Raw genomic sequence first — 55,421 nt, 5'->3', positions numbered from 1 at the left:
CCGAGGACGCCAACAAGCACGCCGACTTCGTGGCGCGCATGGTGGAAAAAGGCTACACCGCAAAACAGGTGCGCTTGCTGTGCGAGTGGTATCTGCGCGTGAGGAAGTCATCCTAAGCCGGCGGTGAGATAATATGGAACAGGGGCGGCCCGGCAGGCCGGCAGCCGTCCCGTTCCCGCGCCGGTATCCATGTAGCAGCAGGAGGCACTTTGACTTACCTCATTGATCGTCGTTTGCAGGGCAAGAACAAGTCCGCGGTCAACCGCGAACGCTTCTTGCGGCGTTACAAGGGCCAGATCAAGGACGCGGTGGGACGGGCCATCAAGGGCCGCTCGATCACCGACGTCGAGAATGGCGAAAAGGTTTCCATTCCCGTCAAGGATGTGAACGAACCGTCGTTCGGCCATGCCCATGGCGGCGTGTGGGAAGTGATCAACCCGGGCAACCAGGAGTACCAGAAGGGCGACCAGATCGCGCGGCCGAAAGGCGGCGGCGGCTCGGGGCGCGGCAAGGCCGGCAATAGCGACCAGACCAGCGAAGACGATTTCATCTTCGAACTGTCGCGCGAAGAATTCATGAACTACTTCTTCGAGGACCTGGAACTGCCCAACCTGGTCAAGACGCAGCTCACCGCCACCACCGAGTTCAAGAACCAGCGCGCCGGCTACACCGTGTCCGGCACACCGTCCAACATCCACGTGCTGCGCTCGCTGCGTGGCGCGCTGGGCCGGCGCATCGCCGTTGGCGGCAGTTCACGCAAGCGGCTGCTGGAGGCCGAGCGCGAACTGCAGGCCCTGCTCGAGGCGGGCGCGCCGATGGAAGACCCCTACGTGGTCGAACTGCGCAAGCTGATCCACCACCTGCACACGCGGCTGCTGGCCATCCCCTATATCGACCCGTTCGACTTGCGCTACAGCAACCGGGTGAAAGTGCCCAAGCCGATGACGCAGGCCGTGATGTTTTGCATCATGGACGTGTCCGGCTCCATGGACGAGAGCCGCAAAGACACCGCCAAGCGCTTCTTCATCCTGCTGTATTTGTTCCTCAAGCGCGTGTACGACAGGATCGAAGTGGTCTTCATCCGCCACCACACGGCCGCGGCCGAGGTGAGCGAGGATGAATTCTTCCACTCGCGCGAGTCGGGCGGCACGGTGGTGTCGTCGGCGCTGCACCTGCTCAACAAGATCATCGACGAGCGCTTCGGCGCCGGCCAGTGGAACAGCTACGTGGCCCAGGCCTCGGACGGCGACAACTGGGACAACGATTCGCTGCTGTGCAAGCAGCTGCTGGTCAACACCATCATGCCCAAGGTGCAGTACTACACCTACGTCGAGATCACGGACGGGCCGCCGCAGAACCTGTGGGAGCAGTACGCCCAGGTGCCCGACCTGCACGCCCACTTCGCCATGCAGAAAATCGTCACGCCGGCCGACATCTACCCGGTGTTCCGCGAACTGTTCAAGAAGCAGCCGAAATAGACCCTTCTATATAAGCAGGCGAGATATGAACCAGATGACCAAACGCCAACCGCATCCGCGCGCGCTGCCCGAGCAGTCCGAGTGGACCTTTGAACTGATCGAGCAGGCGCACGAGGAAATCCGCCGCGTGGCCCACAACTTCGGCCTGGACACTTACCCCAACCAGCTGGAAATCATCACCGCCGAACAGATGATGGACGCCTACACCTCGGTGGGCATGCCGGTCTCCTACAACCACTGGTCGTTCGGCAAGCATTTCCTGTCCACCGAAAAGGGCTACAAGCGCGGCCAGATGGGACTGGCCTACGAGATCGTCATCAACTCCAATCCCTGCATCGCCTATTTAATGGAGGAGAACAGCCTGACCATGCAGGCGCTGGTGATCGCGCATGCTGCTTACGGGCATAATTCATTCTTCAAGGGCAACTACCTGTTCCGCACCTGGACCGACGCCGAAGCCATCGTCGACTATATGGTGTTTGCCAAGAACTACATCGCCGAGTGCGAGCAGCGCCACGGCATCGACGCGGTCGAGCTGCTGCTCGACTCCTGCCATGCGATCCAGAACTACGGCGTGGACCGCTACAAGCGCCCGGCCAAGCTGTCGCTGTTCCAGGAGCAGCAGAAGCAGAAGGAGCGCGAAGCCTACCTGCAGTCGCAGATCAACGAGCTGTGGCGCACCCTGCCGCGCCGCGACGAAGAGGAGATCGACAAGCCGGCGCCGCGCTTCCCGCCCGAGCCGGAGGAGAACCTGCTGTACTTCATCGAAAAGTACGCGCCGCTGCTGGAACCGTGGCAGCGCGAGATGGTGCGCATCGTGCGCAAGATCAGCCAGTACTTCTACCCGCAGCGCCAGACCCAGGTGATGAACGAGGGCTGGGCCACGTTCTGGCACTACACCATCCTGAACCAGTTGTACGACGAGGGCGTGGTGGCCGAGGGCTTCATGATGGAATTCCTCAAGAGCCATACCAACGTGGTGTTCCAGCCGCCGGTGCACAGCCCCTATTACAGCGGCATCAACCCGTATGCGCTCGGTTTCGCCATGATGACCGACATCCGCCGCATCTGCGAGCACCCCACCGCCGAGGACCGCGAATGGTTCCCCGACATAGCCGGCAGCGACTGGCGCAAGACGCTGGACTTCGCCATGCGCAACTTCAAGGACGAAAGCTTCATCGCCCAGTACCTGTCGCCGCGCCTGATACGCGAGTTCCACTTCTTCGCCGTGCTGGACGACGACAAGAACGAAAAGCTCAACGTGTCGGCCATCCACGACGAGCTGGGCTACCGCTACGTGCGCCAGCAGCTGGCCGAGCAGTACAACCTGGGCAACCGCGAGCCCAACATCCAGGTCTGGTCGGTCAACACCCGCGACGACCGCGCGCTGACCTTGCGCCACACCCAGTTCAACCGGCGCCCGCTGAACCAGCAGGCCAACGAGGTGCTCAAGCACGTGGCCCGGCTGTGGGGCTTCGATGTCCACCTGGAAACAGTGGACCCGCATGGCAATGTTATTAACACGCTGGAAGTCAAGCGCGAGAAGCGCAACCGCGGCGGTTGAAGTCCACCGGGGCGCCGCGCCCCGCCTCCCCCCTGCGCCGCGCCTTCCAGGCGCGCGCCGCATATAGATAGAACAATTTTTAAGACCACCTTAACGAGCGCCCGTCAGCAAAATTCTTCTATACTATTCATATTGCAAGTGTACTTGAGTTGCAAGCAAGCAACGGTGGGGACCAACTTTTGCACGGCTGGCCTGACCAATTCCGTAATTTAATTCCGTTTTTTGGCGGAATAATAAACATCGTGAAGGGGCGAAAAAATACTCCCCAAAAACGTGCCGGGAAGTCTTGCTTTTTGTGCCAGAACGGTGCAGCGGCGGGCCGGAAAACGCAGCTAAGCACATGAAATTTAACCGGTTTTAGGAAGCAAAATTCTATGTAAATTGAGGAATTCGTATGTATAATTCGCCGACGTCCCGGATGCGGCTGGAGCTTTTTGTCGCCATAACGGGGTTCGAGGTAGTACAAAAGAGTTGGTATTGGAGAAAGCAGGCATGAATTTCACGCATAACGAGAAGGACGCCAAGAAGAATCTAACTGGCATAACCATCGTGGTCTTGTTGCACATCCTGGTGGCTTACGGGATCGTGTCGGGACTGGGTAAACGCTTGGTCGCCAAAATGGTCGAACCCGTAGAAACCAAGATCATCGAGGAAGTGGCACCACCTCCTCCAAAAGAACTGCCGCCACCGCCACCACCACCAGAGATGAAGGCTCCACCACCGCCCTTCATTCCTCCGGTTGAGGTGAACGTGCAGCAGCCGCCGCCGCAGCAAAACGTGATCGCTAACGCGACCAACGTGAAACCTGCGACGAACGAACTGCAGAAAGCGCCGCCAGCTGCTCCGCCAGCACCGCCAGCGCCGCCTGCAAAATCGGTACACGTGCCTGCAGTTGCCGACTTCAACACTTGCGCAAAACCAGAGTGGCCTAAATCCTCCCTGCGCAATGAAGAAACCGGTACGGTCACGTTATCGTTCCTGATTGGTGTAGACGGCCATGTCGTCGAATCCAAATTAGTGAAATCCAGTGGCTTCAGGGATTTGGACAAAGCCGCAATCGCGGGTATTTCCAAGTGCCGTTTCAAGCCTGGCATGACCGACGGCAAGCCGGAGCAAGCGTGGATGCAAATGCAATACGTCTGGACGCTGGAATAAAAACCGGGGCAGCAGTTACGTCCCACTTAGTACTTCGTTGACATTTCAGCGAACTGATTATTTTATCAATTTGGAGGAAGCATGTTTAAGAATACCCGTTTGTCCGCTGTACTGGCCGCTGTGCTGTTCTCGGTGACCGCAGCATCCGCTCTGGTCAGCGCCCCAGCCATGGCCGACGCGCCTGCCTCGGCAGCCGCTTCGGCACCTGCAGCGGCTCCAGCGGATGCAGCGGCAGCTCCAGCAGCTCCAGCAGCAGACGCAGCAGCTCCAGCAGCACCGGCCGCAGCAGCACCAGCAGGCCACGAAGAAGTTGAAAACCCATTCGGCTTCGAAGCCGTCTGGAACGGTGGTTTCGTTTCCCGTGGCACCCTGATCATCCTGACCATCATGTCGATGGGTTCGTGGTACATCATCGTGACCAAACTGATCGACCAGATGAAGATCTTCAAGCAGTCGAAAGAATCGGCCGCCAAGTTCTGGAAAGCATCGTCGATCGCTGCCGGCGCCGCCACCCTGACCGAAGGCTCGCCATTCCGCTTCATCGCTGAAACCGGCACCAAGGCCACCGCGCACCACGACGGCGCCCTGCTGGAACAAATCGACCTGTCGACCTGGGTAACCATGTCCATCCAGCGCGCTGTTGACAAAGTTCAATCGCGTCTGCAAGACGGCCTGTCGTTCCTGGCAACCGTGGGCTCGACCGCACCGTTCATCGGTCTGTTCGGTACCGTTTGGGGTATTTACAATGCACTGATCAACATCGGTATGACCGGTAACGCGTCGATCGACAAAGTGGCAGGCCCAGTGGGTGAAGCACTGATCATGACCGCCTTCGGTCTGTTCGTGGCAGTTCCAGCCGTGCTGGGTTACAACTGGCTGGTGCGTCGTAACAAAACCGCAATGGAAGACGTGCGCGCCTTCTCCGCCGACGTGCACTCGGTGCTGATCTCGGGCGCCATGTCGACCGCTGACTCGGCCATCCGTGCTGGCGGCGCTAAAAAGATTGGATAATAACCATGTCGATGTCCGTAGGCTCCGATAGCGGAGAAGATCAGGTAATGTCAGAAATCAACACGACGCCCCTCGTGGACATCATGTTGGTTCTGCTGATTATCTTTCTGATTACGAGCCCGGTCGTTCTCAAACTGCAGAAAATCAAGCTGCCGGAAGAGACCAACCAGGTAATTCAGACCAAACCGGAAGACGTCAACATCGTTGTTAACAAGGATGGCGACATCTACTGGAATCAAAAGAAAATGGCGGACACGAATGAGTTGTTCGATTTTCTGAAAAAAGAGGCCGTGAAACTGCCGCAGCCGGAAGTACACGTACGGGGTGACCAAGAAACCAAGTACGAAGCCATCGGCAAGGTCATCTTCACGACCCAGCGTGCTGGTATCCAGAAGGTTGGTTTCATCACCGAACCGCCTGACAAGGGTTAAGGCTGCGGCCCAAGACCCTCGATGCCCCGGCCGGCAAGGTGGCCGGGGCAGGTCCAGTCACCTTCTACAAAGGAAATACCATGAGTATGAATGTCGGTTCGCCGGCCGCTGGCGCGGATCCCGAACCAATGATGGAAATGAACATGACGCCGCTGATCGACGTCATGCTGGTACTGATCATCATGCTGATCATCACCATTCCGAAAGCGAATCACTCGGTCAACTTGAACATGCCGGTGGGCACCCCGCCACCGCCGACCAAGGACCCCGTGGTGATCACGATTGACGTCGACTTCGACGGGACGATTCTGTGGGATAACCAGGTTGTGCCTGACCGCGCGACCCTGGAATCGAAACTGGTCGCCGTGGCAGCGCAAGCTGACCAGCCTGAGGTGCATCTGCGCCCCAACAAGCTGGTGTCGTACAAATCGGTGGCAGGCGTGATGGCTTCGGCCCAGCGTCTGGGTGTGACCAAGATTGGTCTGGTCGGCAACGAGCAGTTCCAGTAATCCGTACTATTTTCCGCGATAGGCAGGTCTTCCTGCCTATTTCGTTTTTACAGAAAGAATACTTCCTCATGACCAAGTTTCGTCTCGCTCATCTCGGCCTGGTGATGGCCGCCATCGGTTTTACCGCTGCCGCCCCGTTGACCGGTCTGACCTCGGTCGCCTACGCTGCTGACGCCGTCAGCGCCGCCGTCGGCAAACCGCTGCAGGAAGCACAGAAGCTGACGAGCTCCGGCAAGCACAAGGAAGCGCTGGCCAAACTGAAGGAAGCCGACGCAGTTGGCGGCAAAACCGAATTCGAGAAATACCAGATTGAGCGCGTGCGCGCCGCGGCCGCCGCCGCCGCCCGCGACAACGACACCGCGATCCGCGCCTTCGAGGCCGTGATCAACTCCGGCCGCCTGTCGGGCAGCGAAAGCGCCAACTTCACCAAGGGCCTGGCCGGCATGTACTACGGCGCCAAGGACTACCCGAAAGCGATCACCTGGATCCAGCGCGCGCTGAAGGACAACCCGAACGACGCCACCATGCACGACCTGCTGGTGCAGACCTACTACATCAGCGGCAAGTACGCCGAAGCGGCCAAGGAACTGCAGGCCGGCGGCAAGCAGTCCGAATCGAACCTGCAGATGCTGGCCAATATCCAGCTCAAGCAGAACGACAAGGCCGGCTACGTGGCCACCCTGGAAAAGCTGGCCGGCAGCTACCCGAAAACCAGCTACTGGGCCGACCTGCTGAACCGCGTGGCCGGCAAGCCTGGCTTCTCGAGCACGCTGAACCTGGACCTGCTGCGCCTGAAACTGGCGCTGGGCCTGCTGGCCAAGCCCAACGAGTACATGGAAATGGGCCAGCTGGCGCTGCAGGTGGCCAATCCGGCCGAAGCACTGAAGGTGATCGACCAGGGCTACAAGAAGGGCGCCCTGGGCACCGGCGCCGACGCCGGCCGCCACCAGCGCCTGAAAGACCTGGCCGTGAAGACCGAAGCGGAAGCGGTGAAGAACCGCGCCGCCGCTGAAGCCGAGTTCATCAAGAACAAGGACGCCGACGGCCTGGCCAACCTGGGCTACGCCATGGTTTCCGAAGGCAAGGGCGACGCCGGCCTGAAGCTGATCGACCAGGCCATCAAGTTCGGCACCGCGCGCCGTCCGGAAGAAATGAAGCTGCACTACGGCCAGGCGCAAGCGATTGCCGGCAAGAAAGCCGCCGCTGTCAGCACGCTGAAGTCGGTCAAGGGCACGGCGGGCGAAGCCGAACTGGCCCGCTACAACATCATGCAGATCAACCACCCGATGTAATTCCCGCTGCGGGAAGCGAAGCGCTGCCGGCTCACGCCCGCGGCGCTTTTTTGCTTTTATAGGGTGCAGCGCGGCGTTTCGCAGTGTTTCCCCATGTGAATCCGGCCAACAGTCCGTATAATCCCCCATTTAGCCCAGTTTTTCGCTCCAGATTCCCATGAAGGTATTTCGCGGACTTCCCAATGCAGCGGCGCGCGCGCCCTGCGCGCTGACGATAGGCAACTTCGACGGCGTCCACCTCGGCCACCAGGCGCTGCTGGCGCAGGTGCGCGCCGCGGCCGACCAACTGGGCCTGGAGGCCGCCGTGATGACCTTCGAGCCGCACCCGCGCGAGTTCTTCGCGCGCAAGGCCGGCGACCTGAGCAAGGCCCCGGCCCGCATCGCCAACCTGCGCGACAAGCTGCAATCGCTGGAGGACAATGGCATCGACCGCGTCATCGTCGAGCATTTCAGCAATGCCTTCGCCTCGCTCACGCCGCAGGAATTCACCGAAAACGTGCTGGTCGATGGCCTGCACGTGAAATGGCTGATGGTGGGCGACGACTTCTGCTACGGCGCGCGCCGCGCCGGCAACGTGGCCATGCTGATCGAAGCGGGCCGGCAATACGGCTTCGAAGTGCACACCCTGCCCACGGTAATGAAAGGCGCCACCCGCATCTCCTCCTCGGCGGTGCGCGCCGCGCTGTCCGAAGGCGACTTCGCGCACGCCGAACAGCTGCTGGGCCACCCCTACGCGATTTCCGGCCACGTGATCCACGGGGCCAAGCTGGGCCGCACCATCGGCTATCCCACGCTGAACCTGCGCGTGCCGCACCGCCCTGCCCTGGGCGGCATCTTCATCGTGCAGGTGCACGGCCTGGACGACAGCCGCGGGCCGCTGCCGGCCGTGGCCAGCCTGGGCGTGCGCCCCACCGTGGAAGACGCCGGGCGCGTGCTGCTGGAAGTGCACATCTTCGACTACGCGCAGTCCTGCTACGGCAAGAACGTGCGCGTGGAATTCCTGCAGAAGATACGGGACGAAGAGAAGTTCATCGACCTGCCCACCCTGACGGCGGCCATCGACCGCGACGCCGAACTGGCGCGCGCGTGGTTCGCGCGGCGCACCAGCAGCGGCGCCGTCAACGCCACCGACCGAATTTGACGCCGGCATGGCGCCCCCCGTGCGCCAACCCGGCAGTCGCCCCACAGCACACAGATACACACACTTAAAGATCGCTATGTCCGACAACAAACCCAAGAAGGCTGAAAGCAAGTACCCGGTCAATATGACCGAAACCCCGTTCCCGATGCGCGGCGACCTCGCCAAGCGCGAGCCGAACTGGGTCAAAGACTGGCAAGAGAAGAAGATCTACCACCGCATCCGCAAGGCGGCCGCAGGCCGTCCGAAGTTCGTGCTGCACGACGGCCCGCCGTACGCCAACGGCGACATCCACATCGGCCACGCCGTCAACAAGGTGCTGAAGGACATGGTGGTGAAAGCCCGCACCATGGCCGGCTTCGACGCGCCCTATGTTCCTGGCTGGGATTGCCACGGCATGCCGATCGAGATCCAGATCGAAAAACTGCACGGCAAGAACCTGCCCACCGCCGACGTGCTGACCAAGGCCCGCGCCTACGCCTACGAGCAGGTCGAGCGCCAGAAAAAGGACTTCATCCGCCTGGGCGTGCTGGGCGAGTGGGAGAACCCCTACCTGACCATGAACTACTCCAACGAAGCCGACGAGCTGCGCGCGCTCGGCAAGCTGCTGGAGAAGGGCTACGTCTACCGCGGCCTGAAGCCGGTGAACTGGTGCTTCGACTGCGGCTCGGCGCTGGCCGAAGCGGAAGTGGAATACCAGAACAAGCGCGACCCGGCCATCGACGTCGGCTTCGCCTTCCATGAATTCGACAAGCTGGCCAAGGCCTTCGACCTGCCGGCCCTGCCGACGCAGAACGGCTTCATCGTGATCTGGACCACCACGCCGTGGACCATCCCGTCCAACCAGGCGCTGAACGTGCACGCCGAAGTGAAGTACGCGCTGGTGCAGGCCGAACGCGACGGCCAGCCGCTGCTGCTGATCCTGGCGCAAGACCTGGTGGAATCCTGCCTGGCGCGCTACAAGCTCGAAGGCACCACCATCGGCACCTGCATGGGCCAGGACCTGGCCGGCATCAGCTTCAAGCACCCGCTGCACGCGCGCGACGCCTTCTACGACCGCCTGTCGCCGGTCTACCTGGCCGACTACGTCACCACCGAGAGCGGTACCGGCGTGGTGCACTCGGCGCCCGCCTACGGCCAGGACGACTTCATCTCCTGCAAGGCGCACGGCATGAAGGACGACGAGATCCTGAAACCGGTGATGGGCGACGGCAAGTACGTGCCGACCCTGCCGCTGTTCGGCGGCCTGACCATCTGGGAAGCCTCCAAGCCGATCTGCGACGCGCTAAGGGTAGCGGGCGCGCTGTTCGAGCTGAAGATGTTCGACCACAGCTATATGCACTGCTGGCGCCACAAGACCCCCATCGTCTACCGCGCCACCTCGCAGTGGTTCGCCGGCATGGACGCGCACCCGAAGGACGGCGGCCCGACCCTGCGCCAGACCGCCCTCAAGGCCATCGACGAAACGCAATTCTTCCCGGACTGGGGCCAGGCGCGCCTGCACGGCATGATCGCCAACCGTCCGGACTGGACCCTGTCGCGCCAGCGCCAGTGGGGCGTGCCGATGGCCTTCTTCATCCACAAGGAAAGCGGCGACCTGCACCCGCGCACCCCGGAGCTGCTGGAACAGGTGGCGCAGCTGATCGAGAAGAACGGCATCGACGCCTGGCTGTCGCTGGACCCGGCCACCTTGCTGGGCGAGGACGCCGCCCTGTACGAGAAGAACAAGGACACCCTGGACGTGTGGTTCGACTCCGGCACCACGCACCAGACCGTGCTGCGCGGCTCGCACAAAGGGCAGAGCGCCTTCCCGGCCGACCTGTACCTGGAAGGCTCGGACCAGCACCGCGGCTGGTTCCACTCCTCGCTGCTGACCTCCTCCATGCTGAACGGCGCGGCGCCCTACAAGGCGCTGCTGACGCACGGCTTCGTGGTGGACGGCGAAGGCAAGAAGATGTCCAAGTCGATCGGCAACACCGTCTCGCCGCAGGACGTGTCGAACAAGCTGGGCGCCGACATCCTGCGCCTGTGGGTGGCCGCCACCGACTACACCGGCGAACTGTCGATCTCCGACGAGATCCTCAAGCGCGTGACCGAATCGTACCGCCGCATCCGCAACACGCTGCGCTTCCTGCTGGCCAACACCTCGGACTTCGATCCGAAAGCGAACGCCGTGCCGGTGGCCGAGCTGCTGGAGATCGACCGCTACGCGCTGGCCGACATGGCGCGCCTGCAGGCCGAGATCGCCAGGCACTATGAGAACTACGAGTTCCACCCGGTGGTGTCCAAGCTGCAGAACTACTGCTCGGAAGACCTGGGCGGCTTCTACCTGGACATCCTGAAGGACCGCCTGTACACCTCCGCCGTGGACTCGCAGCAGCGTCGCTCGGCGCAGACCGCGTTGTGGCACATCACGCAAAGCCTGCTGCGCCTGATGTCGCCGATGCTGTCCTTCACCGCCGAGGAAGCGTGGGCCGTGTTCGCCGGCAGCGACGCCTACAACGCCAGCGACGAGACCATCTTCACGCAGACCTGGTGGGAGCTGCCGGCCGTGGCCGACTCGGAAGCCCTGCTGGCCAAGTACGCCGCCCTGCGCGACGTGCGCACCGGCGTGACCAAGCAGCTGGAAGACCTGCGCACCTCGGGCGCCATCGGCTCCTCGCTGCAGGCCGAGCTGGAGATCAAGGCGGCCGGCGACAAGTACCAGCTGCTGGCCAGCCTGGATGAGGACCTGAAATTCGTCTTCATCACCTCGCAGGCCAAGGCAGTGCAAGTGGCTTCGGAAGCCGAGGAGGCGGTGGCGGTGGCCGCATCGGCAGCGGCCAAGTGCGAACGCTGCTGGCACTACCGCGCCGACGTGGGCGCACACGCCGACCACCCGACGCTGTGCGGCCGCTGCCACAGCAATCTGTTCGGAGCGGGCGAGAAGCGCAAGTTCGCTTAAACTCCCCGGCGGGTTACGCGCAGCACCGCTGCGCTAACCCGCCCTACGCAACCCTATCCTGACCTCCATGGCATCCAAACCAAAAAGCTTTTCCTCCAAGTCCTCCTCCGGCGGCCTGACGCCATGGCTGGGCATTGCCTTCATCGTGCTGCTGCTCGACCAGATCACCAAGATCACCGTCAACAAGACCTTCCGCTGGGGCGAGGAAGTGGTGGTGACGCCCTTCTTCAACCTGGTGCTGGCCTATAACAGGGGCGCTGCGTTCAGCTTCCTGCAAAACGAGAGCGGCTGGCAGCGCTACTTCTTCACCGCCATCGGCATAGGCGCAGCCCTGTTCATCGTCTACCTGCTGAAAAAGCACGCCGGCCAGCGCATGTTCTGCTGGGCCCTGGCGCTGATCCTGGGTGGCGCGGTCGGCAACGTGATCGACCGCATCCTGTACGGCCACGTGGTCGATTTTCTGGACTTCCACTGGAAGGGCATCGGCCACTTCCCGGCCTTTAATATCGCCGACTCGGCCATCTGCGTCGGCGCCGCGCTGTTCATCCTGGATGAACTGCGCAGGGTGAACAAGTAAGTAGCCGCAGTAAATAAGGAATAGTTATGGAATTGACCGGCAAAAAAATCGTCCTCGGCCTGTCCGGCGGCGTGGCCTGCTACAAGGCGGCCGAGCTGTGCCGCGCACTCACGCGCGAAGGCGCTTGCGTGCAAGTGGTGATGACCGACGCGGCCACCCACTTCATCACCGCCGTCACCATGCAGGCCCTGTCCGGCAAGCCGGTCTACACCAGCCAGTGGGACCCGCGCGTGGACAACAACATGGCCCACATCGACGTCACCCGCAACGCCGACGCGATCCTGATCGCGCCCTGCTCGGCCGACTTCATCTACAAGCTGGCGCACGGCGTGTGCGACGACCTGCTCTCGACCATGTGCCTGGCACGCCCGCGCACCGTGCCGCTGCTGGTGGCGCCGGCCATGAACGTGGAAATGTGGCAGAACCCGGCCACCCAGCGCAACGTCCAGCAGATCAAGGACGACGGCGTGCAGGTGTTCGGTCCCGCCGCCGGCGAACAGGCTTGCGGCGAAGTGGGCCTGGGCCGCATGCTCGAAGCCGAGCAGCTGCTGGCCGAACTGATCGCCGCCTTCCAGCCGAAGGTGCTGGCCGGCAAGCGCATCCTGATCACCGCCGGTCCGACCTTCGAAGCCATCGACCCGGTGCGCGGCATCACCAACCTGTCCTCGGGCAAGATGGGCTACGCCGTGGCGCGCGCCGCGCGCGAAGCGGGCGCCGACGTGGTGCTGATTTCCGGCCCCACCGCCCTGCCCACGCCATTCGGCGTGCAGCGCATCAACGTGCAAAGCGCGCTGCAGATGCACGACGAGGTGCTGTCGGCGGTGCACGGCCAGCACGTGTTCATCTCGGTGGCCGCCGTGGCCGACTGGCGCGTGGCCAATCCCAGCACGCAGAAGATGAAGAAGAAAGGCGACGGCACCGTGCCGGACCTGAAGTTCGAACAGAACCCGGACATCCTGGCCACCGTGGCCACCCGCACCAACCTGGCCGGCTACCCTTACTGCGTGGGCTTCGCCGCCGAATCGGAGAACCTGCTCGAATACGGCGCGGCCAAGCGCGAGAAGAAAGGCATCCCCCTGCTGGTCGGCAATATCGGCCACCAGACCTTCGGCCAGGACGACAACACCATCATCCTGTTCGACGAGAACGGCCACACCATCCTGCCGCGCGCCGACAAGCTCACGCTGGCGCGCCAGCTGATTTCCGAAATTTCCAAACGCATCGACAAGCACTCGCTGTTCCAATAAGACTCATGAAAACTGTAGACGTCAAAATTCTCGACCCGCGCATGAAAGACCAGCTGCCGGCCTACGCCACCCCCGGCAGCGCCGGCCTTGACCTGCGCGCCTGCATCGACGCGCCCATCGTCATCGAGCCCGGCCAGACCGTGCTGGTGCCCACCGGCCTGGCCATCCACATCGCCGATCCGGGCTACGCCGCCATGATCCTGCCGCGCAGCGGCATGGGCCACAAGAACGGCATTGTGCTTGGGAATCTGGTAGGCTTGATCGACTCCGACTACCAGGGCCAGCTGATGGTATCGACCTGGAACCGGGGTCAAAACACGTTTACGCTGAACCCGATGGAACGCCTGGCGCAACTGATCATCGTGCCGGTACTGCAGGTGGGCTTCAACGTGGTGGACGAATTCGGCGGCAGCGAACGCGGTGAAGGCGGCTTCGGCAGCACCGGCAAACACTAAGGAAAATCGCATGGCAGGCAAGGCGCAAGCGTTGGCATCGGCAACGGCAACGGCAATGATAACGGTAACGGCGGGGGCGGCCCGGGCAGGGGCGGCGCGCACGGGCAGGCCGATCGGCGGCCCGGCAGGCAGGACGCTGGCAACCGCGGCGGCAACGCTGGCGGCGCTGCTGCTGTCGGCCTGCTCCACCTTTGCGCCGCAGGCCACCGCGCCGCAGCCCGGTCCCGCCGTGCCGGCGCCGGCCGAACCGCAGCAGCCGGTGCTCAGCGCCAAGGCCGCCGCCGCGCAGGACGCGCTGCGCGTCATGGTCAACCTGCAAGACCGCCTGTCGCGCGTGTCGGCCCCGCTGCTGATCAACAATGCCGACCTGTGCAAGAGCATGGCGCGCAACCTGCTCGGCTTTACCGCGCAGAACCGCTACTCCTACCCGGGCGAATTCTCGGACGCGGCGCACGCCGTGCTGGGCTACGGCGAACGCCTGCAGGTGAGCTCCGTGCTGGCCGGCAGCGGCGCCGCGCGTGCCGGCCTGCGCAAGGGCGACGGCCTGGTGGCGGTGGAAGGCAAGTCGCTGCCCGGCGGCCCGGACGCCGAGTCGCAAGCGGCCGAGGTGCTCGGTCCGCTGGTGGGCAAACAAGCCGCGCTGGACATGACCGTGGCCCGCAACGGCAACAACCAGACGCTCAAGGTGCCCGTCACGCGCGCCTGCGCCATCCGCGTCCACCTCGGCAATGCCGACAACATCAATTCCTACGCCGACGGCCAGCGCGTGCTGATCACGCGCGGCATGATGAACTTCGCCCAGAGCGACGAGGCCATTGCCTACGTGCTGGCCAAGGACATCGCGCACAATGTGCTGGGCCACGCCGGCGCCATGCGCAATTCGGCCGCAGTCGGCAGCATGATCGACAACCTGGTGCGCACCAGGCCGGACCTGTCGCTGCTGATCGGCAGCGGCGGCATCAAGCCGGTGCCGCAGGACATGGACACGGCGGCCGACAACCTGGCGCTGTACATGCTGGCGCGCGCCGGCTACAACATCGAGCGCGCCAAGCCGTTCTGGCAGCGCCTGTCGTCGCAATACCCGGCCTCCGTGATGAACGGCTATACCGCCCTGCATCCCGCCACCGCCGCCCGTTTCGCAGCCATCGACAAGGGCGTGGCCGAGATCAAGGCCAAGCTGGCGGCGAAGAAACCGCTGGTGCCGTAATGAAGCGCGCCGCCCTGCCGCTGCTGGCGGCGCTGCTCACCGTCTCCCTCGCGCCCGCCCACGCCGCCAACGCGGCCCAGGGCGCCAACTGGAGCAAGCTGTCCGGCAACGGCGCGGCCACGCTCTACATCGACAAGGCCAGCGTGGCCAGGGTGGAGGATGCCGGCGAAGATGCCCGCAAGGCCTGGACCCTGGTCTCCCACAGCAAGCCGCAAACCTCCGCCGACGGCAAGACCTACCGTTCGCTCAAGGCGCAGTACCTGTATTCCTGCAAGGACCACAGCGTGACGCTGCTGGCGCAGACCTTCTACCCGGCCACGCTGGCGCGCGGCGAAGCGGTCGGCAACTTCAAATACGAGCAGTACGACGCTGAAAAGCCGGCGCCCGGCAGCCACGCCGAGGCCGCCCTCAAGTACGTGTGCCGCAAAAAACTGCGGCGCTAAAACGTAATTCCGGCGCCGTAGTATAGTTAAGGCCATGGACAGCATAGACCTCGAAGTACTCAAAACCAGCGCCGCCTGGGTGGCCGCCGGCCACCGCGCCGAGCTGGTCACCGTCATCAAGACCTGGGGTTCCAGCCCGCGCCCGATCGGCGCCACGCTCGCCATCTGCGACGACGGCCGCGTGGTCGGCTCGGTCTCGGGCGGCTGCATCGAGGACGACCTGATCGCCCGGGTGCGCGAGCAGGGCATCACGCGCAGCGTGCCGGAGGTGGTCAGCTACGGCATCACCGCCGACGAGGCGCACCGCTTCGGGCTGCCCTGCGGCGGCACCATTGAACTGGCCATCGAACCGCTGGGCGCGCACAGCCGCATCGCCGAACTGCTGGACATGCTGGAACAGCGCCAGCTGGTCGAGCGCCGCCTGGACCTGGCCACCGGCGCCGTGCAACTGGCGCACACCACGGCCGGCAACGTGCTGGAACTGGGCGCCGGGCAACTGACCACCCAGCACGGCCCGCGCTGGCGCCTGCTCATCATCGGCGCCGGCCAGCTGTCGCGCTTCCTGGCGCAGATCGCCACCGCCATGGACTACCACGTCACCGTGTGCGATCCGCGCGAGGAATACCGCGCCGGCTGGCAGGTGGACGGCGTGCAGCTGGTGCACGCCATGCCGGACGACCTGGTGCTGGAGATGCGGCTGGACCACCGCAGCGCCGTGGTGGCGCTGACGCACGACCCGAAACTGGACGACCTGGCGCTGATGGAAGCGCTCAAGTCGGACGCCTTCTACGTCGGCGCTATCGGCTCGCGCGTGAACAACGCCAAGCGCCGTGAGCGCCTGGTCCAGTTCGACGTAACCGAGGCGCAGCTGGACAAACTGCACGGCCCCATCGGCCTGTACATCGGCAGCAAGACACCGGCCGAAATCGCCATCTCCATCCTGGCCGAAATGACGGCGGTGAAGAACGGTGTGCCGGCCGCGCTGCAAGTGAAGCACGCCGCCTCGCCGGAAGCGCCGTCCACGCCGGACGCGCCGAACGCCTGCGTCGTTACCTGAGCCTTGAGCTGAACGAATTCAACAGCAAGAACCGGCTGGCGCTTATCCCGCGCCGGCCGCACAATGGCGCCGCCTGACCACCCGACAGAGCGGGCCCCTACCGAGACCGTCCCATGAGCACTGCCAATCTGCTGCGCCTTATCCTGCTTGCCGCCATCTGGGGCGGCTCTTTCCTCTTCATGCGCATCGCCGCGCCGGTGCTCGGGCCGGCCGTGCTGATCGAATACCGCGTGGTGTTCGCCTCGCTGTTCCTGCTGGCGGTGGCGCTGATGATGAACAAGCCGCTCGGGCTGCGCCAGAACTGGAAGCACTACCTGATCCTGGGCTTCTTCAATTCAGCCCTGCCCTTCCTGCTGTACGCCTACGCTGCGCGCACCCTGTCGGCCTCCGTGATGGCGGTGCTCAACGCCACCGCGCCGATCTGGGGCGCCGTCATCGGCGCCGTGTGGCAGCGCCAGATGGTCTCCGCGCGCGTGATGCTGGGTCTGGTCATGGGCACCGGCGGCGTGGCGCTGCTGGTCGGCTTCGACCACGCCAGTTCGCGCGAGGGCGCAGGGCTGGCCATCGCCGCCGCGCTGTTCGCCGCCTTCAACTACGGCATCGCCAGCACCTACGCCAAGTCGGCCCGGGCGGTGGAACCGTTCGCCAACGCGCACGGCAGCATGTGGGCAGCCTCGCTGCTGGTGCTGCCCTCGCTGGCCTTCTTCCCCCAGCCCGGCCAGGCCACCGTGGGCATCATGGGCGCCGCGCTGGCGCTGGGCGTGGTGTGCAGCGGCGTGGCCTACCTGCTGTACTACCGCCTGATCCGCGATGTCGGACCGACTTCGGCGCTGACCGTCACCTTTCTCAGCCCGCTGTTCGGCATCCTGCTCGGCACCGCGTTCCTGGGTGAAGTGGTGGGCTGGTACACCGTCGTGGGGTCGGCCATCGTCATTGTCGGCACGGCGCTGGTGACCGGCTTCAAGCCCGGCTTGGGCTGGCTGCGCAAATCGGCCTCCGCATGAAGCACCGCATCGACCTGCCGCACGGCTACCGCCTGCACGACGTGCTGGCCTTCCACAGCCGCGATGCGCAAAGCGTGGCCGAGCAGATCAGCCCGGAGCGGCTGCGCAAAGGCGTGGTGATGGAGGGCGTGCCGCTGGTGCTCGACATCGCATTGGGCAGCGCGGCCGCGCACTATGAGGTACACGCCGACCTGCCCGCCGCGCCGCCAGGCTTGCCGGCCGCGCTGGCTGCGCAAGCGCACGGCGCCGTGCTGAACGTGCTGGGCCTGCGCATCGATCCCCAGCCCTTCCTCGACCTCGCCGCCAACGACACGCTGCTGGGCGAGCTGTCGCGCCGCCAGCCCGGCCTGCGCATCGTGCAATCGGCCACCGTGTTCGAGGCGCTGACCTGGGCCATCATCGGCCAGCAGATCAACCTGCCCTTCGCGATCTCGCTGCGCCGCACCTTCATCCTGCAGGCGGGCACGCAGCACAGCAGCGGCCTGTGGTGCTACCCGGACGCGGCCAGCGCCGCGCGCCTGCAAGTGGAAGACCTCACCAGCCGCAAATTCTCGCGCGCCAAGGCCGAAACCCTGTTGCGCTTCGCCGCGCTGGTGGCCGGCGGCGAACTCGATCTGGCGCCCGGCCCGTCCAACAGCATCGACGACATCGGCAAGGCGCTGCTGGCGGTGAAAGGGATCGGCCCGTGGACCGTCAACTACGGCCTGCTGCGCGGCTACGGCTATCCCGACTGCTCGCTGCACGGCGACGTCGCCATCCGCGCCGCGCTGCAAGCGCTGCTGGGCGAAGACAGCAAGCCGGACATGCCGCGCACCGAAGAAATCCTCAAGCGCTACGCGCCCCACCGCACCATGGCGGCGGCGCACCTGTGGGCCAGCCTGCACCCGCGCCCGGATGACTGATCAGAAGAAGTACCTGGTCTGCCTGGCCCACTTGCTGTTCGGGTAGTTCTTGTGCAGCAGGTTGAACGCCTCCTTCGAGTACTGGCCGCGCAGCTGGTCCTTTTCCTCCTTGTCGGTCCCGTACGGGCACTCCATGCGGGTCGACGCCACCAGGAAATGCAGCGCCTTCGGGGCCTCCTCGTCGGCCGGTTTCTGCCTGGCCCAGGCCAGCAGCGTCGGCGCGATAAACTCCGTGCGCAAGGGCAGCTTGAGCAGCAGCTGCTGCTCCTTGCCCGCCGCCTCGCGCTGCTCCGCGCTCAGGTAGCGCGGCGGCTGCGCCGGATCAGCCTCGGGCTGCTCCAGGCCGCCCGAACGGCAGCCCCAGTTGCGGCTGCGGCCTTGCGCGTCGATCACGGACGGGTTCAGCTCCGGCGTATTCACCAGGATCAGCGCCCCGGCCAGCTTGCGCTCCGCGCCGGAGGCCGCCTTGCGGTAGCGCGCGTACAGGTGCTCGGTGGTCTTGCGTCCTTTGGCCACGCTGTCGAGCAGCGCCAGCGCGGTCGCCTCGTCGTTGAAGATCAGCGCGCGCGCCAGCATGGTTTCCTCCAGCTGCCGTTGCCACTGCTGCGGCAGGCGCGGATGCGCCAGCAGGACGCGCAGCGCGCTGGTGGGGAAGTGGCGGTACACGCTGCGGCCGAAGTCCTCGTCGGTTTCGCCTTCTGCCGGCTTGCTGTCGATCGCCTCGCCCGCTTCGACGGGGTCGGGCTTGCGCGGTGCGGCCTTCAGGAATTCATCGATGCTCCCGGCCGAAAACATCTTCAGCGCCAGATAGCGGTTGCTGGTGGCCACCGACATGGCCTTGCCGTGGCTGGCCATCAGGCGATCGATGTCCTTGTCGGCCTGCGCCGCCTGCTTCTCGGCGATGGCCAACCGCGCCAGGTGGTATTGCAGCGTGACATACAGCGGGTGTTTGGCCGGCACGGCGGCGGCGGCCTTCTTCTCGGCCTCGCTCAATTCGCCGGCGTGGGCCAGCGTCAGCAGCGGCGCCAGCCATATGGCGCCATCGTCCTTCTGCTTTAGCCAGCGCGCGCGCAGGGTCGACAAGGCTTGCGCGCGCGCCTGCTGCACCTCTTTGCTGTTCGGGCTTTCATAGACGTCCAGCGGCGCCTCGGCCTGCATGCTGCCGATCCAGGCCGTCAACGGTTCCTGCGCCAGGATCATGGCGCTGCGCGGCTGCTGGTCCAGCAGCACCAGGTAGTCGCTCAGCAGCCTTGGCGTCTCGGCGCTGAACGGCTCCTGCTCCAGCCGGCGCGCCAGCACCGCGATGCGCGCAACCGGATCGAGGCGCGCGTCCACCAGCGAAATCATCTGCCTGGCCGGCGCGTAGGCGGGCGCCAGCGCCTCCAGTTCCCGGCGCGCCAGCGCCAGCTTCGCCGCGCGGTCCGGCGCCTTGCCGTCCTGCTCCAGCGTGGCGCTGCGTATCAGGCTGCGCGCAGCCAGGTAGCCGCCCAGCGTGCGCCACGGCGATTTGCCATCCTGCGCCACGGCCAGGAACTGCTTGCGCGCCGCGTCGAAATTGCGGGCGTAGAAATGCGCGGCGGCGACCTGGTAAGCCTGGTCGGCCTTCAGCCAGTCCGGCGCATTGGCCGGCACGGCGGGCGGCAGCTGCACCACGCGCTTCGGCTGGGGCGAGCCGTATTGGTAGGCCGGCTCCTCGCAGTTGGCGAACACCGCATCCTGTCCTTGCAGCCAGGCCTTGTGCCATTGATCCGGCTTGCCTCCGGCGCCGAGCTGCGCGCGCGCCTTCATCGTCAGCGCAGCCTGCTTGAACGCGTCGGCATGGCAGTTCACGTAGCTGGCGTGGTCCACGTCCGCCATCACGTCGAGTTTGACTTCCGCCAGGCCCCACTGCCTGGCGTACGCCGCACGCTCCTTCAGCCAGGCGCCGGAACCGTTCTTCTCCGCTTCATAGCTATAGTCCCAGTCGCTGGCTTTGCCCACGTGCCAGCGGTCCAGTTCCAGCGCGGCCAATTGCTGCGGCGTGAGCGGGCGGCCTTTCGCGGCCTGGTACGCCATGTACTGGTAGACGCGCCAATAGGTCCCGGGCAGCACGCCCAGATTGCCGCCCGCGAACTGGGACAGCACGCCGGGCGCCACCTGGAATTCGGATGCGAAGCGGTTGGCGCTGAAGCCGTCGCCGCCGCTGGACAGTGCAGGCTGCGGCAGCGCCGCGAACAGCGCGGCGGCAATGATGGAAGGCAGGATACGGAATCGTTTCATGGATAGGCTGAGTAGGTGTCTGAAGAAATGTCTGCGTAGGTATGCGCCCGCATGGCGCGCCAGCTTGCGGCGGTCCACGGACGGGGAGAAAAGTAATAGCCGCGCGCGGCCACGCTGCGCAGCGGCGGCTCGTCGCTGGCGTAGCCTGCGGCGGCGCGGCAAACGGGCTGTGTGAAACCCTGGCGGTGCAGGCGCTGGCGCAGCGTGTCCTGGCCCGCTCCCATGCGGAAGGCCATCGGCACCACCTCGTCGGCCAGGCCGGCCGGCAGCCAGGCGTCGTCCATGCACCACGAGGCCAGCGCCGTCACCGACAGCGCGATGCGCGGGTCCAGTTGGCGGCGGATCCCGGCGATGGTCTGCGCCAGGAAGGGGCGCTGCGAGCGGCGCACTTCAAAGTCGAGCTGCACCACGCTGCGGTTGCCGCGCTGCGCCACGCGCAGCAGCTCCTGCACGATGCGCGCCGACTGCTGCGCGCTCAGCGCCGGCGGCTCGCGCCACGACGCGTCCACGTGCAGCACCGGCACCAGCGCCGCGCCGTCGGCCAGCAGCAGCGGCGCGGTGCGCGGATGGACCAGCGCGTCCGCGCCGCGCAGCAGGATGGTGGAAGCCACATAGGCCACGCCCACATCGGCCGGCAGCCAGCGCAAGTCCTCCGGCCGCTCCCAGGCCCACAGCATGCGCGCCGGCAGCCGCGCCAGCGCAGGGTGCGCAGCGGAGCCGGCGTGCCCGTCCGCACGGAGCGCGGAACAGGCCAGGAATACGAGCAGGACAAGGAGTGATCGTTGCATAGCCGACATCATAATGGAAACAATGCACCGAATGCACTTCGTCAGCGCTTGATCCCCGCCAAAGCGGGCTGCGGCCCCCTCGGCTATGCTGCCGCCATCCTCCCCGAGGCGCAAACATGGAACTCATTAACTTCCTGGGCTGGTTCCTGCTGAACATCGGCGTCCCGTTGCTCGCCCCTCTAGCGCTGCTGCCGCTCTTGGCTGCAGGCCGTCAGCACAGGGGCAAAGTAAAAGTGCTGCTCAGATGGGCAGTGCAGGATGGCCAACTGTACTGGCCTGTCATCGCAATGTGCGCAGCGGCCTGCCATGAAGCCGCAGGCACGTTCGGGCAATCGCATGATCAAAACAAGGCGGTGTACGCATGGGTAGCGATCAGCTTGCATGTGCTTATCATTGTCGTATCGTCGGTATTGGTCTCAATCAGCACGTCGGATGCAACCGCCGCAAGGCACCGTGATGGGACGAATGCCCTGCCAGGGATAGTGCTAATATCAATCATCGTCGCTGTTATAACAGCCGTTACTTACGCGATGGTTCACTACTATTTGGCGGGATAGGCTCGCGCCGGAGGAAAATCATGAAGCGGTTTGCCGAGTATATTGAGAATCAGGAAAACCGGCACAAACTCACCTATCGATTGGGCATGCTCGTCATCGTCAGCGGGGTGGCCTTTATCCTGTTCTCGCTTTACTTCATTGTTTTCCTGAAAAAGTAAGCGCCGAAACGCAAAAGCCGTTGAACTCTTTCGAATTCAACGGCTTTCTGTATCTGGTTGCGGGGACAGGATTTGAACCTGTGACCTTCGGGTTATGAGCCCGACGAGCTGCCAGACTGCTCCACCCCGCGTCTGTATGAACGTATTATAGGGCAACTGGAGACTTTAGGCAATATCAATCCTAAAATCATCGATGATAGAGCCGATTTATCCTTCCGCAGGCCCGCATAGCTTGCGTTCGCGCTACGCGCAGCGCCTGCAATCGGTGTAAAGTAAGCACTACTGTGACGAGAAACCGCTGACTAGAACCGCCTCCCATGAAATTCTGTTCCGAATGCGCCAACCCGGTCGAGCTGACCATCCCCGCCGGCGACAACCGCCCGCGCTACGTCTGCACCCACTGCACCGCCATCCATTATCAAAACCCCAAGATGGTGCTCGGCTCCATCCCGGTGTGGGAGCGTGACGGCCAGCTGCAGGTGCTGCTGTGCAAGCGCGCCATCGAGCCGCGCTATGGCTACTGGACCCTGCCCGCCGGTTTCATGGAGAACAACGAAACCACAGCCGAAGCGGCGGTGCGCGAAACCGTCGAGGAAGCCGGCGCCAATATCGAACTGGGTCCGCTGTTTTCGCTGATGAACGTGGCGCGCGTGCACCAGGTGCACATGTTCTACCTGGCCACGCTGCGCAACCTCGACTTCGCGCCCGGCGAGGAAAGCCTGGAGGTGCAGCTGTTTACGGAAGCGCAGATCCCGTGGGACGACCTGGCCTTCCCCACCATCCGCAACACGCTGGAACTGTTCTTCGCCGACCGCGCCCGCATGCGCGCCAGCGGCGGCGGCTACGGCTTCCACACCCAGGACATCACGAAACCCATGCGCAGCGACGTATGATCCCCTGGCTCGATGCCCACACTCCCTTCCCCGACGTCTCGCAGGCGCTGACGTCCGACGCGCCCGGCCTGCTGGCCGCCGGCGCCGACCTGTCGCCGGCGCGCCTGCTGGCGGCCTACCAGCGCGGCATCTTCCCCTGGTTTTCCGAGGGACAGCCCATCCTGTGGTGGAGCACCGACCCGCGCATGGTGCTGATGACGGAACGCTTCCGCGTCTCGGACAGCCTGAAAAAAGCCATTAAAAAGGTCCAGCGCAGCGCGGCCGATCCCGCCGGCCGCTGGCAGGTGCGCTTTGACAGCGCCTTCGAGGATGTGATGCGCGCCTGCGCCGCGCCGCGCCGCGACGGCCCCGGCACCTGGATCTCGGACGACATCATCGCCGGCTACACCGGCTTGCACCAGCTGGGCTACGCCCACTCGTCCGAACTGTGGCTGGACGGCGAGCTGGTGGGCGGCGCCTACGGCGTGTGCATCGGCCGCATGTTCTACGGCGAATCCATGTTCGCGCGCGTGACCGACGGCTCCAAGATCGCGCTGGCCTACCTGGTGCATTTCTTGAAACGCAATGGCGTAGCCATGGTGGACTGCCAGCAGGAGACCGGCCACCTGGCCTCGCTGGGCGCAGCCCCGGTTCCGCGCGCACAATTCCTGCAGCACCTGCGCGCCAGCATCGGCCTGCCCGCCATTGCCGACTGGACCCCGTTGCAGCCCTACCCCGGCGCGTCCGATTAGCGTGCAGAGTTCGCAGGTTTCTGCGCTATGATATGCACACGGACACCATTTTTGCCCCGGGAAGCGCATGACGCACCTGAACGACCTGCCATTCGCAACGCTGCAGTTCTACACGACAGCGCCCTACCCTTGCAGCTACCTGGATGAACGCCAGGCCCGCTCGCAAGTGGCCACACCGTCGCACCTCATCAATGCCGACGTGTATTCCGAACTGGTGCGCAACGGCTTCCGCCGCAGCGGCATCTTCACCTACCGGCCCTATTGCGACGGCTGCCAGGCCTGCGTGCCGGTGCGCGTGGTGGCGGAACAATTCCAGCCCACGCGCGGCCAGCGCCGCGCCTGGAACCGCCACAGCGACCTGACGGCGGGCGTGGCCACGCTGTCGTTCTCGGACGAGCACTACGACCTGTACCTGCGCTACCAGAGCACGCGCCACGCCGGCGGCGGCATGGACCAGGACAGCCGCGACCAGTATGCGCAGTTCCTGCTGCAAAGCCGCGTCAACACGCGCCTGGTGGAGTTCCGCGAGCCGGACGGCACGCTGCGCATGGTCAGCATCATCGACGTGCTGTCGGACGGCCTGTCCTCGGTCTACACGTTCTTCGACCCCGAAGTGGAAGGCGCTTCCTACGGCACCTACAACATCGTGTGGCAGATCACCCAGGCGCGCGAGCTGGGCCTGCCCTATGTCTACCTCGGCTACTGGATCGCCGATAGCCCGAAAATGTCGTACAAGATCAATTTCCAGCCGCTGGAGGCGCGCATCAAGGGACAATGGAGTGTCATGGCAAGGTAGAATACGGGCTACTTTTTCCGCCCGCCCCCGCCATGTCCGACAAATTCCTGTACTCCCTCGCCCGCCCCATGCTGTTTTCCATGGACGCGGAAGCCGCCCACCACTTCACGCTGCCCGCGCTCAAGAAGGCCTCCAAACTGGGCCTGACCCGCGCTTTCATGCGTCCGCCCAAGCCGGACCCGCGCACCGTGATGGGCATCCTGTTCAAGAACCCGGTCGGCCTGGCCGCCGGCCTGGACAAGGACGGCGCCTTCATCGACGCGCTGGCCGACCTGGGCTTCGGCTCCATCGAAGTGGGCACGGTCACCCCGCGCGCGCAGCCGGGCAACCCCAAGCCGCGCATGTTCCGCCTGCCGGCCGCGCACGGCATCATCAACCGCATGGGCTTCAACAACGGCGGCGTGGACGCCTTCGTGGCCAACGTGCAGTCCTCGCGCTTCTACCAGAACAAGGAGGGCGTGCTGGGCCTGAACATCGGCAAGAACGCCGACACCCCGATCGAGCGCGCCGCCGACGACTACCTGCACTGCCTGCAGAAGGTCTACCCCTACGCCAGCTACGTGACGGTGAACATCTCCTCGCCCAACACCAAGAACCTGCGCCAGCTGCAGGGCGGCTCCGAGCTCGACGGCCTGCTGGCCCAGCTGAAGGACGCGCAGCAGCGCCTGGCCGACCAGCACAAGCGCTACGTGCCGCTGGCCCTGAAGATCGCGCCGGACATGGACGGCGACCAGGTCAAGAACATCGCCGACGCGCTGCTGCGCCACAAGATCGACGGCGTGATCGCCACCAACACGACCTTGAGCCGCAGCGCCGTGGAAGGCATGCAGCACGGCGCCGAAGCGGGCGGCCTGTCCGGCGCGCCGGTGTTCGAGCTGTCCAACCAGGTGATCCGCGCGCTCAAGGCGGAGCTGGGCGATGCCCTGCCCATCATCGGCGTGGGCGGCATCATGCGCGGCGCGGACGCCAAGGTGAAAATGGACGCCGGCGCGCAGCTGGTGCAGCTGTACAGCGGCCTGATTTACGCCGGCCCCGCGCTGGTGCGCGACTGCGCCGACGCGGTCCGCCGCAAGTAAAGGAGCGCCCATGGACTACTCCACGCTCGGCGCCAGCGGCCTGAAAGTCAGCAAAATCTGCCTCGGCACCATGACCTTCGGCGAGCAGAACTCCGAAGCCGACGCGCACAGCCAGCTCGACTACGCGCTCGAGCGCGGCGTCAACTTCATCGACACCGCCGAGATGTACCCGGTGATGCCGCGCGCCGAAACGCAGGGCGCCACCGAGCGCCACATCGGCAGCTGGCTGAAGAAAAGTGGCAAGCGCGCCAATGTGGTGCTGGCCACCAAGGTGGCCGGACCGAACCCGAACATGCACTGGGTGCGCGGCGGCCGCAACAACCTGGACGCGGCCAACATCCGCGCCGCCGTCGACACCAGCCTGCAGCGCCTGCAAACGGACTATATCGATTTATACCAATTGCACTGGCCGAGCCGCAATGTGCCCATCTTCGGCGCCTCCGTGTTCGATCCGGCCAACGAGCGCGCCTGCGTGGCGATCGAAGATACGCTGGCCGTGCTGGGCGAGCTGCAGCGGGAAGGCAAGATCCGCCACATCGGCGTGTCGAACGAATCGTGCTGGGGCGTGAGCGAATTCGTCAAGCAGGCCGAGATGAAGGGCCTGCCGCGCATCGCCACCATCCAGAACCTGTACAACCTGACGGCGCGCCACTACGAAACCAGCCTGCTCAACGAGACCTGCTACCGCGAGCAGGTCAGCCTGCTGGCGTACAGCCCGCTGGCTTTCGGCCAGCTCAGCGCCAAATACCTGGACAACCCGAAAGCGCACGGCCGCCTGACGATTTTCCCGCCCAGCTGGAGCCCGCGCTACCTGCGCCCGGCCGTGCTGGAAGCGGTGGTGCAGTATGCCGCGCTGGCGCGCGCCCACGGCATGACGCCGGCGCAGATGGCGCAGGCGTGGTGCTACACGCGCTGGTTCGTGGCCTCCACCATCATCGGCGCCACCACCCTGGCGCAGCTGAAGGAAAACATCGACGCGCTGGGCACCGTGCTGGCGCCCGAAGTGGTGGCGCAGATCGACGCCATCCACGCGCGGCTGCCGAATCCGGGCCAGTAATATGCGCGCCCCGCATAACGGGGCGCCGCCATATAGCTGGGTGACATAAGCTTAGCAGGAAGGATTCCTTCCACTTTTGGCAACGCCTCATTAAGCTCCTTGCTTTATACATGCAAGAGAGTCAACCATGAGCTTCCGCCACACGCAATCCCATCCAGGCCGCGCAGCGCTGGCCTTCAGCCTTGTCGCTTCGCTCGGCCTGCCGGCTGCGGCGCAGACCGCGCAAGGCGCGGCAGAACCCGAGATGCAATCGGTGCTGGTGACCGGCACCTACGCCAAGAACCGCCGCACCGCCGATTCCGAATCGCCGGTCGACATCATCGGCGCGCGCGAGCTGCAGGCTTCCGGCTCGACCGAACTGGCCACGGTGCTGGGCCGCGTGCTGCCGTCGGTGAACTTCCCGCGCCCGTCCGGCGCCGACGCCAGCGACGCCGTGCGCCCCGCGCAGCTGCGCGGCCTGTCACCGGACCAGGTGCTGGTGCTGGTGAACGGCAAGCGCCGCCATGCCTCGGCCGTGGTCAACGTAAACGGCACCTTGGGCCGCGGCTCCGCGCCGGTGGACCTGAACGCCATTCCCATCGCCGCCATCGACCGCATCGAAGTGCTGCGCGACGGCGCCGCCGCCCAGTACGGCTCGGATGCGATCGCCGGCGTTATCAACATCATCCTGAAAAAAGGCGCCAAGGGCGGCGAAGCGGAAATCGGCTACGGCGAATACCAGGAAGGCGACGGCCAGAGCGTGACGCTGAAGGCGTCCGCCGGCTTCGACCTGGGCAACGGCGGCTGGCTGCGCCTGGCGGCCGAGGCGGCCGAGCGCGACCCGACCAACCGCGCCGGCCCCGACCTGCGCAACAAGGCCGAGCCGCGCTACGGCAAAGTGAACCAGCGCTACGGCGACCCGGACACCAAGCCGCGCAACCTGTTCTTCAACAGCCAGCTGCGCGTCAACGACGACATCGACTTCTACGCCTACGGCAATTTCGGCCAGCGCAAGACCGAGGCCGCCGCCACCTGGCGCACCGCGCTGAACGGCACTGCGCAGCGCAGCCCGCTGTTCCCGGAAGGCTTCCTGCCGCTGCAGGACAGCACCTCCATCGACGAATCGCTGACCGCCGGCCTGCGCGGCGCGGCCGGCGCATGGCGCTGGGACGCCAGCCTGGACTACGGCAGCAACCGCTTCGACCTGAACATCCACAACACCGTCAACCAGGACCTGAAGGAAAAGAGCCCGACCAGCTTCCACCTCGGCAAGCTGACCAACACCCAGTCCGTGTTCAACTTCGACCTGGCGCGCGAGTTCGCGGTGCCGGGCCTGGGCGGCCCGCTGACGCTGGCCACCGGCGTCGAAGCGCGCCGCGAAAGCTACGAGATCGAAGCTGGCGACGCGGCCTCCTACAGCGGCAGCGGCTCGCAAGGCTTCAGCGGCTTCCGCCCCGTCAACGCGGGCAAGAACAGCCGCAACAACAAGTCCGTCTACGTGAACCTGGAAGCGCCGTTCACCGCACGGTTCTCCGGCGCGCTGGCGGCGCGCCACGAGAACTACAGCGACTTCGGCACCACCACCTCGGCCAAGGCCTCGGCGCGCTACGCTTTCAGCGACGCGGTCTCGCTGCGCGGCACCGCCTCCACCGGCTTCCGCGCGCCGTCGCTGGCGCAGCAGTTCTACACCATCACCACCACCAACTTCTCCATCATCAACGGCGTGAACACGCCGATTGAGACCGGCACCTTCGCGGTCAACAGCGCCGCCGCACTGGCGCTGGGCTCCCAGCCGCTGAAGCCGGAGAAGGCCAAGAACCTGAGCCTGGGCCTGCAGCTGCAGCCGTTCCGCAACTTCAGCACCACGGTGGACGTGTACCGCATCGACATCGACGACCGCATCCTGTTCTCGGCCAACCTGATCCTGCCGGACGCGCTGAAAGCGGCGCTGGCGGCACAGGGCGCGCCGGTGGGCGCGGCACGCTACTTCACCAACGCGGTGGACACGCGCACCAAGGGCGTGGACCTGGTGAGCACCTATCGCGTCGACCTGGCCAACCGCGACCGCGCGGACTTCACGCTGGCTTACAACCACAACAAGAACGAGATCGTGCGTGTGGCTGACAATCCGGCCGTACTGACGGCCAACAAGCTGCTGCTGATCGACCGCCAGACGGTGAACCGCGCCACCGTGGGCTCGCCTAAGGACAAGCTGAGCCTGGCGACCGACTATACGGCCGGGGTCTGGACCGCGCGCGGACAGCTCACGCGCTACGGCAGCTTCACGGTGCCGCAGAACTTGGCCGCGCAGGACCAGGTGTACAGCCCGCAGTGGGTGCTGGACGTGTCGGGCAGCGTCAAGCTGGGCAAGAACTGGCGGCTGAGCGCGGGTATCGACAATGTGACGGACAAGTATCCGGACCAGGTGACGTCGCTGAACAACCTGAACAACAACGGCATCAATCCGTACAGCGGCTTTGCGCCCAACGGCTTCAACGGGCGCTACTACTACGCGAAGGCGGGCTATAGCTGGTGATGCACGGCCGCCAAGCGCCGGCTAAAACTCTTCCCAATCCTCGCCGGCGGTGCTGGCGGTGCGCCTGGCCGGCGCCGGCTTGACGGCCGGTCTGGCCAGCGCGGCCTGCGCCGGCGCCGGTTTGCGCGGGGCGTGCACGTGGTACTGCTGCTCCGCCAGCCGGAACACGCTGACCGCCCCGGCCAGCATCTCGGCCTGGTCGCGCATCGACTGCGCAGCCGCCGCCGCCTCTTCCACCAGCGCGGCGTTCTGCTGCGTCACATCGTCGATCGACACGATGGCCTGGTTCACCTGCGCGATGCCGGAGCTCTGCTCCTGGCTGGCCGCGCTGATCTCGGTCATGATGTCGGCCACCTGCCGCACGGCCTTGACGATGCCTTCCATCGTCGCCCCCGCCTCGTCCACCAGCCGCGCGCCCGCGTCCACCGTCTGCACCGACTCGCCGATCAGCGCCTTGATCTCCCTGGCGGCCGCCGCCGAGCGCTGCGCCAGGTTGCGCACCTCGGAGGCCACCACCGCGAAGCCCCTGCCCTGCTCGCCCGCGCGCGCCGCCTCCACCGCCGCGTTCAGGGCCAGGATGTTGGTCTGGAACGCGATGCCGTCGATGACGCCGATAATGTCCACGATCTTGTTCGAGCTCTCCTTGATGGCGCCCATGGTGGCCACCACTTCGCCCACCACCTTGCCGCCCTTGGTGGCGAACTCGGAAGCCGACACCACCAGCGTGGTTGCCTGGCGCGCATTCTCGGCGTTCTGCGTCACGGTCGAGGTCAGCTCCTCCATCGAGGAGGCGGTTTCCTCCAGGCTGGAAGCCTGCTGCTCGGTGCGCGAAGACAGGTCCAGGTTGCCGCTGGCGATCTCGCTGGACGCGGTGGAGATGGTGTCCGACCCCGAACGCACCCGGCCCACGGTGCGCGCCAGGCTCTCGTTCATATTCTTCAGCGCGCGCAGCAGCTGCCCGGTTTCGTCGGCCGTGTCGCACTCGATGCGCTGGGTCAGGTCGCCGCTGGCGACCGCCTCGGCCACCCCCACCGCGCGGTTCAGCGGATGGGTGATGCTGCGCGTGATCCAGTACACCACGGCGGCGGCCAGCGCGGCCGCAATCACCGTCAATGCCATCATCATGTTGCGCGCGCCGACATAGGCCGCCTTGGCCTCGGTGCTGGCCTTGGCTACTGCCTCGGTTTGATATTTGACCAGGTCGGTCAGGGAATTGAGATAGGCGGTCTGTTCCTTGCGCACCGTGGTCAGCAGATAGACCACATTCTCGTCGCGCTTGGCAGTATCGGCCGACTTGGCGATAAAGGCCGTCTGCACCACGTCATAGCGTTCGCGCGCCGCCAGCACGGCCTTCAGCTTGGCCTTGCTGCCGGCATCGGTGTCGTCCGAAATCAGCTTGGACAGTGTCTCGAGGCGGCCGGCGATTTCCGCCTTCCTGTCTTCCACCCGCTTGAGTTCCTTACCCACGGTTTCCGGGTCGGTGGACAGCATGGCGTTGCGCATGGCGCGCGCGATGTCGTTCACGCCGCCCACCGCTTCGTAGGCTTCGATCACCTTGGGCACCTTGTCGGCCGCCAGGTCGTCGGTGCCGTCGTTGAGCTTGCCGAGGTTGCCGATGCCTACCACCGACATGCCCACCATGAACACCAGCGACACTCCGAGTCCGCCGGCCAGGCGCGTGCCTATCTTCCAGTTACCGATCCCCATTTGGCGCTCCCTGAAGTTTAAAACAATGTTTCAAAAATCGGTGCAGTGCGGCTAACAGTGCGTCTCAGTATATGTATAAATAGCAATGCTGGCGGAAAAATAGCTGCCCTGTCTTTCCGCCGCAACAAACGTCTGTCTTTACGCGGCCTCAGCGCCAGCAAGGGCTACTTCGATATCGCTGCGGCGCAGCTCGGGCGCGAATTGCAAGATGAACTCCTGCGCGTAGGTGCGCAGGTAGGCGCCGCGCCGCACCGCCAGGCGCGTGGTGTTGGCCGCGAACAGGTGCGACGCCTCCACCGCGCGCAGGCCCTTGTCGCGCCCGTGGTCGAAGGCCATCGAGGCCACGATGCCCACGCCCAGACCCAGCGACACGTACTGCTTGATGACGTCCGAGTCCATGGCCGTGAGCACGATGTCCGGACGCACGCCGGCGCGCGCGAAGGCGTCGTCCAGGTGGCCGCGGCCGGTGAAGCCCACGTCGTAGGTAATCAGCGGGAACTCGGCCAGGTCTTCCAGGCGGATATTGGTGCGCCCCAGCAGCGGGTGGTTGTCCGGCACCACGATCAAGTGGCTCCAGCGGTAGCACGGGAAGGACACCAGGTCCGGGAACTGGCTCAGGCCCTCGGTGGCGATGCCGATGTCGGCCTTGCCCGACAACACCCATTCCGCGATGTGCTCCGGCGAGCTTTGCTGCAGGGCGATGCGCACTTCCGGGAAGGCCGCGCGGAAGCTTTGCACCACTTTGGGCAGCGCGTAGCGGGCCTGCGTGTGGGTGGCGGCGATGGTCAGGGTGCCGCTGTTCTGGCCGGTGTATTCCAGGCTGGCCTGCTGCAGGTTTTCCGCTTCCACCAGCAGGCGGTCGATGATCTTCAGGATGCCTTTGCCGGGGTCGGTCAGGCCGGTCAGGCGCTTGCCGTTGCGCTCGAAGATGACCACGCCCAGCTCGTCCTCCAGCTCGCGGATCTGGCGGCTCACGCCGGGCTGCGAGGTGAACAGCGCATTGGCCACCTCGGTCAGGTTGTAGTTGCGGCGGGCCGCTTCGCGTATGGAACGCAGTTGCTGGAAATTCATATCGCAGTTCCCTCATCGACAAACACATGCAAACGCTTGGGCCGCACCACCAGCGTCTCGCCTTCCTTCAGGCCGAGATGGCTGAAGCGCTCGTTCGGTATCACCGCCTCGATCATCTCGGCGTTGTCGGCGCGCTCCAGGTCCAGCTGGGCCAGCGGGCCGATGGCGTGCGCGCGGCGCAGCTTGACCACGATGCCGTCGGCGCCCGGCGTGTAGCGGTCCACGTCCAGCTCGTGCGGACGCACGTAGGCGATGCCCTTGCTGTCCTGCGTTTCGCCGTGCGACGGCAGGTCCAGCGCCACGCCGCCGGTGGTGATCACGCCCTCGTGCACGCGGCCGTGGAACATGTTCACATTGCCCAGGAAGCCGTACACGAAGGGCGAGGCCGGGTGGTTGTAGACCTGGTCCGGCGCGCCGATCTGCTCGACGTTACCCTTGTTCATCAGCACCACCTGGTCGGCCACTTCCAGCGCTTCCTCCTGGTCGTGGGTGACGAAGATGCTGGTCACGTGCAGCTCGTCGTGCAGGCGGCGCAGCCAGCGGCGCAGTTCCTTGCGCACTTTCGCGTCCAGCGCGCCGAACGGCTCGTCCAGCAGCAGCACGCGCGGCTCCACCGCCAGCGCACGCGCCAGGGCGATACGCTGGCGTTGGCCGCCGGACAGCTGCGGCGGATAGCGGTCGGCCAGCCAGTCCAGCTGCACCAGGCCAAGCAGGTCCATGACCTTCTTCTTGATCTGCGCTTCGGACGGGCGCTCGGCGCGCGACTTCACGCGCAGGCCGAAGGCCACGTTCTCGAACACCGTCATATGCTTGAACAGCGCGTAGTGCTGGAACACAAAGCCCACCTGGCGCTCGCGCACGTGGCGGTCCGACGCGTCCTTGCCGTCCAGCAGGACCTGGCCCGAATCCGGGTGCTCCAGGCCAGCGATGCAACGCAGCAGCGTGGTCTTGCCGCAGCCGGACGGGCCCAGCAATGCGGTCAGTTCGCCGGTGGGAAAGTCCAGCGACACATTGTTCAGCGCGGTGAAGTCGCCGAAGCGCTTGTTGATGTTTTTGACTGCGATCGTCATGGCTTGTACTCCGCTTAATGTTCGTTGTGCACGCCGGCATAGTCTTCATGCAGACGCCAGGCGATAAAGGATTTCAGGGCCAGGGTGACCAGCGCCAGCAGTGCCAGCAGCGAGGCCACGGCGAACGCGGCCGCAAAGTTGTATTCGTTGTAGAGGATCTCGACCTGCAGCGGCACCGTGTTGGTCTCGCCGCGGATGTGGCCGGACACCACCGACACCGCGCCGAACTCGCCCATGGCGCGCGCGTTGCACAGGATCACGCCGTACAGCAGGCCCCACTTGATGTTGGGCAGGGTCACGCGGAAGAAGGTCTGCCAGCCGGACGCGCCCAGCACGATGGCGGCCTCCTCCTCTTCGCTGCCCTGCGCCTGCATCAGCGGGATCAGCTCGCGCGCCACGAAGGGGAAGGTGACGAAGATGGTGGCCAGCACGATGCCCGGCACGGCGAACAGGATCTTGATGTCGTGCTCGGCCAGCCAGGGGCCGAACCAGCCCTGCGCGCCGAACAGCAGCACGTAGATCAGGCCGGAAATCACCGGCGACACCGAGAACGGCAGGTCGATCAGCGTCAGCAAAAAGCTCTTGCCGCGGAACTCGAATTTGGCGATGCACCAGGACGCGGCCACGCCGAACACCAGGTTCAGCGGCACGGCAATGGCGGCCGTGATCAGGGTCAGCTTGATGGCGGCGATGGCGTCGTCCTCGACAATGGCCGAGGCGTACACGTCCCAGCCCTTTTTCAGCGCTTCGGCGAACACGGCCACCAGCGGCACGAACAGGAACAGCGTCAAAAAGGTCAGCGCGACGGCGATCAGGACGCCGCGCACCCACAGCGGTTCCAGGATGTTCGGCGCCGAGGCCAGTTCGCCGCGGCGCGGCGCAGCGATAGGCGTGGTTGGAGCGTTCATTTATTTCCCCGACTTTCCGCGAGCCCAGGCTTGCAGCAGATTGATGGACAGCAGCAGCACGAAGGAGATCAGCAGCATCACCACGGCGATCGCGGTGGCGCCGGCGTAGTCGTACTGCTCCAGCTTGGTGATGATGAACAGCGGCGTAATTTCCGACACCATCGGCATGTTGCCGGCGATGAAGATCACCGAGCCGTACTCGCCGGTGGCGCGCGCGAAGGCCAGCGCGAAGCCGGTCATCAGCGACGGCAGCACGGTGGGGAACACCACGCGCACAAAGGTCTGCAGCGCGCTGGCGCCCAGGCTGGCGGCGGCCTCCTCCAGTTCGCGCTCGGCGTCCTCCAGCACCGGCTGCACCGTACGCACCACGAAGGGCAAGCCGATGAAGGTCAGCGCCACCACCACGCCCAGCGGCGTGAAGGCGACCTTCAGGCCCAGCGTGCCTTCCAGGAAGGTGCCGAACCAGCCGTTGGACGAGTACAGGGCCGTCAGCGTGATGCCGGCCACGGCGGTGGGCAGCGCGAACGGCAAATCCACCAGCGCGTCCACGATGCGCTTGCCGGGGAACTGGTAGCGCACCAGCACCCAGGCCACGATGAAGCCGAAGACGGCGTTGATGAAGGCGCCGATCAGCGAGGCGCCGAAGGTCAGCCGGTAGGAAGCCATCACGCGTTCGGAGGTGACCGCGCCCCAGAACTGGTCCCACGTCATGGTGAAGGTTTTCAGGAACACCGCCGACAGCGGGATCAGCACGATCAGCGACAGGTAGAAGATGGTGAAGCCCAGCGACAGCTTAAAGCCGGGCATCACCCGGAATGGGGCGCTCCTGGACTTGAACGTCACCGGCGCTGCGACCGGGATGGCGACTGCAGACATGAATACTCCTCTTATTACAATTCCGAGTTTAGGCCCGGATAATCGCATAGAGGAGTTATGAAGCAAACGACGCAATTGTCATTTGCTTAGATGTGAATTTGCCAGTGTGCTATCAAATTGGCAGGTCAGGCCAGCAGCTTCGCGGCAACCGCGGTCAGCGTGGCGGCCAGCAGGCCGCGCAGCACGCGCTCGGGCACGGCGCGCGCAAACCAGGAGCCGATGGTGATGCCGGGCACGGAACCGACCAGCAGGGTCAGCAGCAGCATCCAGTCGATCGAACCCAGCCACCAGTGGCCCACGGCGGCCACCGCGGTCAGCGGCACCGCATAGGCGATGTCGGTGCCTGCCACTTCCGCCGGGCTCAGGCGCGGATACATCAGCACCAGCAGCGTGGCGCCGATGGCGCCGGCGCCGATGGAGGAGACCGTGACAAGCACGCCCAGCACGGCGCCCGACACCACGGTGGCCGTGTCCAGCGCGCGGCCTTGCAGCTGGCGTTCGGGATGGGTGTTGATCCAGCCCAGCATCTTGCTGCGGAACAGGATGGCGACCACGGTCAGCAGCACCGAGCCGGCGATGGAGTAGCGGATGATCTGGCCGATTTCCTTGTCCAGCGAGCCGAACTGCTTGAGGGCGATGGCGGCGGCGACGGCGGCGGGCACGGCGCCCAGGCACAGCAGGCGCACGATGTCCCAGCGCACGGTGTTGCGCAGGCGGTGCGTGAAGGTGCCGGCACTCTTGGTCACGGCCGCGAAGGCCAGGTCGGTGCCGACCGCGACGGAAGGGGAAACGCCGAATAGCAGGGTCAGGATGGGCGTCATCAGCGAACCGCCGCCCACGCCAGTCATGCCGACCAGCAGGCCGACCCCAAAACCCGATGCAACAAACGACAAGTCCATAGATTCCCCTTAAGAAACGCAAGGGTATACAGACTTGTCGCGAATGCAAACAACGAAAATTCTATTTGCTTATGCGCCGAAGGGCGATTTATTGCATTACTTGTTCGGCTGCGGCGTTACCCGCAGGTAAGGACGCTCGGCTTTGAAGCCTTTCGGGTACTTTTGCTTGAGCACGTCCGGGTCTTGCACGGTCAACGGAATGATGACGTCGTCGCCATCTTTCCAGTTGCCGGGCGTGGCCACGGTGTAGCCGTCGGTCAGCTGCAGGGCGTCGATCACGCGCAGCACTTCGTCGAAGTTGCGGCCGGTGCTCATCGGGTAGGTGATGGACAGGCGGATCTTCTTGTTCGGGTCGATCACGAACAGCGTGCGCACGGTGGCCGTGGCGGACTGCTCGGGGTGGATCATGTCGTACAGGTTGGCGACCTTCTTGTCGGCGTCGGCGATGATGGGGAAGCCCACCACGGTCTTCTGCGTGTCTTCGATGTCCTTGATCCAGGCGGCATGCGATTCCACCGGATCGACCGACAGCGCGATGGCTTTCACGTTGCGCTTGTCGAATTCCGGCTTCAGCTTGGCGGTCAGGCCCAGTTCGGTGGTGCACACCGGGGTGAAGTCGGCCGGGTGCGAGAACAGCACCACCCAGGAGTTGCCCGCCCATTCATGGAACTTGATCGGTCCGACGGAGGATTGCTGCTCGAAATCGGGGGCGGTGTCGCCCAAACGTAATGTCATAAAGGTCTCCTAGAAAATATTGACGATCTGTTCATTGTGCGCCTGTTCCGCCAACTTTTGCAAGTGGCGTTGGCCAGGCAGCCAGTCGCCCAGGCCGGACTCCGCGTTGATGTGCCCCAGCGCGCCGAGATTGATGAATTGGCTGCCCCAGCGCCGCGCCCACAGCGCCGCATGCCCGGCCGTCATCCACGGGTCGTTGCTGCTGGCTAGCACGATGGACGGGCACGGCAGGCGCTCCCGGGGCAGTTGCGCGGCCACGCCGAACTTGTCCGGATCCGCCGGCGCCACCAGCAGCAGGCCGGCCACCGGCGCCGCTCCAGCCGCGCCGACCAGATGGCGCGCCACGCTGTGCACCGAAGCCAGCGTGCCGAAGCTGTGCGCCACGATCAGCGCCGGACGGCGGTCCTGCTGCCGCACCCGGCTGACACGGGCCGACCAGGCCGCCAGGTCCGGCTGGTCCCAATGGTCCTGCTCGATCCGCTCGAAGGACGGGTACAGGCGCTGCCAGCGGCTCTGCCAGTGCTCCGGTCCGCTGCCGTGCAGGCCGGGAGCGACCAGCACGCGAAACTTCGACAACACGCCCGTCATCGCCGCGCTCCTGGCCGGTCCGGGATTACTTGCTGCCCGGGGCGTAGATCTGGTCGAACACGCCGCCGTCAGCGAAGTGCACCTTTTGCGCGCTGCTCCAGTCGCCGGCCACCTGGGCCAGCGTGAACAGCTTCACGTTGGGGAACTGGGCCGCATACTTCCGGGCTTCCTTCTCCACGGTAGGACGGTAGTAGTTCTTGGCGATCAGTTCCTGCGCCTCGTCGGTGTAGAGGAAGTTCAGGTAGGCTTCCGCCACTTTGCGGGTGCCGCGCTTGTCGACCACTTTATCGACCACGGCCACCGGCGGCTCGGCCAGGATGCTGACCGACGGCGCCACGATTTCCACCTTGTTCGGGCCCAGCTCCTTGATTGCCAGCAGGGCTTCGTTTTCCCACGCGATCAGCACGTCGCCAATGCCGCGTTCGACGAAGGTGGTGGTGGCGCCGCGCGCACCGGAATCGAGCACCGGCACGTTCTTGTACAGTTTCTTCAGGAATTCCTTGGCGGTGGCGTCGCTGCCGCCCTGCTGGCGCAGCGCATAGCCGTAGGCGGCCAGGTGGTTCCAGCGCGCGCCGCCCGAGGTTTTCGGGTTCGGCGTGATGACGGCCACGCCCGGCTTGACCAGGTCGTTCCAGTCCTTGATGCCTTTGGGATTGCCCTTGCGTACCAGGAACACGATGGTGGAGCTGTACGGCGTGCTGTTGTGGCCCAGGCGCTTCTGCCAGTCCTTGTTCAGCAGGCTGCGCTCGGCGATGGCGTCGATGTCGTAGGCCAGCGCCAGGGTCACCACGTCCGCTTCCAGGCCGTCGATGACTGCGCGGCCCTGCTTGCCGGAGCCGCCGTGCGACTGCTTGATCTTGATGGTGTCGCCGGTCTTGGCCTTGTAGTCCTTGGCGAAGGCGGCGTTGACGTCCGCGTACAGCTCACGGGTTGGATCATAGGAGACGTTCAGCAGGCTGAACTCGGCGGCCAGCGCCGGAGCGAAGGTGGCAGCGGCAGCGGCAGCGAAAACAGTTGCAGCGATAATTTTTTTGGACAGCATCAGAATACCCCGTTGTAGTTAGGACCTCAGAAGCTGTAGGTTATCGTTGCTTTATATAAATGAGAACGAAGGTTTTAGCAGTTTTATATACGCGCAAGGCATAAGGGCTCACCAGAAGCGCTGCACCAGCACCACCGTCCAGGTCAGCGCCGCCAGCAGGCCGGCCAGCAGCACGGCCGCGCTGCCCAGGTCCTTGGCGTTCTTCGACAGCGGGTGGCGCTCCAGCGAAATACGGTCCACCACCGCTTCGATAGCGGAGTTGATCAGCTCCACGATCAGCATCAGCACCAGCGGCGCCACCAGCACCAGCTTCTGGAAGGCCGACACCGGCAGCAGCAGCGCCACCACCGTACCGGCCGCGAACAGCATCAGCTCCTGCCGGAACGCGTGCTCGTGGCGCCACGCCGTCTTCAGGCCGTCGAAGGAATACAACACTGCGGAGTAGATCCGTTTGATGCCGCTTTTGCTTTTGAATTCGCTAACTGGTTGTTCCATATGCCTGTCCGGGTTTGATACGCTGCGTCATTATGCCTTCGCCATAGGGAAAACGCGCGCCGGAATTCCCATTTTTTTCACATCATGGTATAAAGTAGAGACTAAATACTGCACTGCACCAACCACATCATGAAAATCGAATCCGTTCCGGAGCAAAAAACCACCATCCAGGTGATCGAGCGCATGGTTGCCCTGCTCGACGCGCTGGCCAAGTACCCGGACCCGGTGAGCCTGAAGGAACTGTCCAAGGTTTCCGGCCTGCACCCGTCCACCGCGCACCGCATCCTCAACGACATGGTGCTGACGCGCTTTGTCGACCGCATCGAACCGGGCACCTACCGCCTTGGCATGCGCCTGCTGGAACTGGGCAACGTGGTGAAGAGCCGCCTGTCCGTGCGCGAGGCAGCGCTGGACTTCATGCGCTCGCTGCACAAGAAGACCCAGCAGACCATCAACCTGTCGGTGCGCCAGGGCGACGAGATCGTCTACATCGACCGCGCCTTCTCGGAGCGCTCCGGCATGCAGGTGGTGCGCGCCATCGGCGGACGCGGCCCGCTGCACCTGACATCGACCGGCAAGCTGTTCCTGTCGGTGGACGAGCCGAAAGCCATCCGCGCCTATGCCACGCGCACCGGACTGGCCGGGCACAACAAGAATTCGATCACGGATCTGGCCAAGCTGGAGCGCGAGCTCAGCCTGGTGCGGGCGCGCGGCTATGCGCGCGACAATGAAGAACTGGAACTGGGTGTGCGCTGCATGGCGGCCGGCATCCGCGACGACAGCGGCAAGCTGATCGCCGGCCTGTCGATCTCGGCGCCGGCCGACCGCCTGCAGGAAGAATGGCTGGAAGACCTGGTCACCACGGCCAACCAGATTTCCGCCACCCTGGGTTACATGCCGGCGGAATAAGCAGGATTGCCGCCGCCGCTGACGTCGGCCGCGACGGCGGGGCTCATGCCGCCGCTGACGGTGCCGCCGCCGAGGTTGCCGCCACTGACCGTGCCGCCCCCCAGCACATCGGTCGACAAGCCGGCCGGTTTCAGCGCTTCCAGCCATTTACGCATGCGGCCCGCATCGGCGGCGCGCGCGGCGGAACCCTTGGCGTCGAGCAGCACCATGATCACGGCGCGGCCCTGGATCACCGCCTGCATCAGCATGCAGCGGCCCGCTTCGTTGATGAAGCCGGTTTTCTGCAGGCCGATTTCCCAGCCCGGCGTGGCGATCAGGCGATTGGTGGTGCCGAACTGCATCGGACGGCCATTCGCCTCCACCACCGCCTTCGCGTCGGTGGAATACTCGCGCAGCACCGGATGCTGGTAAGCGGCCATGGCCAGCTTGGCCAGGTCGCGCGCGCTGGCCACGTTCATTTTCGACAGGCCGCTGGAATCCACATAGTGGGTGTCGGTCATGCCCAGCGCCTGGGCCTTGGCGTTCATCGCGTCGACGAAGGCCGGCAAGCCGCCCGGATAGTGGCGGCCCAGCGCGGACGCGGCGCGGTTCTCGGAACTCATCAGGGCAATGTGCAGCATGTTGGCGCGCGTCAGCTGCGCGCCCACGCGCAGGCGCGAGCTGCTGAACTTGGCGTGATCGACGTCCTCGTCGGTGACGGTCAGGATCTCGTTCATGTCCTGGTTGGCTTCCACCACCACCAGGCCGGTCATCATCTTGGTGATGGAGGCGATCGGCAGCGCCACGCCGGCATTCTTCTCAAACAGGATTTCCGAATTGGCCTGGTCCAGCACAAAGGCCACGTTCGATTTCAGGTCGAGCGGATCGCGCGTCAGGTGCAGGCCGGCCAGGTCGCCCATGGTCGGCCGCGCCAGGCCTTCGCCCACATTGGTCACCTTCTGGTAGACCACCTTGCGCTTGCCGTTGACCACCATCACGCGGCGCACGGTGCGCTCGCGCGGCACCGAGGCGCCCGCCTGCAGCACCATGGACTGGCGGCGCGGCGTGGCCTTGCTTTTCTTCACTGCGGGCTTGCGCGCGCTCTCCCCCGCATGGGCCGCCGACGCGGGCAAGGAGACGCACAGCAAGGCGAGTATCGCGCCCAAGGTAAATTTAACCATTTCAGTTCCCCAATGCAGTGAGACTATTCTTGTTGCAGTGTAGCAAAACCCCACAGCCGCGCAAGCGAAATCCATCCCGCATTGCACCGTAAAACCACAGCTTGTTCACGCTACAAATTTAACAAAATGCGCAGCCGGCTCGCGCTCGGTTATCAAACTATTCTCGATCCGGGCCGGGTCGGCATAGCCCAGCGACATGCCGCACACCACCATTTCATGGTCAGGCAAGTCCAGCACGTCGCGGATAATCCTGTGGTACTGGGTGAAGGCCGCCTGCGGACAGGTATCGAGTCCGCGCCCGCGCGCGGCCACCATGATGTTCTGCAGGAACATGCCATAGTCCAGCCAGGACCCCTGCTCCATCACGCGGTCTATCGTAAACATCAGCCCCACCGGGGCGTCGAAGAAAGCATAGTTGCGGCCGTGCTGGGCTGCCATGCCGGCCTTGTTGTCGCGGGTCAGTCCCAGCAGCGCGTACAGATCCCAGCCCACCTTGCGTCGCCGGTCGACATACGGCGACACCCACTCGCGCGGGTAATAGGCATACTCTTCAGTGTGTAATTTCGCCTGCTCTGGATCAGTATGTGCGGCCAATATGCGCTCGGACAATAGCTGTTTTTTCTCGCCGGTCAGCACATACACTTTCCACGGCTGGGTATTGGTGCCGGACGGCGCGCGCGCGGCCACCTGCAGCAGCTGTTCGATGTCTTCGCGCGCCACCGGCGTGGGCAGAAACGCGCGGATCGAGCGCCGGGACGTGATGGCGGCATCCACCGCCTGCTGGTCTGGAGTGGTGATCATGAGGCTCGCTTCCTAACACTTATTTCGGTTGCTTCACTACAAATACGACGCCCAGCACCGCCAGCGCCATCCCGGCCACGCCCAGCAAGCTGAAGGCTTCGCCGAACATCAGCCAGGCCATCACGGCGGTGGTCGGCGGCGTCAGGTACAGCAAGCTGGTCACCTGGGTGGCGTCGCTGCGGCGTATCAGTGCGAACAGCAGGAAAATCGCGCCGATCGACAACGCCAGCACGGACCAGGCCAGCGCGCCGACGAAGCGCACAGTCCATTGTATGTCAGTAAAGCTTTCAAAATACAGCGCAAATGGCAGGACCACCACAAAAGATGCCGCGAACTGAATAATGGTGCCGGTGCGCAAGTCGAACTGCGGGCAGTGGCGGCGCTGGTACATGGTGCCAACGGTAATCGACAGCAGCGCGAACACGCATAGCAGCAAGGCTTGCCAGGACAGGCCCACCAGCGTGATCTTGGCGTACACCACCAGCGCCACGCCGCCCAGGCCAAACACCAGTCCCAGCCACTGGCGCGGCCGTACCGTCTCGCCGATCAGCGGCGCAGCCATGGCCGTGAGGATGGGCTGCATGCCCACGATCAGCGCGGTCAGCCCGGCCGGCATGCCCAGCTTGATGGCGCACCACACGCCGGCCAGGTAGCCTGCCTGCATCAGCAGTCCGGCCAGCGCCACTTCCTTGATCTTGCCGCGCGGCCAGGGTGCGCGCATCAGCAGCACCAGCGGCAGCAAGATGGCCAGCACGCCCAGGAAGCGCAGCAGCAGGAAGGTCAGCGGCGGCGCATACGGCAAGCCGAACTTGGCAACAATGAAGCCGGTGCTCCACAGGAACACGAAAAACAGTGGAATGGGTGACAGGAAAGAAGCGGATTTGGGCATATTGACTACCAAAAGTATCAGGCGCGCCCAGCCAGCGAGTGGATGTTGCACGGAAGCCATAGAGTCTAGCACGGCGCCGGCCTCGGCATCCGGGGGCGGGCCTCGTCCTGCTGCGGGTGCAGCAAAGTTGATCTACATCAATTCCATCGTTCCGCCCGGAAATACAGGGCAAACCGGCCCGAGTAGGTTCCTTTGTGCAACGCACAAAAATCGCTTGACTTAAATATTTAAGTCCGTAAAATCGGGTTTGTTGCGTTGCACAATTTGTTGTTCGGCCTGAAAGAATCGCGTCATCGTTTTACTGCAGGTAGCTTTCAGCAGCATCTAACGCTTACATCGCTTAAATCACTTCAAGACTGGAGATTTACATGTTTTCTATCCCTGAGCAATTTTCCAATGCGACCAAAGCCAACTTTGAGAGCCAATTCGCGATCTTCTCGTCGCTGACCGCCAAAGCCTTCGAAGGCGTGGAAAAGCTGGTCGACCTGAACCTGACCGCCGCCAAAGCTTCGCTGGAAGAGTCCTCGGTTGCCGCCAAGCAGCTGCTGTCGGCTAAGGATCCACAAGAATTCTTCTCGCTGGCTGCCGCCCAGGTTCAGCCAACCGCCGAGAAAACCATTGCCTACGGCCGTCATCTGGCAGCCATCGCTTCCGGCACCCAGGCTGAATTCAGCCGTGCCGCTGAAACGCAAATCGCCGAAACCAACCGCAAAGTAATCTCGCTGGTTGACGAAGTGAGCAAGAACGCACCAGCCGGTTCGGAAAACGCGATCGCCCTGCTGAAATCGACCCTGGGCAACGCCAGCGCCGGTTACGAGCAATTCACCAAGTCCGCCAAGCAAGCTGGCGAAGCCATCGAAACCAACCTGAACGCCGCCGTGAACCAGTTCGCCGCTGCCGCTTCCAAGGTTGCTCCGGCTGCCAAGAAGTAATGCATGAAGCGCCGGCCGCATAGGCCGGCTCCGCTCTGGTCTCCTCGGCATCCGTGGTGTCCTCTCTGGCGGATGTCCTTCATCAGCCCCGGCTCGTCCGGGGCTTTTTTTCGTCCTGCGCCGCCAGCCACTGCGCCACCTGCCGCGCCACCCACGGGCCGTCGTCCAGCGGCAGGTCGTGCCCCGCGTCCGGATGCACGCGGTAATCCGCCCCCCATGCCTGCGCCAGGCGCTGCGAACACCGTGGATCGACCAGGCCGTCGCGCGCGCCCGCCAGCACCAGCAGCGGCGCCGCGCCGCGGTGGCGCTGCGGGGCATGGAAGCGCGCCGCAGCCGTCAGCTGGCGCAGCGCGTTCAGGCGCGAGACGGGAAACTCGTTGTGATAGTCGATCCAGCGCTTGAGCAATTCGCTGTCGCGCGTGTCGCCGCCGTGGACCACGCTGGTAAGTCTGAGCGCCAGTTGCTCCTGGCGCCGCGCCCCGCCCAGCACCAGCTGCCGCACGATGGCCGGGTAGTTCTGCCAGCGCAAGCGCTGGTAAAAGCGGCTGAACGGCCGCATGCTGGTATTGAGCAGCACGCAGCGCGCCACCTCGTCCGGATAGCTGGCCTGCCACTGCACCGCCACCATCGCCCCCAGCGACAGCGCCAGCAAGTTGTACGGACCCTGCTTGCCGCGCGCGCGCAGGCCGGCGCGGCAAGCCTCCACCATGCCCTGCACCGACAGCGGGCTGCGCAGATGCCGGTTGGCGCCGTTGCCGGGCAGATCCGGCGTCACGATGTCGGCCTCAGGCAGCGCCGCGCGGAACTGGTCCGGGAACTCGCCCCAGTGCCGGCTCTCGCGCATCAGCCCGCGCAGGAATACCCAGTTCATGCCGCCGCTCCCAGCCCGTACCAGCGCGCCAGCGCGCGCTTGCGCTGATGCAGCCGCGCCGGCGCGTCCGGCAGCCAGCGCGCATGCGCATTGGCCGCCCGCATCAAGAACTCGAACCACACCAGGTGGCTGCGCAGCACGCGCTGCAGGCGGTGCGCGGCGGTCGGATTGAAGGCGCCCAGGCGGGAAAACAGCTGGCGCGGATTCTTCTTCACCCACAGCCACGAGCCCATCTCCAGCGTCAGCGGCAGGAATACCCTGTCATGCCCCTCGGCCTCGCCGCTGCGCGCGCCGCCGCGCTCGAACCTCAGGTAGAGGTGGTCCCACAAGTCGCCATGGGTGCGGTATTGCAGGCTCTGCGGCTCGAAGGTGTAGTTGTGGTGCGGATAGCTGGCCGTAAACAGCTCCTCCAGCGCCGCGATCTCGGGCAGGTGCGCGATCGGCGTGCGGGTGTGCGCATGCGGAAACCAGATGCGGTCGCGCAGGCCGAAGCCGGAATGGCAATCCAGGCTCAGGCTGAACTGGCGCGGCAGCAGTTCGCGCTCCACCACCTCGCACACGGCGCGGCTCTCGGCTTCCATGGGCGCGCCGAACGCGCCCCGGTACCACGGCAGCATGGGCGTGGCACGCTGCCCGCCCAGCAGGAAAGGCACGCGCTCGCTGGCCTGCACCGGCGAGTTGCGCATCAGGTCGACGCCTTGCGGATTGCAGCGCGTGGCCTGCCACATGCCGCCCGGATTCACCAGCGGCATGAACACCAGGCGCACGCTCTGCAGCAAGTGGTGCAGGCCGTGGTCCCAGCGCGAACGCGCCACCAGGCTTTGAAGAAAGGAAAGGAGAACCTGGGTGCCGATGCGCTCCAGGCCGTGGATGCCGCCGAAGAAACCCAGTGCCGGCGCGGCCGGGTCGCTGCTGCCCATGGTCAGCAGATAGACCGGGAACTGCTGGCTGTCTGCCGCCACCGTGCAGGCCACGCTGGCCTTCAGCAAGTCCCCGCCATCCTCGATCAGCTGTTCCAGTGTAAGCAGTTCAGGCAGCGACTTGAGACTCATGCGGGCGGCTCCGTAGCGGGGAGCCACCAGTGTAAATCATAACGGGGCCAGGGTTAATTTTCCGTCACGGCAAAATGAACCCTGACCCCATTTTGCTATTCGCCAAGGTAGGCGGCTTTCACCCTCGGATCGTCCAGCATATCGCTGGCGTTGCCGGTCATGGTGATGAGGCCGGAGTCCATCACGTAGCCGCGGTGCGCCGCCTGCAGCGCCAGCTTGGCGTTCTGCTCGACCAGCAGGATGGTGATGCCCTCCTTCGAGACGTTGCGGATCACTTCGAAGATCTTGTCGACCATGATGGGCGACAGGCCCATCGACGGCTCGTCCAGCAGCAGCAGCGTCGGGTGGCACATCAGCGCGCGCGCCATGGCCAGCATCTGCTGCTCGCCGCCCGACAGCGTGCCGGCCAGCTGCGCCGAACGCTCTTTCAGGCGCGGGAAAATGTCGAACCACTTGGCGATGTCGGCCTCGATGCCGGCCTTGTCGTCGCGCGTGTAGGCGCCCATCATCAGGTTTTCCGTGATGGTCATGCGCGTGAACACGCCGCGCCCTTCCGGCACCATGGCCAGCTTTTGCTCGACCAGGTGGAAGGACTTGCTGCCCTTGAGCGACTGGCCCATGTAGGACACCGTGCCTTCAACCTTGCAGTCCGGCAGCGTGCCGGTGATGGCTTTCAGCGTGGTGGTCTTGCCGGCGCCGTTGGCGCCGATCAGCGTGACCAGCTCGCCCTTGTTCACTTCCAGGTCGATGCCCTTGACGGCCTTGATGCCGCCGTACGCGACCTTCAGGCCCGCGACTTTTAATACATTCTCGCTCATTAGTGCGAACCTCCCAGGTAGGCGTCGATCACCGCCTTGTTGCTTTGGATCTCGGCGGGCAGGCCTTCCGCGATCGGCTTGCCGTATTCCAGCACCGTGATGCGGTCGCACAAGCTCATCATCATTTTCACGTCGTGCTCGATCAGCAGCACGGTCTTGCCCTCGGCCTTGATCTTGATCAGCAGCTCTTTCAGGGCCAGCTTCTCGGTGGCGTTCATGCCGGCCGCCGGCTCGTCCAGCGCCAGCAGCTGCGGGTCGGTGGCCAGGGCGCGCGCGATTTCCAGGCGGCGCTGGTCGCCGTAGGACAGGAATTTCGAGGTGCGGTTGGCGAAAGCGCCGATACCGACGAAGTCCAGCAGTTCCTGTGCCCGCTTGCGGATGCCCGCCTCTTCTTCGCGCGCCGCCTTGTGGCGGAACACGGCGCCGAACACGCCCTGGTGCGAGCGCACGTGGCGCCCGACCATGACGTTTTCCAGCGCGGTCATCTCGCCGAACAGGCGGATGTTCTGGAAGGTGCGCGCGATGCCGGCTTTCGCCACTTCATGCGGCGCCGACGGCGAATACGGCTTGCCGGCCAGCTCGAAGGTGCCGGTGTCCGGCTGGTACAAGCCGGTGATGACGTTGAAGAAGGTGGTCTTGCCGGCGCCATTGGGGCCGATCAGGCCGTAGATCTGGCCCTGCATGATCTTGATGCCGACGTCGGTCAGCGCCTGCAAGCCGCCGAAGCGCTTGTTGACGCCGGCAATGTTCAGAATGACTTGTTCGCTCATCTTTTACCTCAGGCTGGCATGACGCCGGACGATTGATTTTTGCTGTCGCTGTCCGCGTCAGGACGGTCTTCATGCTTGGGCGCGGGCCACAGGCCGGCCGGACGGTTCAGCATGATCAGCACCATGGCCAGGCCGTACAGCAGCTGGCGCAGCACTTCGGCCTCGATGATCACGTGGCCGAACAGCTTTTCCTGCAGCGGTTCCACCACGTGGCGCAGCACTTCCGGCAGGGCCGCCAGCAGCGCGCCGCCCATGATCACGCCCGGAATGTGGCCGATGCCGCCCAGCACCACCATGGCCAGCACGGCGATGGACTCGGTCAGCGAGAACGATTCGGGCGACACGAAGCCCTGGAAGGAAGCGAACATGGCGCCGGCCACGCCGCCGAAGGAGGCGCCCATGGAGAAGGCCAGCAGCTTGACGTTGCGGGTGTTGATGCCCATGGCCTTGGCGGCGATCTCGTCTTCGCGGATGGCCACCCAGGCGCGGCCCAGGCGCGAATGCTGCAGGCGGCTGGTGACGAACACCACGGCGATGCACAGGAACAGGAACAGGTAGTAGTAGGCGTTCACCGACGGCATGCCGTAGCCGCCGATGAAGACGGTGGCGCGCGAACCGGCTTCGCCGGCCAGCGAGGTGCCGAACACGCGGATCGGGTCGATCAGGTTGATGCCCTGCGGACCGTTGGTGATGTTGATCGGCTCGTTCAGGTTGTTCATGAAGATGCGGATGATCTCGCCGAAGCCCAGGGTCACGATGGCCAGGTAGTCGCCGCGCAGCTTCAGGGTCGGCGCCCCCAGCAGCGCGCCGAACAGGCCGGCCAGCGCGGCCGCCAGCGGCACGATGAACCACACCGACAGGTGGATGCCGTTGGTGCGGATCTCTTCGCCCATCACCATCACCAGCGCCTCGCCGATGCCGGGATGCAGGTTGACCAGCGATTCGAGCAGGGTGGCGAACTGCGGCGAGGCCAGCAGGCCGGTCATGTAGGCGCCCACCGCGTAGAACGCGATGTAGCCCAGGTCCAGCAGGCCGGCAAAGCCGACCACGATGTTCAGGCCCAGCGCCAGCATGATGTACAGCAGCGCCAGGTCCACGATGCGGACCCAGGAGTTGCCGAAGGGCGCCGCCACAAACGGGAACACCAGCATCAGCGCCAGCACGATGGCCATGCTGGCATAGGCTTTTTTCGCGTCTTTCTGGACGTCAAAGTTCAACAGTGCCATGTCAGTCCTCTCTTATGCGCGGTCGGCCACGCGTTCGCCCATGATGCCGGACGGTCGCACGGTGAGCACCAGGATCAGCACCACGAAGGCGAAGATGTCCTGGTAGTTGGAGCCGAGGAAGCCGCCGGTCAGGTCGCCGATGTAGCCGGCGCCCAGGCTTTCGATAATGCCCAGCACGATGCCGCCTATCATGGCGCCGTAGATGTTGCCGATGCCGCCCAGCACGGCGGCCGAGAAGGCTTTCAGGCCGGGCACGAAGCCCATGGCGAACTGGATCGAAGCGTAGTTGGCGCCCCACATCACGCCGGCCACGGCGGCCAGCGCGGCGCCGATGGCGAAGGTGGCAACAATGACCTTGTTCGAGTCCACGCCCATCAGGCCGGCCACGCGGGGATTTTCCGCCACGGCGCGCATGGCGCGGCCCATCTTGGTTTTCTCCACCAGCATCACCAGGCCGAACATGGCGGCGGCGGCCAGCACCAGCAGCAGCACCTGGGTCTGCGTGATGACCGAATTGCCCAGCATGATGGGGTCGGACGACAGCAGTTGCGGGAACGGCAGCGGGTTGCGGCCCCAGATCATCATGGCGAAGGTCTGCAGCAGGATGGACACGCCGATGGCGGTGATCAGCGGCGCCAGGCGCGGCGCGTTGCGCAGGCGGCGGTAGGCCACCCGCTCGATCAGCACATTGACGGCCATGCACACCGGTATCGCGCCGAGGATGGCGATGCCCAGCTTGAGGTAGCCCGGCATGTCGGGGAAATGCTGGTTCAGCTGGTTCAGGATGGTCAGGCCGGCCATCGCGCCGACCATCAGCACGTCGCCGTGGGCGAAGTTGATCAGGTTCAGGACGCCATACACCATGGTGTAGCCAAGTGCGATCAGCGCGTACATGCTGCCCAGCACCAGGCCATTGATAAGTTGTTGGATAAATGTATCCATCGTGGAAAGCCTCTTGAGTTAACAAAAACGGCACCCGGAGAGGATACTCCGCAGTGCCGCCGTTGGATGATGCTGCAACTCCGATGCTGCAACTTGCTGCAACTATAAGCGTTCGCAATAATAGCGATGTTTAACGAAAACTAATATCGAAAAAAAATTAAGTTCACCGAATTTAATTCAGCCGCCAGCGCGGCAATTCCGGGATATCAGACGTCGCTGGCAATTGCCGCCCCATCTTTGGGACCATCGAGGCCTTTCGGCAGGGGGAACGTCACCGCTTCCTGCACCCCGTCCAGGGCCCGCACACTGCGCGCGCCCAGCTCTTTCAGGCGGTCGATCACGGCTTGCACCAGCACCTCCGGCGCCGACGCGCCGGCCGTGACCCCCACGCGCAGCTTGCCGTCCAGCCAAGCCGGGTCGATCTGCGAGGCATTGTCGATCATGTATGCCGGGGTGCCCTTCTTCTCCGCCACTTCGCGCAGGCGGTTCGAATTGGAGCTGTTCGGGCTGCCCACCACGATCACCAGTTCCACTTGCGGGGCCATGAATTTCACGGCTTCCTGGCGGTTGGTGGTGGCGTAGCAAATGTCGCCCTTTTTCGGTTCGATAATGTTGGGATATTTCCGTTTCAGGGCCTCGATAATGTCCGCAGTGTCGTCAACTGACAACGTTGTTTGCGAGACATAGGCCAGCGCGTCCGGATTGGCCACGTTCAGCTTGGCCACGTCGGCCACGGTTTCCACCAGGTGCATGCCCTCGTCGGTCTGGCCCATGGTGCCTTCCACTTCCGGGTGGCCGTCGTGGCCGATCATGACGATCTCGCAGCCCTGCTTGCGCATCTTGGCCACTTCCACGTGCACCTTGGTCACCAGCGGGCAGGTGGCGTCGAAAATGCTGAAGCCGCGCGCGTCCGCCTCGGCCCGCACCGCTTTCGACACGCCGTGCGCCGAGAACACCAGGGTCTGGCCGGCCGGCACGTCGGCCAGGTCTTCGATGAAAATGGCGCCCTTGCTGCGCAAGTCCGCCACCACGTAGGCGTTGTGCACAATTTCGTGGCGCACATAGATCGGCGCGCCGAACTGCTGCAGCGCGCGCTCGACGATTTCAATGGCGCGGTCGACACCGGCGCAAAAGCCGCGCGGCTGGGCCAGCAGGATTTCCTTGTCCATGGCGGTTCCTCTTTACAGCACGGAAATGAGGTTGACTTCGAAACGCACCGGCTGGCCTGCCAGCGGGTGGTTGAAGTCGAACAGCGCTTCGGTTTCGCCCAGTTCGCGCAGCACGCCGGCGAAACGGCCGCCGCCCGGCGCAGCGAAGTCCACCAGGTCGCCCACCTTGTAGTCGGCGCCCGGCACCGAGTTGGCGTCCAGGGTGGCGCGCGAGACGGGGCGCACCAGCTCCGGATTGCGCGGACCGAAGCCGACGCCCGGTTCCAGGTCGAAGGTCTTGTGCGTGCCTTCCGGCAGGCCCAGCAGCAGCTGTTCCAGCACCGGCGCCAGCTGGCCCTGGCCCAGCATCAGCGTGGCGGGAGTGCCGTTGAACGTGGTGACGATATCGGCGCCGTCCACGGTGGCGAGGCGATAATGCAGCGTGAGGTAGGCCGAAGCGGTGACGACTGGGGGTTGTGCGTTGGACATGATAGGCAGAAAACTTGAAAACGCTATTGTAAGCCACTCCGCAGCCGGCAGCGCATGTTGACAAATCCGCCACTTGTGGCCGCGATCGCATAAAATGCGCCGCTATGATGAATTTACTCTTGCCCGCCCCCTATCCGTATCGGCAACCGGCCGGCCGCCTGCCGTGGCCCCCCCTGCTGCTGGGCGCCGCCGGCTTTGCCTTGCTGGCCCTCGCTGTCATGTGGTGGCGCTGGGGCGGCACCGTGGAAGATTCGCTGCACTATTTTAATACCGCGCGCCACCTGCGCGGCGAGCTCCCGGCCAGCGAACTGGTGGCGCCCTTCCCCTACCGCCTGCTGGTGCCGGCCGCCGCCGCCGCCCTCCCGGGCGATGTGCGCAACAATTTCGCGCTGCTGAACTGGCTGCTGGTGTCGGCCGCCGCCTGCATGACGGCACTGAGCGTCTGGCGCCTGGGCCTGGGGCGCAACGGCGCCATCGCCGCCGGCCTGCTGCTGGTCTGCTCCGTGCCCACCTTCTGGTACGCCCCCTACCTGCTGGTCGATCCCGGCTCGGTATGCGCGCGCGCCGCCTTCGTGCTGGCCCTGGTGTCCGGCCAGCCCTGGCTGGCGGCGCTGGCCGGCGTGCTAGCCACCGGTGTGCGCGAAGAGAACATCGTGCTGCTGTTCTGGCTGCTCGTGGCGCGCCAGATCGGCTGGCGCGCCGGCCTGCTGTCACTGGCGGCGGCGCTGGCCTGGATGCTGGCCGTGCGCTGGTGGATCATCGGCGGCCTGCCCAGCTATACCTGGGTGCCCAGCATGGCGCGCGTGGCCGAGGCGCTGCGCGACGTGCGCTCGCTGGCGTCGCTCGCGCTGGCGGCCGGCCTGGTGCTGCCGCTGGCCCTGCTGGGCATGCACCGGGCGCCGCCGCAGCTGCAGCCGTTCAAGCGCCTGCTGCTGCTCATGGCCCTGCCGCCGCTGTATGCCGCGCTGTCGGTACGGGTGGACGGGCGCGCCATCTGGAACCTGTATCCGCTGCTGATTCCGTTTGCCGTCGCCGCCTGCCAGCCCTGGCTGGAGCGCGGCCGCGCCGCGCCGGACAAGCTGCGCCGCGCCGCGTGATATTCTGCCGGATTCGCGGTTTCTTATTCTTTATATATGAACACAGTCCTGAACGGCTATTTCTGGTGCGCCCTGGCTTCGCTGGCCAGCGCCGGCGCCACCTTCCTCATCAAACTGTCGCACGGGGCCGGTGAAGGCTGGGGCATCCAGCGCCTGGCCTACCTGGGCGCCGCCTGCACGGTGTATGGGCTGGGCTTCGTCTGCTACACCATCACGCTGCAAAAGCTGCCCATGACGCTGGCCTATCCGCTGATGACGGCCATTACCATGGCCACCGTGCTGCTGATCGGCTACGCGGTGCTGGGCGAAGCCATGACAGCCACCCGCATGCTGGGCATGGTGCTGGTGGCGGCCGGCGCCTTCGCGCTGGCGCGCTGAACCGGCCGCAAGCCCAATACTTGGCCCCCGCTTGCGCGGGCACAAACGCCGCTGCCCGTTATCCGACCACAATACTGGACCAGGCCGGGGTGTTCCCGGCATAGCGAGGTCCAGCATGGGAATTGCCGATTGGCCGGAGCAGCAGCGCCCGCGCGAGCGCCTGATACGCGAGGGCGCCACCGCCCTGTCCGACGCCGAGCTGCTGGCGGTGTTCCTGCGGGTAGGCGTGCGCGGCAAGAACGCGGTCGAGCTGGCCCGCGACATGGTGGTCCACTTCGGTTCGCTGCAGGCGCTGTTTGCCGCCACGTTGCACGACTTTTCCGCCATCCCCGGCCTGGGCAGCGCCAAGTTCGCCCAGTTGCAGGCGGTGATGGAGCTGGCGCGGCGCGCGGTCGGCGAGCAGCTGCAGGCCGGGCAAACCCTCAGTTCGCCCGCCGCCGTCAAACAATACCTGCGCCTGGCGCTCGGCTCCCAGCCCTACGAATCCTTCCACGTGCTGTTCCTGGACGTGAAAAACCGCCTGATCGACGCGCGCGAACTGTTTCGCGGCACCCTGTCGCACACCAGCGTCTATCCGCGCGAGGTGGTGCGGGAGGCGCTGGCGCGCAACGCCGCCAGCGTGATGCTGGCGCATAACCACCCGTCCGGCACGCCGGAACCGAGCGAGTCGGACCTGGTGCTGACGCGGGCGCTGGTGCAAGCCCTGGCGCTGGTGGACGTGCGCATCCTCGACCATTTCGTCGTTGCCGGCCACCAGGTACACTCCTTCGCCGAGCACGGCCAGCTCTGAAAACCACAGCCTGCCCTGGCAGTTTACCTATGAAAAACAAGGGTTTGGCGGTGGATTTTACAATTGTTAAATTTTCCCACGCAAAGGAGACACAATTGTTTTTCGCAAGTCGTTGAAAAAGCTCAGTTTTTTCTATATACTCTTGTTTTTTCCAATTGTGGAATCTATTCAAGGAGTGCGCCATGGCACGTGTTTGCCAAGTCACTGGGAAGAAGCCGATGGTCGGCAACAATGTTTCCCATGCAAACAACAAAACTAAACGTCGTTTCCTGCCTAACCTGCAGAACCGCCGTATCTTTGTTGAATCTGAAAATCGCTGGGTCTCCCTGCGTCTGTCCAACGCCGGTCTGCGCGTAATCGACAAGGTCGGCATCGACGCCGTCCTGGCCGACATGCGTGCCCGCGGCGAAAAAGTCTAATAGGGAGTCACTATCATGGCAAAAACTGGCCGCGACAAAATCAAGCTGGAATCGACCGCAGGTACCGGTCACTTCTACACCACCGACAAGAACAAGCGCACCATGCCTACCAAAATGGAGATCATGAAGTTCGATCCTAAGGCACGCAAGCACGTTCTGTACAAAGAAACCAAGATCAAGTAATCGATCCTTGTTTCAAATAAAAGGCCGCTCACTGAGCGGCTTTTTTTATTGCCGGGCTATTGCTTCGCCGGCAGGCTGATAAATGGCACCGCCCCGCCCGCCATCGTGGCAGGCAATTTCCCGTCCCATTTCTCGATGGCCTTGGCCTGGTTTTCAGTTTCGCGCAAGCGCAATAACTCGGGCGTGACTTGCTGGCGCTGCAGCGAAAGCGATTCCGCTTCCGCCCTGGCGCGCGCGATTTTCTGCTGCGCTTCCACTTCTATCCGCTGTAAATCCCTTTCCGCTTTCATCTTCAATTGTTCGGCCGTGGTCTTGGCTTCAATTGCCTCGTCAAAGGTTTTACTGAAGTTAAAGCTGACGATGGAGAATTCGTCGATCACCAAACCGTGCCGCGCCATCCTTTCCCGCAAAGCATCGACAATATCGTTGCGCACGATGGCGCGTTTTGAAATCAATTCCTCGGCGGTATAACGGGCGGTGACGGCTTTTACCGCTTCATGCACAGCCGGCACGATAATGCGCTCGCCGGGCTGATTACCCAGGTCGCGATAAACCGTAACCGCTGCATCGGGACGCACGTGGTAATTAATCACAACCTTGGTTCGCACCGTCTGCAAATCCTTGGAAGCGGCGTCGCCCTCGCCTTCTCCTTTTTCAATCGCCACACCCACCAAGTGCATTTTCTGCGCCAGCGGCCAGCGGAAATGAATACCCTCGCCGAATACTTCGCTGGAGGGCTTGCCAAAGGTCGTCAATACCCCGCGGTGTCCGGCAGGGACAATGGCAAATGGCGTGAGCACAAACAGCACCACGATACCGGCCAATATGAGAAACAGCTTGCCCAGGATCTTACTCTTCATGGATTTTCCTCCAGTTTCAAAAAAAGCAACCAACCCATACTATCAGATCCGTGCTGCGTGGCAAGCGGTGCAAGCCTGTTTCAAGCACGAACGCGCCAAGAGTTGGCATGAGTCAAGCGCACGCTCAGGGCGGGCACAAACTGCGGACGAAAAAAAACGGCCCCAGCGGGCCGTCTTGGTGCAGTGCAGCGGGATTATGCGTAGCTGCGCAGTCGGAGCGAGAAGTCCTGCAGGGATTTAATGCCGGATGCTTCCGCGCGGTTGCACCAGTCTTGCAGCTTGTGCAGTAATTGGTCACGGGTGAAGTGCGAGCGTTCCCAGATCACGCCCAATTCCACGCGCATATTGTGCATGGTTTCCAGCGCTTTGCTGTGCTCGAACAATTCCACCAATTGCTGCTTTTGCGGCGCTTCCAGTTTGCCCGGCTCGCGCGTCAGGAATTTACGCGACGATTTCAGGAATCGCGCTTCCAGCTTGGCTTTGTCTTTCAAATGCTCCAGCTCTTCTTTCCAGGCGCTTTTCATGGACTTGGCGTATTTCGCCATCACGTCGTAACGGTTGGCGATTACCGATTGCAGCGTTTCCAGGTCCGCTTCCGCTTTGCCGTGCTGGAATTTCGGCGCCGGCGCCACTTTCTTTACCTTGGCCAAGCCAAAAGTTTCCAGTGTGCGGATATAGAACCAGCCGATATCGAACTCATACCATTTCGACGACAGCTTGGCCGAGGTGGCGAAAGTGTGGTGATTATTATGCAGTTCCTCGCCGCCGATAATAATACCGAATGGAATAATGTTGGTGGCGGCGTCGGCGCAGTCGTAGTTACGGTAGCCCCAATAGTGGCCGATGCCGTTGATAATACCGGCGGCGGTCACTGGAATCCACATCATCTGCACGGCCCACACGGTGGCGCCAATCACGCCGAACAGTGCCAGGTTAATTACGGCCATCAGGACCACGCCCATCCAGCTGTATTTGGTGTACAGGTTGCGTTCGATCCAGTCGGTCGGCGTGCCGTGGCCGTACTTCTCCATGGTCTCCATGTTCTTGGATTC

General features: G+C 64.4%; 58 protein-coding genes and 1 tRNA gene (2 of these 59 cut by a window edge). 33 read left to right on the top strand and 26 right to left on the bottom strand.

What is annotated here, in order from left to right:
* From ASD15_RS23690 to ASD15_RS23605, 18 genes are all read left to right on the top strand, one after another.
* Positions 1–116, top strand: the final stretch of a protein-coding gene (locus tag ASD15_RS23690; RefSeq protein WP_025595594.1) for a PrkA family serine protein kinase. It extends 1,807 nt beyond the left edge of the window; the window shows 116 of its 1,923 coding nt (coding positions 1,808–1,923); the start codon falls outside the window, past its left edge; it ends in the stop codon at positions 114–116.
* Positions 117–209: 93 nt separating this feature from the next.
* The gene (locus ASD15_RS23685; RefSeq protein ID WP_057157501.1) at positions 210–1,478 is read left to right on the top strand and encodes a YeaH/YhbH family protein; all 1,269 of its coding nucleotides are present in this window, start codon (positions 210–212) and stop codon (positions 1,476–1,478) included.
* Between the two features lie 25 nt (positions 1,479–1,503).
* A complete protein-coding gene (locus ASD15_RS23680) occupies positions 1,504–3,042 on the top strand; it encodes a SpoVR family protein (protein WP_057157500.1) in 1,539 nt (512 codons plus the stop codon).
* A gap of 492 nt (positions 3,043–3,534) precedes the next feature.
* The gene (locus ASD15_RS23675; RefSeq protein ID WP_057157499.1) at positions 3,535–4,197 is read left to right on the top strand and encodes an energy transducer TonB; all 663 of its coding nucleotides are present in this window, start codon (positions 3,535–3,537) and stop codon (positions 4,195–4,197) included.
* Positions 4,198–4,278: 81 nt separating this feature from the next.
* The gene (locus tag ASD15_RS23670; RefSeq protein ID WP_082552103.1) at positions 4,279–5,208 is read left to right on the top strand and encodes a MotA/TolQ/ExbB proton channel family protein; all 930 of its coding nucleotides are present in this window, start codon (positions 4,279–4,281) and stop codon (positions 5,206–5,208) included.
* A gap of 5 nt (positions 5,209–5,213) precedes the next feature.
* The gene (locus tag ASD15_RS23665) at positions 5,214–5,639 is read left to right on the top strand and encodes a biopolymer transporter ExbD (RefSeq protein WP_025595585.1); all 426 of its coding nucleotides are present in this window, start codon (positions 5,214–5,216) and stop codon (positions 5,637–5,639) included.
* 80 nt (positions 5,640–5,719) lie between these two features.
* Entirely contained in the window at positions 5,720–6,148 is a 429-nt protein-coding gene (locus ASD15_RS23660) for a biopolymer transporter ExbD (RefSeq protein ID WP_200954073.1), read from the top strand.
* A gap of 68 nt (positions 6,149–6,216) precedes the next feature.
* Entirely contained in the window at positions 6,217–7,440 is a 1,224-nt protein-coding gene (locus ASD15_RS23655) for a tetratricopeptide repeat protein (RefSeq protein WP_057157496.1), read from the top strand.
* A gap of 157 nt (positions 7,441–7,597) precedes the next feature.
* Entirely contained in the window at positions 7,598–8,581 is a 984-nt protein-coding gene (locus ASD15_RS23650; RefSeq protein ID WP_057157495.1) for a bifunctional riboflavin kinase/FAD synthetase, read from the top strand.
* A gap of 76 nt (positions 8,582–8,657) precedes the next feature.
* On the top strand, positions 8,658–11,522 hold the full coding sequence (gene ileS, locus ASD15_RS23645) for an isoleucine--tRNA ligase (RefSeq protein WP_057157494.1): 2,865 nt from the start codon (positions 8,658–8,660) through the stop codon (positions 11,520–11,522).
* A gap of 67 nt (positions 11,523–11,589) precedes the next feature.
* Positions 11,590–12,099 carry a signal peptidase II gene (lspA, locus tag ASD15_RS23640; RefSeq protein ID WP_057157493.1) on the top strand — a complete coding sequence of 170 codons (510 nt, stop codon included), beginning with the start codon at positions 11,590–11,592 and terminating at the stop codon, positions 12,097–12,099.
* 26 nt (positions 12,100–12,125) lie between these two features.
* The gene (gene coaBC, locus ASD15_RS23635) at positions 12,126–13,346 is read left to right on the top strand and encodes a bifunctional phosphopantothenoylcysteine decarboxylase/phosphopantothenate--cysteine ligase CoaBC (RefSeq protein ID WP_057157492.1); all 1,221 of its coding nucleotides are present in this window, start codon (positions 12,126–12,128) and stop codon (positions 13,344–13,346) included.
* Between the two features lie 5 nt (positions 13,347–13,351).
* Positions 13,352–13,801 carry a dUTP diphosphatase gene (dut, locus tag ASD15_RS23630; protein WP_057157491.1) on the top strand — a complete coding sequence of 150 codons (450 nt, stop codon included), beginning with the start codon at positions 13,352–13,354 and terminating at the stop codon, positions 13,799–13,801.
* 55 nt (positions 13,802–13,856) lie between these two features.
* A complete protein-coding gene (locus ASD15_RS23625) occupies positions 13,857–15,008 on the top strand; it encodes a M48 family metallopeptidase (RefSeq protein ID WP_157201130.1) in 1,152 nt (383 codons plus the stop codon).
* Positions 15,008–15,451 carry a surface-adhesin E family protein gene (locus ASD15_RS23620; protein ID WP_057157490.1) on the top strand — a complete coding sequence of 148 codons (444 nt, stop codon included), beginning with the start codon at positions 15,008–15,010 and terminating at the stop codon, positions 15,449–15,451. The genes ASD15_RS23625 and ASD15_RS23620 overlap by 1 nt, the downstream gene beginning before the upstream one ends.
* A gap of 34 nt (positions 15,452–15,485) precedes the next feature.
* Positions 15,486–16,508, top strand: a complete 1,023-nt coding sequence (locus ASD15_RS23615; protein ID WP_057157489.1) for an XdhC family protein — start codon at positions 15,486–15,488, stop codon at positions 16,506–16,508.
* A gap of 113 nt (positions 16,509–16,621) precedes the next feature.
* The gene (locus ASD15_RS23610; protein WP_057157488.1) at positions 16,622–17,512 is read left to right on the top strand and encodes a DMT family transporter; all 891 of its coding nucleotides are present in this window, start codon (positions 16,622–16,624) and stop codon (positions 17,510–17,512) included.
* Entirely contained in the window at positions 17,509–18,414 is a 906-nt protein-coding gene (locus ASD15_RS23605) for a DNA-3-methyladenine glycosylase 2 (RefSeq protein WP_057157487.1), read from the top strand. Before ASD15_RS23610 ends, ASD15_RS23605 begins: the two co-directional genes overlap by 4 nt.
* Here the strand turns inward: ASD15_RS23605 and ASD15_RS23600 are convergent, their stop codons facing one another.
* Both ASD15_RS23600 and ASD15_RS23595 read right to left on the bottom strand, forming a co-directional pair.
* On the bottom strand, positions 18,415–20,673 hold the full coding sequence (locus ASD15_RS23600; protein ID WP_057157486.1) for a hypothetical protein: 2,259 nt from the start codon (positions 20,671–20,673) through the stop codon (positions 18,415–18,417). It lies immediately after the preceding gene.
* The gene (locus tag ASD15_RS23595) at positions 20,670–21,461 is read right to left on the bottom strand and encodes a hypothetical protein (RefSeq protein WP_157201129.1); all 792 of its coding nucleotides are present in this window, start codon (positions 21,459–21,461) and stop codon (positions 20,670–20,672) included. The genes ASD15_RS23600 and ASD15_RS23595 overlap by 4 nt, the downstream gene beginning before the upstream one ends.
* Before the next feature lie 116 nt (positions 21,462–21,577).
* On the opposite strand from ASD15_RS23595, the gene ASD15_RS23590 reads away from it, so the two are divergent.
* Both ASD15_RS23590 and ASD15_RS32625 read left to right on the top strand, forming a co-directional pair.
* On the top strand, positions 21,578–22,018 hold the full coding sequence (locus ASD15_RS23590; protein ID WP_057157484.1) for a hypothetical protein: 441 nt from the start codon (positions 21,578–21,580) through the stop codon (positions 22,016–22,018).
* Positions 22,019–22,038: 20 nt separating this feature from the next.
* The gene (locus tag ASD15_RS32625; protein WP_157201128.1) at positions 22,039–22,176 is read left to right on the top strand and encodes a hypothetical protein; all 138 of its coding nucleotides are present in this window, start codon (positions 22,039–22,041) and stop codon (positions 22,174–22,176) included.
* A 54-nt stretch (positions 22,177–22,230) separates the two neighbouring features.
* Here the strand turns inward: ASD15_RS32625 and ASD15_RS23585 are convergent.
* Positions 22,231–22,307 (bottom strand) — tRNA-Met (locus tag ASD15_RS23585).
* A gap of 186 nt (positions 22,308–22,493) precedes the next feature.
* On the opposite strand from ASD15_RS23585, the gene ASD15_RS23580 reads away from it, so the two are divergent.
* The 6 genes from ASD15_RS23580 (at position 22,494) to ASD15_RS23555 (ending at position 29,244) form a co-directional block, all read left to right on the top strand.
* Positions 22,494–23,069 (top strand): NUDIX hydrolase, encoded by a 576-nt coding sequence (locus ASD15_RS23580; protein WP_057157483.1) that lies wholly within the window; start codon positions 22,494–22,496, stop codon positions 23,067–23,069.
* Positions 23,066–23,800, top strand: coding sequence for a leucyl/phenylalanyl-tRNA--protein transferase (gene aat, locus ASD15_RS23575; protein ID WP_057157482.1), 735 nt, complete (start codon positions 23,066–23,068; stop codon positions 23,798–23,800). The genes ASD15_RS23580 and aat overlap by 4 nt, the downstream gene beginning before the upstream one ends.
* 67 nt (positions 23,801–23,867) lie before the next feature.
* Complete coding sequence (locus tag ASD15_RS23570; RefSeq protein ID WP_057157481.1) at positions 23,868–24,596, top strand: arginyltransferase; 729 nt, start codon at positions 23,868–23,870, stop codon at positions 24,594–24,596.
* Between the two features lie 32 nt (positions 24,597–24,628).
* Positions 24,629–25,672 (top strand): quinone-dependent dihydroorotate dehydrogenase, encoded by a 1,044-nt coding sequence (locus ASD15_RS23565; protein ID WP_057157480.1) that lies wholly within the window; start codon positions 24,629–24,631, stop codon positions 25,670–25,672.
* A 10-nt stretch (positions 25,673–25,682) separates the two neighbouring features.
* Positions 25,683–26,729 (top strand): aldo/keto reductase, encoded by a 1,047-nt coding sequence (locus tag ASD15_RS23560; RefSeq protein ID WP_057157479.1) that lies wholly within the window; start codon positions 25,683–25,685, stop codon positions 26,727–26,729.
* Positions 26,730–26,856: 127 nt separating this feature from the next.
* Positions 26,857–29,244, top strand: a complete 2,388-nt coding sequence (locus ASD15_RS23555) for a TonB-dependent receptor (RefSeq protein ID WP_057157478.1) — start codon at positions 26,857–26,859, stop codon at positions 29,242–29,244.
* 21 nt (positions 29,245–29,265) lie between these two features.
* On the opposite strand, the gene ASD15_RS23550 is transcribed toward ASD15_RS23555, so the two are convergent.
* From ASD15_RS23550 to ASD15_RS23505, 10 genes are all read right to left on the bottom strand, one after another.
* Positions 29,266–30,951 (bottom strand): methyl-accepting chemotaxis protein, encoded by a 1,686-nt coding sequence (locus tag ASD15_RS23550; RefSeq protein ID WP_057157477.1) that lies wholly within the window; start codon positions 30,949–30,951, stop codon positions 29,266–29,268.
* A 138-nt stretch (positions 30,952–31,089) separates the two neighbouring features.
* Positions 31,090–32,022 (bottom strand): CysB family HTH-type transcriptional regulator, encoded by a 933-nt coding sequence (locus ASD15_RS23545; RefSeq protein ID WP_057157476.1) that lies wholly within the window; start codon positions 32,020–32,022, stop codon positions 31,090–31,092.
* Positions 32,019–33,092, bottom strand: a complete 1,074-nt coding sequence (locus ASD15_RS23540) for a sulfate/molybdate ABC transporter ATP-binding protein (protein WP_057157475.1) — start codon at positions 33,090–33,092, stop codon at positions 32,019–32,021. Before ASD15_RS23540 ends, ASD15_RS23545 begins: the two co-directional genes overlap by 4 nt.
* Before the next feature lie 14 nt (positions 33,093–33,106).
* On the bottom strand, positions 33,107–34,000 hold the full coding sequence (cysW, locus tag ASD15_RS23535) for a sulfate ABC transporter permease subunit CysW (RefSeq protein ID WP_057157474.1): 894 nt from the start codon (positions 33,998–34,000) through the stop codon (positions 33,107–33,109).
* The gene (gene cysT / locus ASD15_RS23530) at positions 34,001–34,807 is read right to left on the bottom strand and encodes a sulfate ABC transporter permease subunit CysT (RefSeq protein ID WP_057157473.1); all 807 of its coding nucleotides are present in this window, start codon (positions 34,805–34,807) and stop codon (positions 34,001–34,003) included.
* Positions 34,808–35,001: 194 nt separating this feature from the next.
* On the bottom strand, positions 35,002–35,775 hold the full coding sequence (locus tag ASD15_RS23525) for a sulfite exporter TauE/SafE family protein (protein ID WP_057157472.1): 774 nt from the start codon (positions 35,773–35,775) through the stop codon (positions 35,002–35,004).
* A 96-nt stretch (positions 35,776–35,871) separates the two neighbouring features.
* A complete protein-coding gene (locus ASD15_RS23520; protein ID WP_057157471.1) occupies positions 35,872–36,510 on the bottom strand; it encodes a peroxiredoxin in 639 nt (212 codons plus the stop codon).
* A gap of 9 nt (positions 36,511–36,519) precedes the next feature.
* Positions 36,520–37,098 carry an alpha/beta hydrolase gene (locus ASD15_RS23515; protein WP_057157470.1) on the bottom strand — a complete coding sequence of 193 codons (579 nt, stop codon included), beginning with the start codon at positions 37,096–37,098 and terminating at the stop codon, positions 36,520–36,522.
* 25 nt (positions 37,099–37,123) lie between these two features.
* Positions 37,124–38,140, bottom strand: a complete 1,017-nt coding sequence (locus ASD15_RS23510) for a sulfate ABC transporter substrate-binding protein (protein WP_057157469.1) — start codon at positions 38,138–38,140, stop codon at positions 37,124–37,126.
* Positions 38,141–38,248: 108 nt separating this feature from the next.
* Positions 38,249–38,635, bottom strand: coding sequence for a diacylglycerol kinase (locus ASD15_RS23505; protein WP_057157468.1), 387 nt, complete (start codon positions 38,633–38,635; stop codon positions 38,249–38,251).
* A 129-nt stretch (positions 38,636–38,764) separates the two neighbouring features.
* On the opposite strand from ASD15_RS23505, the gene ASD15_RS23500 reads away from it, so the two are divergent.
* A complete protein-coding gene (locus ASD15_RS23500; protein WP_057157467.1) occupies positions 38,765–39,544 on the top strand; it encodes an IclR family transcriptional regulator in 780 nt (259 codons plus the stop codon).
* Here ASD15_RS23500 and ASD15_RS23495 read toward each other — a convergent pair.
* From ASD15_RS23495 to ASD15_RS23485, 3 genes are all read right to left on the bottom strand, one after another.
* Positions 39,526–40,704, bottom strand: a complete 1,179-nt coding sequence (locus ASD15_RS23495; RefSeq protein ID WP_082552101.1) for a serine hydrolase — start codon at positions 40,702–40,704, stop codon at positions 39,526–39,528. The genes ASD15_RS23500 and ASD15_RS23495 overlap by 19 nt on opposite strands.
* Before the next feature lie 105 nt (positions 40,705–40,809).
* Positions 40,810–41,505, bottom strand: a complete 696-nt coding sequence (locus tag ASD15_RS23490; protein ID WP_057157466.1) for a nitroreductase — start codon at positions 41,503–41,505, stop codon at positions 40,810–40,812.
* A 19-nt stretch (positions 41,506–41,524) separates the two neighbouring features.
* On the bottom strand, positions 41,525–42,394 hold the full coding sequence (locus ASD15_RS23485; protein WP_057157465.1) for a DMT family transporter: 870 nt from the start codon (positions 42,392–42,394) through the stop codon (positions 41,525–41,527).
* A gap of 368 nt (positions 42,395–42,762) precedes the next feature.
* On the opposite strand from ASD15_RS23485, the gene ASD15_RS23480 reads away from it, so the two are divergent.
* Positions 42,763–43,326 carry a phasin family protein gene (locus ASD15_RS23480; protein WP_056393826.1) on the top strand — a complete coding sequence of 188 codons (564 nt, stop codon included), beginning with the start codon at positions 42,763–42,765 and terminating at the stop codon, positions 43,324–43,326.
* A gap of 82 nt (positions 43,327–43,408) precedes the next feature.
* Here the strand turns inward: ASD15_RS23480 and ASD15_RS23475 are convergent, their stop codons facing one another.
* The 8 genes from ASD15_RS23475 to ASD15_RS23440 all read right to left on the bottom strand — a co-directional run bounded on the left by ASD15_RS23475 (position 43,409) and on the right by ASD15_RS23440 (position 50,642).
* Positions 43,409–44,197: an alpha/beta fold hydrolase gene (locus tag ASD15_RS23475; RefSeq protein WP_057157464.1), complete on the bottom strand. Its 789-nt coding sequence runs from the start codon at positions 44,195–44,197 to the stop codon at positions 43,409–43,411.
* Positions 44,194–45,249, bottom strand: coding sequence for a M14 family zinc carboxypeptidase (locus ASD15_RS23470; protein WP_057157463.1), 1,056 nt, complete (start codon positions 45,247–45,249; stop codon positions 44,194–44,196). The genes ASD15_RS23475 and ASD15_RS23470 overlap by 4 nt, the downstream gene beginning before the upstream one ends.
* A 95-nt stretch (positions 45,250–45,344) precedes the next feature.
* Entirely contained in the window at positions 45,345–46,067 is a 723-nt protein-coding gene (locus ASD15_RS23465) for an ABC transporter ATP-binding protein (protein ID WP_057157462.1), read from the bottom strand.
* Entirely contained in the window at positions 46,067–46,837 is a 771-nt protein-coding gene (locus tag ASD15_RS23460) for an ABC transporter ATP-binding protein (protein WP_057157461.1), read from the bottom strand. Before ASD15_RS23460 ends, ASD15_RS23465 begins: the two co-directional genes overlap by 1 nt.
* A gap of 8 nt (positions 46,838–46,845) precedes the next feature.
* Positions 46,846–48,063, bottom strand: coding sequence for an ABC transporter ATP-binding protein (locus ASD15_RS23455; RefSeq protein ID WP_057157460.1), 1,218 nt, complete (start codon positions 48,061–48,063; stop codon positions 46,846–46,848).
* 12 nt (positions 48,064–48,075) lie between these two features.
* On the bottom strand, positions 48,076–49,005 hold the full coding sequence (locus ASD15_RS23450) for a branched-chain amino acid ABC transporter permease (RefSeq protein ID WP_056393816.1): 930 nt from the start codon (positions 49,003–49,005) through the stop codon (positions 48,076–48,078).
* Positions 49,006–49,211: 206 nt separating this feature from the next.
* A complete protein-coding gene (gene ispH, locus ASD15_RS23445; protein ID WP_057157459.1) occupies positions 49,212–50,174 on the bottom strand; it encodes a 4-hydroxy-3-methylbut-2-enyl diphosphate reductase in 963 nt (320 codons plus the stop codon).
* 12 nt (positions 50,175–50,186) lie between these two features.
* The gene (locus ASD15_RS23440) at positions 50,187–50,642 is read right to left on the bottom strand and encodes a peptidylprolyl isomerase (RefSeq protein ID WP_057157458.1); all 456 of its coding nucleotides are present in this window, start codon (positions 50,640–50,642) and stop codon (positions 50,187–50,189) included.
* A 104-nt stretch (positions 50,643–50,746) separates the two neighbouring features.
* Between ASD15_RS23440 and ASD15_RS23435 the strand changes: the two genes are divergently transcribed.
* The 5 genes from ASD15_RS23435 (at position 50,747) to rpmG (ending at position 53,509) form a co-directional block, all read left to right on the top strand.
* On the top strand, positions 50,747–51,739 hold the full coding sequence (locus ASD15_RS23435) for a hypothetical protein (protein ID WP_157201127.1): 993 nt from the start codon (positions 50,747–50,749) through the stop codon (positions 51,737–51,739).
* Positions 51,740–51,775: 36 nt separating this feature from the next.
* Positions 51,776–52,117, top strand: a complete 342-nt coding sequence (locus tag ASD15_RS23430) for a multidrug efflux SMR transporter (protein WP_057157456.1) — start codon at positions 51,776–51,778, stop codon at positions 52,115–52,117.
* A gap of 115 nt (positions 52,118–52,232) precedes the next feature.
* A complete protein-coding gene (gene radC, locus ASD15_RS23425; protein ID WP_057157455.1) occupies positions 52,233–52,907 on the top strand; it encodes a DNA repair protein RadC in 675 nt (224 codons plus the stop codon).
* Positions 52,908–53,089: 182 nt separating this feature from the next.
* Positions 53,090–53,326, top strand: a complete 237-nt coding sequence (gene rpmB, locus ASD15_RS23420; protein WP_008451488.1) for a 50S ribosomal protein L28 — start codon at positions 53,090–53,092, stop codon at positions 53,324–53,326.
* A gap of 15 nt (positions 53,327–53,341) precedes the next feature.
* Complete coding sequence (rpmG, locus tag ASD15_RS23415) at positions 53,342–53,509, top strand: 50S ribosomal protein L33 (protein WP_056393804.1); 168 nt, start codon at positions 53,342–53,344, stop codon at positions 53,507–53,509.
* A 56-nt stretch (positions 53,510–53,565) separates the two neighbouring features.
* On the opposite strand, the gene ASD15_RS23410 is transcribed toward rpmG, so the two are convergent.
* The gene (locus tag ASD15_RS23410) at positions 53,566–54,369 is read right to left on the bottom strand and encodes a prohibitin family protein (RefSeq protein WP_057157454.1); all 804 of its coding nucleotides are present in this window, start codon (positions 54,367–54,369) and stop codon (positions 53,566–53,568) included.
* A gap of 194 nt (positions 54,370–54,563) precedes the next feature.
* On the bottom strand, positions 54,564–55,421 hold the 3' portion of the coding sequence (locus ASD15_RS23405) for a fatty acid desaturase (RefSeq protein WP_057157453.1). 345 nt of this gene lie beyond the right edge of the window; the window shows 858 of its 1,203 coding nt (coding positions 346–1,203); its start codon lies off the right edge, out of view; the stop codon is at positions 54,564–54,566.

It is taken from the genome of Massilia sp. Root351 (assembly GCF_001425045.1).
Lineage (GTDB): Bacteria > Pseudomonadota > Gammaproteobacteria > Burkholderiales > Burkholderiaceae_D > Rugamonas.
This window is presented reverse-complemented; position numbering and strand designations above follow the sequence as displayed.

Excerpts from the sequence above, each read along its gene's own strand:
- ASD15_RS32625 (WP_157201128.1), top strand. The coding sequence starts at position 22,039 with ATGAAGCGGTTTGCCGAGTATATTGAGAATCAGGAAAACCGGCACAAA.
- cysW (WP_057157474.1), bottom strand. The coding sequence starts at position 34,000 with ATGAACGCTCCAACCACGCCTATCGCTGCGCCGCGCCGCGGCGAACTG.
- ASD15_RS23680 (WP_057157500.1), top strand. The coding sequence starts at position 1,504 with ATGAACCAGATGACCAAACGCCAACCGCATCCGCGCGCGCTGCCCGAG.
- ASD15_RS23495 (WP_082552101.1), bottom strand. The coding sequence starts at position 40,704 with ATGGTTAAATTTACCTTGGGCGCGATACTCGCCTTGCTGTGCGTCTCC.
- ASD15_RS23540 (WP_057157475.1), bottom strand. The coding sequence starts at position 33,092 with ATGACGATCGCAGTCAAAAACATCAACAAGCGCTTCGGCGACTTCACC.
- ASD15_RS23670 (WP_082552103.1), top strand. The coding sequence starts at position 4,279 with ATGTTTAAGAATACCCGTTTGTCCGCTGTACTGGCCGCTGTGCTGTTC.
- ASD15_RS23650 (WP_057157495.1), top strand. The coding sequence starts at position 7,598 with ATGAAGGTATTTCGCGGACTTCCCAATGCAGCGGCGCGCGCGCCCTGC.
- ASD15_RS23565 (WP_057157480.1), top strand. The coding sequence starts at position 24,629 with ATGTCCGACAAATTCCTGTACTCCCTCGCCCGCCCCATGCTGTTTTCC.
- ASD15_RS23485 (WP_057157465.1), bottom strand. The coding sequence starts at position 42,394 with ATGCCCAAATCCGCTTCTTTCCTGTCACCCATTCCACTGTTTTTCGTG.
- ASD15_RS23455 (WP_057157460.1), bottom strand. The coding sequence starts at position 48,063 with ATGGCACTGTTGAACTTTGACGTCCAGAAAGACGCGAAAAAAGCCTAT.
- aat (WP_057157482.1), top strand. The coding sequence starts at position 23,066 with ATGATCCCCTGGCTCGATGCCCACACTCCCTTCCCCGACGTCTCGCAG.
- ASD15_RS23570 (WP_057157481.1), top strand. The coding sequence starts at position 23,868 with ATGACGCACCTGAACGACCTGCCATTCGCAACGCTGCAGTTCTACACG.
- ASD15_RS23675 (WP_057157499.1), top strand. The coding sequence starts at position 3,535 with ATGAATTTCACGCATAACGAGAAGGACGCCAAGAAGAATCTAACTGGC.
- ASD15_RS23450 (WP_056393816.1), bottom strand. The coding sequence starts at position 49,005 with ATGGATACATTTATCCAACAACTTATCAATGGCCTGGTGCTGGGCAGC.
- ASD15_RS23545 (WP_057157476.1), bottom strand. The coding sequence starts at position 32,022 with ATGAATTTCCAGCAACTGCGTTCCATACGCGAAGCGGCCCGCCGCAAC.
- ASD15_RS23560 (WP_057157479.1), top strand. The coding sequence starts at position 25,683 with ATGGACTACTCCACGCTCGGCGCCAGCGGCCTGAAAGTCAGCAAAATC.
- ASD15_RS23490 (WP_057157466.1), bottom strand. The coding sequence starts at position 41,505 with ATGATCACCACTCCAGACCAGCAGGCGGTGGATGCCGCCATCACGTCC.
- ASD15_RS23590 (WP_057157484.1), top strand. The coding sequence starts at position 21,578 with ATGGAACTCATTAACTTCCTGGGCTGGTTCCTGCTGAACATCGGCGTC.
- ASD15_RS23595 (WP_157201129.1), bottom strand. The coding sequence starts at position 21,461 with ATGCAACGATCACTCCTTGTCCTGCTCGTATTCCTGGCCTGTTCCGCG.
- ASD15_RS23610 (WP_057157488.1), top strand. The coding sequence starts at position 16,622 with ATGAGCACTGCCAATCTGCTGCGCCTTATCCTGCTTGCCGCCATCTGG.
- ASD15_RS23550 (WP_057157477.1), bottom strand. The coding sequence starts at position 30,951 with ATGGGGATCGGTAACTGGAAGATAGGCACGCGCCTGGCCGGCGGACTC.
- ASD15_RS23600 (WP_057157486.1), bottom strand. The coding sequence starts at position 20,673 with ATGAAACGATTCCGTATCCTGCCTTCCATCATTGCCGCCGCGCTGTTC.
- ASD15_RS23500 (WP_057157467.1), top strand. The coding sequence starts at position 38,765 with ATGAAAATCGAATCCGTTCCGGAGCAAAAAACCACCATCCAGGTGATC.
- ASD15_RS23625 (WP_157201130.1), top strand. The coding sequence starts at position 13,857 with ATGATAACGGTAACGGCGGGGGCGGCCCGGGCAGGGGCGGCGCGCACG.
- ASD15_RS23515 (WP_057157470.1), bottom strand. The coding sequence starts at position 37,098 with ATGACGGGCGTGTTGTCGAAGTTTCGCGTGCTGGTCGCTCCCGGCCTG.
- ASD15_RS23665 (WP_025595585.1), top strand. The coding sequence starts at position 5,214 with ATGTCGATGTCCGTAGGCTCCGATAGCGGAGAAGATCAGGTAATGTCA.
- ASD15_RS23435 (WP_157201127.1), top strand. The coding sequence starts at position 50,747 with ATGATGAATTTACTCTTGCCCGCCCCCTATCCGTATCGGCAACCGGCC.
- ASD15_RS23410 (WP_057157454.1), bottom strand. The coding sequence starts at position 54,369 with ATGAAGAGTAAGATCCTGGGCAAGCTGTTTCTCATATTGGCCGGTATC.
- cysT (WP_057157473.1), bottom strand. The coding sequence starts at position 34,807 with ATGCCCGGCTTTAAGCTGTCGCTGGGCTTCACCATCTTCTACCTGTCG.
- ASD15_RS23510 (WP_057157469.1), bottom strand. The coding sequence starts at position 38,140 with ATGCTGTCCAAAAAAATTATCGCTGCAACTGTTTTCGCTGCCGCTGCC.
- ASD15_RS23480 (WP_056393826.1), top strand. The coding sequence starts at position 42,763 with ATGTTTTCTATCCCTGAGCAATTTTCCAATGCGACCAAAGCCAACTTT.
- coaBC (WP_057157492.1), top strand. The coding sequence starts at position 12,126 with ATGGAATTGACCGGCAAAAAAATCGTCCTCGGCCTGTCCGGCGGCGTG.
- ASD15_RS23660 (WP_200954073.1), top strand. The coding sequence starts at position 5,720 with ATGAGTATGAATGTCGGTTCGCCGGCCGCTGGCGCGGATCCCGAACCA.
- ASD15_RS23505 (WP_057157468.1), bottom strand. The coding sequence starts at position 38,635 with ATGGAACAACCAGTTAGCGAATTCAAAAGCAAAAGCGGCATCAAACGG.
- radC (WP_057157455.1), top strand. The coding sequence starts at position 52,233 with ATGGGAATTGCCGATTGGCCGGAGCAGCAGCGCCCGCGCGAGCGCCTG.
- rpmG (WP_056393804.1), top strand. The coding sequence starts at position 53,342 with ATGGCAAAAACTGGCCGCGACAAAATCAAGCTGGAATCGACCGCAGGT.
- ASD15_RS23605 (WP_057157487.1), top strand. The coding sequence starts at position 17,509 with ATGAAGCACCGCATCGACCTGCCGCACGGCTACCGCCTGCACGACGTG.
- ASD15_RS23615 (WP_057157489.1), top strand. The coding sequence starts at position 15,486 with ATGGACAGCATAGACCTCGAAGTACTCAAAACCAGCGCCGCCTGGGTG.
- ispH (WP_057157459.1), bottom strand. The coding sequence starts at position 50,174 with ATGGACAAGGAAATCCTGCTGGCCCAGCCGCGCGGCTTTTGCGCCGGT.
- ASD15_RS23465 (WP_057157462.1), bottom strand. The coding sequence starts at position 46,067 with ATGAGCGAGAATGTATTAAAAGTCGCGGGCCTGAAGGTCGCGTACGGC.
- ASD15_RS23520 (WP_057157471.1), bottom strand. The coding sequence starts at position 36,510 with ATGACATTACGTTTGGGCGACACCGCCCCCGATTTCGAGCAGCAATCC.
- ASD15_RS23655 (WP_057157496.1), top strand. The coding sequence starts at position 6,217 with ATGACCAAGTTTCGTCTCGCTCATCTCGGCCTGGTGATGGCCGCCATC.
- rpmB (WP_008451488.1), top strand. The coding sequence starts at position 53,090 with ATGGCACGTGTTTGCCAAGTCACTGGGAAGAAGCCGATGGTCGGCAAC.
- ASD15_RS23525 (WP_057157472.1), bottom strand. The coding sequence starts at position 35,775 with ATGGACTTGTCGTTTGTTGCATCGGGTTTTGGGGTCGGCCTGCTGGTC.
- ASD15_RS23620 (WP_057157490.1), top strand. The coding sequence starts at position 15,008 with ATGAAGCGCGCCGCCCTGCCGCTGCTGGCGGCGCTGCTCACCGTCTCC.
- dut (WP_057157491.1), top strand. The coding sequence starts at position 13,352 with ATGAAAACTGTAGACGTCAAAATTCTCGACCCGCGCATGAAAGACCAG.
- ileS (WP_057157494.1), top strand. The coding sequence starts at position 8,658 with ATGTCCGACAACAAACCCAAGAAGGCTGAAAGCAAGTACCCGGTCAAT.
- ASD15_RS23470 (WP_057157463.1), bottom strand. The coding sequence starts at position 45,249 with ATGAGTCTCAAGTCGCTGCCTGAACTGCTTACACTGGAACAGCTGATC.
- ASD15_RS23430 (WP_057157456.1), top strand. The coding sequence starts at position 51,776 with ATGAACACAGTCCTGAACGGCTATTTCTGGTGCGCCCTGGCTTCGCTG.
- ASD15_RS23440 (WP_057157458.1), bottom strand. The coding sequence starts at position 50,642 with ATGTCCAACGCACAACCCCCAGTCGTCACCGCTTCGGCCTACCTCACG.
- ASD15_RS23555 (WP_057157478.1), top strand. The coding sequence starts at position 26,857 with ATGAGCTTCCGCCACACGCAATCCCATCCAGGCCGCGCAGCGCTGGCC.
- ASD15_RS23460 (WP_057157461.1), bottom strand. The coding sequence starts at position 46,837 with ATGAGCGAACAAGTCATTCTGAACATTGCCGGCGTCAACAAGCGCTTC.
- lspA (WP_057157493.1), top strand. The coding sequence starts at position 11,590 with ATGGCATCCAAACCAAAAAGCTTTTCCTCCAAGTCCTCCTCCGGCGGC.
- ASD15_RS23475 (WP_057157464.1), bottom strand. The coding sequence starts at position 44,197 with ATGAACTGGGTATTCCTGCGCGGGCTGATGCGCGAGAGCCGGCACTGG.
- ASD15_RS23580 (WP_057157483.1), top strand. The coding sequence starts at position 22,494 with ATGAAATTCTGTTCCGAATGCGCCAACCCGGTCGAGCTGACCATCCCC.